Annotated in this window: 42 protein-coding genes and 1 pseudogene; 20 read left to right on the top strand and 23 right to left on the bottom strand. The window is 73.5% G+C overall.

Features of this window, described 5'->3' with window-relative positions:
* Window positions 1-173: transposase family protein (locus tag ADL08_RS25000; protein WP_199837081.1), on the bottom strand; the 173-nt coding region annotated here is incomplete at its 3' end.
* A 310-nt stretch (window positions 174-483) separates the two neighbouring features.
* Complete coding sequence (locus ADL08_RS24995) at window positions 484-1449, bottom strand: pirin family protein (RefSeq protein WP_053646695.1); 966 nt, start codon at window positions 1447-1449, stop codon at window positions 484-486.
* A gap of 174 nt (window positions 1450-1623) precedes the next feature.
* Here ADL08_RS24995 and ADL08_RS24990 point away from each other — a divergent pair, with 174 nt between their 5' ends.
* The 3 genes from ADL08_RS24990 to ADL08_RS24980 all read left to right on the top strand — a co-directional run bounded on the left by ADL08_RS24990 (window position 1624) and on the right by ADL08_RS24980 (window position 3201).
* Window positions 1624-1968 carry a tetratricopeptide repeat protein gene (locus tag ADL08_RS24990; protein WP_053646693.1) on the top strand — a complete coding sequence of 115 codons (345 nt, stop codon included), beginning with the start codon at window positions 1624-1626 and terminating at the stop codon, window positions 1966-1968.
* A 52-nt stretch (window positions 1969-2020) separates the two neighbouring features.
* The gene (locus ADL08_RS24985) at window positions 2021-2428 is read left to right on the top strand and encodes a DUF6153 family protein (protein ID WP_053646691.1); all 408 of its coding nucleotides are present in this window, start codon (window positions 2021-2023) and stop codon (window positions 2426-2428) included.
* 128 nt (window positions 2429-2556) lie between these two features.
* Window positions 2557-3201: a DUF305 domain-containing protein gene (locus ADL08_RS24980; RefSeq protein ID WP_053646706.1), complete on the top strand. Its 645-nt coding sequence runs from the start codon at window positions 2557-2559 to the stop codon at window positions 3199-3201.
* 71 nt (window positions 3202-3272) lie between these two features.
* On the opposite strand, the gene ADL08_RS24975 is transcribed toward ADL08_RS24980, so the two are convergent.
* Window positions 3273-4940 (bottom strand): amidohydrolase, encoded by a 1668-nt coding sequence (locus ADL08_RS24975; protein ID WP_053646686.1) that lies wholly within the window; start codon window positions 4938-4940, stop codon window positions 3273-3275.
* A gap of 46 nt (window positions 4941-4986) precedes the next feature.
* The gene (locus ADL08_RS24970; protein WP_053646683.1) at window positions 4987-6402 is read right to left on the bottom strand and encodes a purine-cytosine permease family protein; all 1416 of its coding nucleotides are present in this window, start codon (window positions 6400-6402) and stop codon (window positions 4987-4989) included.
* A gap of 225 nt (window positions 6403-6627) precedes the next feature.
* Here ADL08_RS24970 and ADL08_RS24965 point away from each other — a divergent pair, with 225 nt between their 5' ends.
* Window positions 6628-7245, top strand: coding sequence for a TetR/AcrR family transcriptional regulator (locus tag ADL08_RS24965; RefSeq protein WP_053646681.1), 618 nt, complete (start codon window positions 6628-6630; stop codon window positions 7243-7245).
* Window positions 7246-7261: 16 nt separating this feature from the next.
* Here the strand turns inward: ADL08_RS24965 and ADL08_RS24960 are convergent, their stop codons facing one another.
* A complete protein-coding gene (locus tag ADL08_RS24960) occupies window positions 7262-8107 on the bottom strand; it encodes an alpha/beta fold hydrolase (protein ID WP_063885350.1) in 846 nt (281 codons plus the stop codon).
* A gap of 186 nt (window positions 8108-8293) precedes the next feature.
* Window positions 8294-9736, bottom strand: coding sequence for a dihydrolipoyl dehydrogenase family protein (locus ADL08_RS24955; RefSeq protein WP_053646679.1), 1443 nt, complete (start codon window positions 9734-9736; stop codon window positions 8294-8296).
* A gap of 1112 nt (window positions 9737-10848) precedes the next feature.
* On the opposite strand from ADL08_RS24955, the gene ADL08_RS38810 reads away from it, so the two are divergent.
* Entirely contained in the window at window positions 10849-12390 is a 1542-nt protein-coding gene (locus ADL08_RS38810; protein ID WP_053646677.1) for a glycoside hydrolase family 6 protein, read from the top strand.
* 349 nt (window positions 12391-12739) lie between these two features.
* The gene (gene trxA / locus ADL08_RS24945; protein WP_053646675.1) at window positions 12740-13120 is read left to right on the top strand and encodes a thioredoxin; all 381 of its coding nucleotides are present in this window, start codon (window positions 12740-12742) and stop codon (window positions 13118-13120) included.
* Between the two features lie 79 nt (window positions 13121-13199).
* Here trxA and ADL08_RS24940 read toward each other — a convergent pair whose 3' ends face one another.
* Both ADL08_RS24940 and ADL08_RS24935 read right to left on the bottom strand, forming a co-directional pair.
* Entirely contained in the window at window positions 13200-14384 is a 1185-nt protein-coding gene (locus ADL08_RS24940) for a thiolase family protein (RefSeq protein ID WP_053646673.1), read from the bottom strand.
* A 176-nt stretch (window positions 14385-14560) separates the two neighbouring features.
* Window positions 14561-14824: a hypothetical protein gene (locus ADL08_RS24935; RefSeq protein ID WP_053646671.1), complete on the bottom strand. Its 264-nt coding sequence runs from the start codon at window positions 14822-14824 to the stop codon at window positions 14561-14563.
* Between the two features lie 180 nt (window positions 14825-15004).
* Between ADL08_RS24935 and ADL08_RS24930 the strand changes: the two genes are divergently transcribed.
* The 3 genes from ADL08_RS24930 to ADL08_RS24920 all read left to right on the top strand — a co-directional run bounded on the left by ADL08_RS24930 (window position 15005) and on the right by ADL08_RS24920 (window position 17467).
* The gene (locus ADL08_RS24930) at window positions 15005-15712 is read left to right on the top strand and encodes an alpha/beta fold hydrolase (protein ID WP_053646669.1); all 708 of its coding nucleotides are present in this window, start codon (window positions 15005-15007) and stop codon (window positions 15710-15712) included.
* A 14-nt stretch (window positions 15713-15726) separates the two neighbouring features.
* A complete protein-coding gene (locus tag ADL08_RS24925) occupies window positions 15727-15957 on the top strand; it encodes a hypothetical protein (protein ID WP_199837080.1) in 231 nt (76 codons plus the stop codon).
* An 82-nt stretch (window positions 15958-16039) separates the two neighbouring features.
* Window positions 16040-17467, top strand: coding sequence for an SPFH domain-containing protein (locus tag ADL08_RS24920; RefSeq protein WP_053646666.1), 1428 nt, complete (start codon window positions 16040-16042; stop codon window positions 17465-17467).
* A gap of 312 nt (window positions 17468-17779) precedes the next feature.
* Here ADL08_RS24920 and ADL08_RS37335 read toward each other — a convergent pair whose 3' ends face one another.
* Window positions 17780-17947 carry a hypothetical protein gene (locus ADL08_RS37335; protein ID WP_159043118.1) on the bottom strand — a complete coding sequence of 56 codons (168 nt, stop codon included), beginning with the start codon at window positions 17945-17947 and terminating at the stop codon, window positions 17780-17782.
* A 77-nt stretch (window positions 17948-18024) separates the two neighbouring features.
* Complete coding sequence (locus tag ADL08_RS24915; RefSeq protein WP_053646699.1) at window positions 18025-18855, bottom strand: TIGR02452 family protein; 831 nt, start codon at window positions 18853-18855, stop codon at window positions 18025-18027.
* A gap of 288 nt (window positions 18856-19143) precedes the next feature.
* Between ADL08_RS24915 and egtA the strand changes: the two genes are divergently transcribed.
* Genes egtA through egtD form a run of 4 tightly spaced genes read left to right on the top strand, consistent with a single transcriptional unit; the run spans window position 19144 to window position 23526 of the window.
* Window positions 19144-20421 (top strand): ergothioneine biosynthesis glutamate--cysteine ligase EgtA, encoded by a 1278-nt coding sequence (gene egtA / locus ADL08_RS24910; protein ID WP_053646665.1) that lies wholly within the window; start codon window positions 19144-19146, stop codon window positions 20419-20421.
* Entirely contained in the window at window positions 20418-21812 is a 1395-nt protein-coding gene (egtB, locus tag ADL08_RS24905) for an ergothioneine biosynthesis protein EgtB (RefSeq protein WP_234352244.1), read from the top strand. The genes egtA and egtB overlap by 4 nt, the downstream gene beginning before the upstream one ends.
* On the top strand, window positions 21812-22564 hold the full coding sequence (gene egtC / locus ADL08_RS24900; protein WP_053646663.1) for an ergothioneine biosynthesis protein EgtC: 753 nt from the start codon (window positions 21812-21814) through the stop codon (window positions 22562-22564). Before egtB ends, egtC begins: the two co-directional genes overlap by 1 nt.
* Window positions 22561-23526 carry an L-histidine N(alpha)-methyltransferase gene (gene egtD / locus ADL08_RS24895; protein ID WP_053646661.1) on the top strand — a complete coding sequence of 322 codons (966 nt, stop codon included), beginning with the start codon at window positions 22561-22563 and terminating at the stop codon, window positions 23524-23526. The genes egtC and egtD overlap by 4 nt, the downstream gene beginning before the upstream one ends.
* Here egtD and ADL08_RS24890 read toward each other — a convergent pair.
* The 3 genes from ADL08_RS24890 to ADL08_RS24880 all read right to left on the bottom strand — a co-directional run bounded on the left by ADL08_RS24890 (window position 23421) and on the right by ADL08_RS24880 (window position 26548).
* Window positions 23421-24371, bottom strand: a complete 951-nt coding sequence (locus tag ADL08_RS24890; protein WP_053646659.1) for a lysophospholipid acyltransferase family protein — start codon at window positions 24369-24371, stop codon at window positions 23421-23423. The genes egtD and ADL08_RS24890 overlap by 106 nt on opposite strands.
* The gene (locus tag ADL08_RS24885; protein WP_053646657.1) at window positions 24368-25162 is read right to left on the bottom strand and encodes a GNAT family N-acetyltransferase; all 795 of its coding nucleotides are present in this window, start codon (window positions 25160-25162) and stop codon (window positions 24368-24370) included. Before ADL08_RS24885 ends, ADL08_RS24890 begins: the two co-directional genes overlap by 4 nt.
* 138 nt (window positions 25163-25300) lie before the next feature.
* Window positions 25301-26548, bottom strand: coding sequence for an extracellular solute-binding protein (locus ADL08_RS24880; protein WP_053646655.1), 1248 nt, complete (start codon window positions 26546-26548; stop codon window positions 25301-25303).
* Window positions 26549-26823: 275 nt separating this feature from the next.
* Here ADL08_RS24880 and ADL08_RS24875 point away from each other — a divergent pair, with 275 nt between their 5' ends.
* The gene (locus ADL08_RS24875) at window positions 26824-27039 is read left to right on the top strand and encodes a dodecin (protein WP_053646653.1); all 216 of its coding nucleotides are present in this window, start codon (window positions 26824-26826) and stop codon (window positions 27037-27039) included.
* A 37-nt stretch (window positions 27040-27076) separates the two neighbouring features.
* On the opposite strand, the gene ADL08_RS24870 is transcribed toward ADL08_RS24875, so the two are convergent.
* A complete protein-coding gene (locus ADL08_RS24870; protein ID WP_053646651.1) occupies window positions 27077-27565 on the bottom strand; it encodes a nucleotidase in 489 nt (162 codons plus the stop codon).
* 144 nt (window positions 27566-27709) lie between these two features.
* Between ADL08_RS24870 and ADL08_RS24865 the strand changes: the two genes are divergently transcribed.
* From ADL08_RS24865 to ADL08_RS24850, 4 genes are all read left to right on the top strand, one after another.
* On the top strand, window positions 27710-28780 hold the full coding sequence (locus ADL08_RS24865; RefSeq protein WP_053646649.1) for an MsnO8 family LLM class oxidoreductase: 1071 nt from the start codon (window positions 27710-27712) through the stop codon (window positions 28778-28780).
* A gap of 9 nt (window positions 28781-28789) precedes the next feature.
* Window positions 28790-31159 (top strand): ATP-binding cassette domain-containing protein, encoded by a 2370-nt coding sequence (locus ADL08_RS24860; protein WP_053646647.1) that lies wholly within the window; start codon window positions 28790-28792, stop codon window positions 31157-31159.
* Window positions 31160-31543: 384 nt separating this feature from the next.
* A complete protein-coding gene (locus tag ADL08_RS24855) occupies window positions 31544-32656 on the top strand; it encodes a M23 family metallopeptidase (RefSeq protein ID WP_053646645.1) in 1113 nt (370 codons plus the stop codon).
* A 79-nt stretch (window positions 32657-32735) separates the two neighbouring features.
* Window positions 32736-33434 (top strand): GNAT family N-acetyltransferase, encoded by a 699-nt coding sequence (locus ADL08_RS24850; RefSeq protein WP_053646643.1) that lies wholly within the window; start codon window positions 32736-32738, stop codon window positions 33432-33434.
* A 22-nt stretch (window positions 33435-33456) separates the two neighbouring features.
* Here ADL08_RS24850 and ADL08_RS24845 read toward each other — a convergent pair whose 3' ends face one another.
* The 7 genes from ADL08_RS24845 to ADL08_RS24815 all read right to left on the bottom strand — a co-directional run bounded on the left by ADL08_RS24845 (window position 33457) and on the right by ADL08_RS24815 (window position 42138).
* Complete coding sequence (locus ADL08_RS24845) at window positions 33457-35250, bottom strand: lysyl oxidase family protein (protein WP_053646641.1); 1794 nt, start codon at window positions 35248-35250, stop codon at window positions 33457-33459.
* A gap of 275 nt (window positions 35251-35525) precedes the next feature.
* On the bottom strand, window positions 35526-37034 hold the full coding sequence (locus ADL08_RS24840; protein ID WP_053646640.1) for an MFS transporter: 1509 nt from the start codon (window positions 37032-37034) through the stop codon (window positions 35526-35528).
* A gap of 198 nt (window positions 37035-37232) precedes the next feature.
* On the bottom strand, window positions 37233-38060 hold the full coding sequence (gene melC2 / locus ADL08_RS24835; protein WP_053646638.1) for a tyrosinase MelC2: 828 nt from the start codon (window positions 38058-38060) through the stop codon (window positions 37233-37235).
* 23 nt (window positions 38061-38083) lie between these two features.
* Window positions 38084-38461 carry an apotyrosinase chaperone MelC1 gene (gene melC1, locus ADL08_RS24830; protein ID WP_053646636.1) on the bottom strand — a complete coding sequence of 126 codons (378 nt, stop codon included), beginning with the start codon at window positions 38459-38461 and terminating at the stop codon, window positions 38084-38086.
* A gap of 340 nt (window positions 38462-38801) precedes the next feature.
* Window positions 38802-39551, bottom strand: coding sequence for a succinate dehydrogenase/fumarate reductase iron-sulfur subunit (locus tag ADL08_RS24825; RefSeq protein WP_053646634.1), 750 nt, complete (start codon window positions 39549-39551; stop codon window positions 38802-38804).
* Window positions 39548-41509: a fumarate reductase/succinate dehydrogenase flavoprotein subunit gene (locus tag ADL08_RS24820; protein ID WP_053646632.1), complete on the bottom strand. Its 1962-nt coding sequence runs from the start codon at window positions 41507-41509 to the stop codon at window positions 39548-39550. The genes ADL08_RS24825 and ADL08_RS24820 overlap by 4 nt, the downstream gene beginning before the upstream one ends.
* A gap of 2 nt (window positions 41510-41511) precedes the next feature.
* Window positions 41512-42138: a succinate dehydrogenase cytochrome b subunit gene (locus ADL08_RS24815; protein WP_053646630.1), complete on the bottom strand. Its 627-nt coding sequence runs from the start codon at window positions 42136-42138 to the stop codon at window positions 41512-41514.
* 195 nt (window positions 42139-42333) lie between these two features.
* Between ADL08_RS24815 and ADL08_RS24810 the strand changes: the two genes are divergently transcribed.
* The gene (locus ADL08_RS24810; RefSeq protein ID WP_053646628.1) at window positions 42334-43263 is read left to right on the top strand and encodes a LysR family transcriptional regulator; all 930 of its coding nucleotides are present in this window, start codon (window positions 42334-42336) and stop codon (window positions 43261-43263) included.
* Window positions 43264-43290: 27 nt separating this feature from the next.
* On the opposite strand, the gene ADL08_RS24805 is transcribed toward ADL08_RS24810, so the two are convergent.
* Both ADL08_RS24805 and ADL08_RS24800 read right to left on the bottom strand, forming a co-directional pair.
* On the bottom strand, window positions 43291-45456 hold the full coding sequence (locus ADL08_RS24805) for a putative bifunctional diguanylate cyclase/phosphodiesterase (protein ID WP_053646626.1): 2166 nt from the start codon (window positions 45454-45456) through the stop codon (window positions 43291-43293).
* Window positions 45453-46265, bottom strand: coding sequence for an SAM-dependent methyltransferase (locus ADL08_RS24800; protein WP_053646624.1), 813 nt, complete (start codon window positions 46263-46265; stop codon window positions 45453-45455). The genes ADL08_RS24805 and ADL08_RS24800 overlap by 4 nt, the downstream gene beginning before the upstream one ends.
* Before the next feature lie 529 nt (window positions 46266-46794).
* Between ADL08_RS24800 and ADL08_RS24795 the strand changes: the two are divergent.
* Window positions 46795-46993 (top strand): annotated as a pseudogene (locus tag ADL08_RS24795) (hypothetical protein); the annotation flags it as partial.

Raw genomic sequence — 46993 nt, 5'->3', positions numbered from 1 at the left:
ATCCCGAAACCTGCTCCAAGCTGCGAGAACGTCTCGTTCTTCCGCAGATGGACCAGCGTGAGGAGTGCCTGCTGGAAGCAGCCGAGCCTGCGCCACCGCGTGTTGCGGGCCCGGCGGTGCTCGTACAGCAGCCAGGAAACATGCTCAACCAGCTCGTGCGGGACATCGAGCATGGCTCGATACGGAACCACCAGGGGCCCTGCCTCGTCACCACCCTCGCTGACCAGCCCATTTCACCCTCCAACACAGGATGAAAGAAGCTCAGTGACTACCGCTGTCTGACTGCCAGTCAGGAAAGTCAGCAAAAGGTCAGCATCGATCCGATTAAAGCTTGACGCATAAGCCCGGACACGAGACTCGACATGCCTCCTCTCGAGCCCGGCAGACCCCCTGGCCCGAGCACAGGACAGGATGCAGATCAGGGGCCTCAGTATGGCAGCCACGCGTGGAAGCACGGCCAGCCCGATCACAGGTTTCCGCAGGTCAGCGCACCCTCCCACGCGGCTTCAGCGGGGTGGTGGGCAGAGCCGGAGCGGATAGGCGGGCACCGTCGTAACCGTGCACCTCGCCGAACCGCGAGCCCTTCTCCCAGTCGTTTCGCGCCTGTACGATCTCGTCGCCGGATCGGCCGACGAAGTTCCACCACATGACGATCTCCTCGGCGAAGGGCTCGCCGCCGAGGAGCATCAGGCCCGCGTCCGAGAGGGCGTGGAGGGGGAGTTCGGTGCGGCCGCAGCCGAGGTAGAGCATCGAGCCGGGCAGGACGGGCACGCCGTCGACGCGGGCCTCGCCGGACATGGCGAGGACGGCGTACTCGAAGTCGGGCTCCAGCGGGAGGTTCGCCTCGGTGCCGGCCGTGAGGGCGAGGTCGGCGCCGACGATCGGGGTGTACGTGGTGCCCGGCGAGGCGGCGCCGTCGAGGGAGCCCAGGACCACCGTGGCCGTGAGGCCGGGGGCGGTGGCGCGGGGCAGGTCGGCGTGGTGCTCGAAGTGGGGTTCCACGTGTCGGTGGGCGTCGGGGAGGGCGACCCAGAGCTGGGCGCCGTGCAGGAAGCGGGCGTGCGGGCGGGGGCTCTCCTCGGAGTGGGAGATCGCCCGTCCCGAGGTCATCAGGCCCAGTTCGCGCGGGCGGATGGTCTGGAGGGCGCCGGTGGAGTCGCGGTGCAGCACCTCGCCCTCGTGGAGCCAGCTGACGGTCTGGAGCCCCGTGTGGGGGTGGGGCGGGACCTGCATGCCGGGCTCGTCGGCGATGTCGTCGGGGCCGTAGTGGTCGACGAAGACCCAGGCGCCGACCATCCGCCGCCCCAGGTTCGGGAGCAGTCGGCGGACCTCGGTCGATTCGCCGAGCCGGACGTGGCGGGGGGCGAGGAGTTCCCGTACCGGCTCGGCGGCGACGAAGCCGCGTCCGCCGCAGACGGTCGGCACGGCCTGGCGATCGAGATTGCTCATGGCGCCCAACCTATTGCGGTCCGGGGGCCGCGGGGCGTGACGCTCCGGCGGAGCCGGGAGAAGTCGGGGAGCCACCGGAAAGCCTTAGTGGAATGTTCAACCATTCTGGCTTGTTGGACCGGTCGACCGCCCCCCGCACGGCGGCGGATCCGGATCTCCGGGAAGGAAGAGCGAGTGAGCGAGACGTACTACGAGTTCGGCACGGCCGGGGAGCGCTGGGACCGGGCACGGCTGTTCTTCGACGCGAAGGAGTACGGGACCGCCGTCCGCATCCTGCGCGGCCTCGTCGCCGAGCACCCGGACCAGACCGCCCAGCGACTCCTCCTCGCCCGGGCGTACTACCACTCCGCCCGGCTCTCCCGGGCCGAGACCGAGCTGCGCGCGATCCTGGAGCGCGACCCGGTCGAGCACTACGCCCGGCTGATGCTCGGCCGTGTGCTGGAGCGGCAGGGACGCCCGGAGGAGGCCGCGCCGCATCTGCGGATGGCCGCCGCCATGACGGGCGAGACCGTGTCCTGACGCGTTCTTGATACCCCTCCACGGTATATTCGCGAGCCGGGAGGTCCTGGCTGTGCGGACACGACGGGCGGAACGCGGTCGACGAGCGGGAGGTGCCACGGCGCACCTCCTGCTCGTCGTCGTGCTCGCGCTCGGCGTGTTCCTGATGCACACCGTGGGCCATCCCGAGGGGTCCGACGGCAGCACGCACACCGCCTCCGCCGCCTCCTCCCCCGCTTCCTCCGCGCACGACGGCGGGAGCTCCGACGCCCGGCACGATCCCGGTACGGGGACGGACATGACCACCCTGTGCGTGGCCGTCCTCGGCGTCTGGCTGCTGGCGCGGCTCGTCCTGGCCGCCCTTGGACGCGGACCCGAAGGGCCCGTGCCCTTCCTGGCGCGCCTCGCGCACGTACGGGCTCCGCACGCCCCGCCCCGTCGTCCTCCCGACCCCGCGCTGCTGTCCGTCCTGCGGATATAGGCCGTACCTCGCCCACGGGCGCCCCCGCGCCGCCCGTGAGCCCCTCCGGCCTGCCCTCTTCCGCCCGTACGGGACCGCACGAGTCCCTACGGGTCCGTACGAACAGCACACGAGGTATCACCATGCACATGCGTGCCTTCACGCACCGCGCCACCCGGGTATCCGCCCTCGTCGGCGCCGCCGCCGCGACCGGGCTCCTGCTCACCGCGTGCGGCGCGGACGACACCGCCCCGTCGGCGTCCGTTCCCCCGTCCGCCACCGCCGCCGCGCCCGGGGCCGCCGCCTCCCCGGCGCCCGCTCCGGGGCCCTTCAACGACGCGGACGTCATGTTCGCGCAGATGATGATCCCGCACCACGAGCAGGCCCTGGAGATGGCGGAGCTCGCCGACGGCCGGGCCGAGGACCCCGGCGTCAAGAGGCTGGTCGCCGCGATCGAGCGGGCCCAGGGCCCGGAGATCCGGACCATGCGGGCCTGGCTCGCGGGCTGGGGCCGGCCCGGGTCCGCCGGTCACGGGGGCGGTCACGGCTCCGGCCACGGCATGGCCGGGATGATGTCCGAGCAGGACATGAAGGATCTGGCGGCCGCCGGGGGCGAGGAGTTCGACCGCACCTTCGCCGAGCTGATGATCGCCCACCACGAGGGTGCGGTGGCCATGGCGGAGGACGAGCGGAAGAACGGCCTCAACCCGACGGCCAGGAAGCTCGCCGACGACGTCGTACGGACCCAGTCCGCCGAGGTCGCCGAGCTGCGGAAGGTCCTCGACCGGCTCTGACCGCCTCTTCGACCGTCCCCGGTCCGGCCGCGCCGGGCCGGGGACGGTCCACGGCCGGACCGGCGCCCGGGTCACTCCCCCGCGCGGCGCTCCACGACCACCTCGCCGCCCACCACGACCGTCTCCGCGACGGTGCCGGGGATGTCCTGGGGGGCGACGCGGAGGATGTCGCGGGAGAGGACGACGAAGTCGGCCAGCTTGCCCACGGTCAGGGAACCGCGCTCGTGCTCCAGGAAGTTGGCGTACGCCGAGCCCCTCGTGTAGCCCTCGACGGCGGTGGCGACGTCGATCGTCTCGCCGGCCGTCCAGGCCTCGCCGCCGCCGGGCGGGCGGCGGGTGACGGCGGCGTGGATGCCGACCATGGGATCCATCTCGGCGACGTTCCAGTCGCTGGAGAGGGCGAGGACCGCGCCGGCCGCGTGCAGGCTGCGCAGCGGCCAGGCCTTGTGCCAGCGGTCGGGGCCGACGTTCTCGGCCCAGTCCTGGCCGGGGCCCGCGATGTCGGGGGCCGCGTGCCGGGGCTGCATGCAGGCGACGACGCCGAGCTCGGCGAAGCGCGGGGTGTCGGCCGGGTCGAGGCACTCGACGTGGACGACCTGGTGGCGCGCGTCGCGCGGTCCGTTGGCGGCGCGGGCGCGTTCGACGGCGTCGAGGACGGTGCGGATGCCCCGGTCGCCGGTGGCGTGGACGAAGCACTGGAAGCCGCGCGCGTCGAGCAGGGTGAGCAGCTCGGCGAACTCCTCCGGCGGGTAGAAGGTGTCGCCGCGGTGGTGGGAGCAGCCCGCGTACGGCTCCAGGAGGGCGGCGGTGCGGGGTTCGACGACGTCGTCGATGTACAGCTTGAGCGGGCCGACCCGCAGCCGGTCGTCGTCGTGCTCCTCGGCCGCCGCGGCGAAGGCGTCGAGGTCGGCCTCGGTGGTGCCGCGCGGGTGGAAGAGGGCGGCGACGATCCGGGAGCGCAGCCGGCCCTCGTCGCGGGCGCGTGCGAAGAGGGCGAGGTCGTCGAGGGAGTTCTGCGGTTCGACGACGGTGGTGATGCCGAAGCCGATGGCGTCGTCGAGGCTCTTGGCGAGCCGTCCGTACTGGCGGTCGGGCGAGGCCCAGGGGAGGCCGAGGTCGCGCAGGGCGCGGTGGCCGTCGCGGGAGAGGCCCTTGATCGCGAAGTCCTTGACGAATCCGGTGGGTTCGCCGGTCGCCGGGTCGGTGACGGCCCGGCCGAAGGGCAGTTCGGTGTGGTCGCGGTCGACGCCGAGGCGCTTGAGGGCGGCGGTGTTCAGCCAGGCGGTGTGCACGTCGTAGCTGAGGACGAGGGCGGGGGTGTCGCCGGTGGCCGGGTCGAGGTCGGCGGCGGTGGGCATGCGTCCGCCGGGCACGGCCGAGTAGTCGAAGGCCTCGGCCTCGATCCACTCGGCGTCCGGGTTCGCCGCGTGCCAGGTGCGGATCCGCTCGTGGATCGCGTCGAGGGTGCGGGCGCCGGCGAGCTGGACGCAGGCGTCGTCGGAGCCGAGGCGGACGTGGTTGTGGGCGTCGACGAAGCCGGGCAGGACGAGCCGTCCGCCCGCGTCGAGGACCCGGGTGCCGGGTCCGGTCCAGGCGGCGGCCCCGTCGTCGGAGCCGATCCAGACGATGCGGCCGTCGCGGACGGCGAGGGCCTGGGCCTCGGGGAGGTCCGGGTCGACGGTGTGGATCCGGGCGCCGGTGAGGACGAGGTCGGCGGACGCGGGGGCGGTGCTGTTCATGCGGGGTGGCTCCATGGCGTACGGGAGGGGTGGGGTGCGGTGGCTGTCAGGGGCGGTGCGGTGCGACGTGCCCGCGGGCGAGGAGCACGTACACCAGGGCGGAGACGGCCGCGCCGAGCAGGGTGAGGTCCGCGCCGCCGAGCGGGGCGACCAGGGGGCCGGTCCACAGTTCGGAGTCGCAGGTCAGGGCGGAGAAGGTGAGGCCCGCGAGGAGGGCGACGAGGCCGGCCGGGTGCCAGCCGGAGCGGTACCAGTAGGCGCCGCCGGTGTCCGCGTGCAGGCCGGCGGAGTCGTAGGAGCAGCGGCGCAGCACCATGTCGGCGAGGAAGACCCCGCCCCAGGGGGCGAAGACGATGATCAGGAGGGAGAGGAAGGAGAGGAGCGAGGTGGTGAAGTCGGCGAGGAAGAGGGCGCCGAGGGAGCCGGCGGCGGTGACGGCGGCGCTGACGACGATGGCGCGGGCCCGGCTCCAGGGGATGCCGAGGACCTGGAGGTTCAGGCTCGACGAGTAGAGCGTGATGATCGAGTTGGTGACGGAGCCGCCGAGGACCAGGGCGAGGAAGAGCGGCTGGAACCAGCCGGGCAGCAGGCTCTCGGTGCCCGCGACGGCGTCGGTCATGTCGACCTGGGTCGCGGCGGCCACGCCGGCGACGCCGAGGGCGACCGAGGAGAGGAAGCCGCCGAGGGCCCCGCTCCAGGTCACGGCCTTGAGTGAGGTCGTGCGAGGGAGGTAGCGGGTGTAGTCGGCGGGCATCGGGAGGTACGAGAGGGGGCCCGCGAGCACGACGACGAGGGCGAGGCTCCAGGCCTGGGCGCCGGGCGCGGCGGCGGGGGCGGAGGTGTCGGCGCCGGGCAGGACGAGGACGACCAGGACGGCGAAGCCGACGGCGAGGACGTAGGCCATCCAGCGTTCGGCGAACTGGACGGTGGCGTGGCCCCAGAGGGCGATGGCGAAGGTCAGCGCGAGGGTGACGGCGAGGGCCGCGGCGCGGGGGGCGTGTCCGGCGCTCCAGCCGAGGTCGGCGAGGAAGGCTTCGAGCGCGAGGGTGCCGACCACCGTGTTCACGACGGTGTAGCCGATGCCGACGATCCAGTTGAGGAGGCCGGCGGGCCAGTTGCCCCGGCGGCCGAAGGCCGCGCGGGAGATGACGAGCGTGGCGGTGCCGGTGCGCACGCCGCTGAGGCCGGCCGCGCCGATGGCGAGGAAGGCGAGGCCGCCGAGCACGACGACGGCGGTGGCCTGCCAGAAGGAGAGCCCGAAGGCGACGGCGAGGGCGCCGTTGATGACGTAGGTGAAGGTGAGGTTGGAGCCGAACCAGAGCCAGAAGACGTCCTTGGCGCTGCCGTGCCGTTCGGCGTCGGGTATGGGGTCGATCCCGTGTTCCTCGACCTGGAACACCTCGTCGCGGCCCGTGGTCCTCGCGGTTTCCGTGGTCACGGTCGCCGTCTCGTGTCCGAGCACACCGCACTCCTGTCTTGAATGCCGTTCTAAGTTTTAGAACGGCATTCAAGATGTGCGAAAGGTTCCGGCCACGTCAAGACCTTCGGAGGTTGCGGTTAGGGTCGATCCGTACACGGCGGATCCACGCACGGCGGATCCACGCACGGCGGATCGGTCCACGACGGATCGGTCCACGGCGGATCCGCGCGGCGGAACGGACGGAAGAGCGGGACGGGGACGGCGGCGGTGGCAGGCACGGCACGACGGCGGGACGGACACGTCACCCAGGAGCGGATGCTGGAGGAGGCCATGACGGTGATCGCCGAGGACGGCCTCGCCTCCCTCACCATGTCGGCGCTCGCGGAGCGGCTCGGCACGAGCGGCGGCCACATCCTGTACTACTTCGGCAGCAAGGACCTGCTGCTGCTCGCCGCCCTGCGGTGGAGCGAGGCGGCGCTCGCCGGGGAGCGCCGCGCGCTGCTCGGCCGGCGGGTCGCGGCCGAGCGCAAACTGGACCTGTTCCTGAGGCTCTACCTGCCGCGCGGGCCCCGTGACCCGCGCTGGACGCTGTGGATCGAGCTCTGGGCCCGCGCGGCCGGGAACGACGCGCTGCGCGAGGCCCAGGTCGAGCTGGACCGGGGCTGGCAGGAGGACCTGGAGGCCCTGCTCGCGACGGGTGTCGCGCGCAAGCGCTTCGCCCCGCTGGACACCACGTCCCGGGCCTCCGAACTCCTCGCCCTGCTCGACGGGTTGAGCACCCGGGTGGTCCTGGGGCAGGACGCCGGGGCCGCCCTGGAGGTCGCCCGCTCGGCGGCGGGCACCCTGGTCCCTCCGTACGTCCCGGAGGGCACCGGCGCCCGGTGAACCCCCGTCGGCGGGGTCAGCGGGTGGTCTTCGCGGCCTGCCGGATCAGCCGGGTGACGGCGTCGGGGTGGGACATCATCGCCACGTGCGAGGAATCGATCTCCACGGTGCGGGACTTCGCGCGCCGCGCCTCGAACCGCTCCAGGTCCGGGGCGATGGCCTTGTCCTGCCGGGCGACGAGGAACCAGGACGGGATCGTCTTCCAGGCCGCCGCGGTCGCCTTCTCCGCGAATCCGGCGGCCGCCGCGGGCCGCTGCGCGGCCGCCATGACCCCGGTCCGCTCCCTGGGCAGATCGGCGGCGAAGACGTCATGGAACCTGTCGTTCCGGATGTACAGGTCCGTTCCCGAGCCGTTGGCGTCGGTGTACGGGACGGGCCTGAGGGCCGCGTCCAGCTCGCTGCCGGCGAACTTGGCGGACAGCTCGGCGAGCGACTCGCCCTTGTCGGGCATGAACGCGGCGACGTAGACGAGCGCCTTGACGCGGGGGTTGCCCGCCGCCGCGCCGCTGATCACCGCGCCGCCGTAGGAGTGCCCGACCAGGACGATCGGGCCCTCGATGCTCCTGAGGACACTGGCGAGGTACGTGGAGTCGTTGCGCAGCCCCCGCAGCGGGTTGGCCGGTGCCACGACCTCGTACCCGTCGCGCTGGAGCCGCTCGATCACGTCGTTCCAGCCAGAGGCGTCCGCGAACGCCCCGTGCACCAGCACCACCGTCGGCTTCTCGCCGTTCCCGCCTCCGGCGGCGGGTCCTCCGGCAGCGGCGGGTCCGGCGGTGAGTGCGGTGGCGGTCAGCAGGAGGACGGTGGTGCCGGCCCGGAGGGCACGGCGGCGGGGAGTACGGCGGCGGGCGAACGCGGTCATGCTGCTCTCGTTCCTGGAGGAGGGAGTTTCCGGTGGGGTACTGCCGGAGCCAGCTTCCGCGGGTCCGGGACCGTACGGCACGCTCCCGGGACCAGGGGAGTGAACGAGCGCGGCCACAAGGATGAAGCGGCGTGCCCGGAGGTGACCGCGACGGGCGGCCCCGGGCACGCCGGAGGTGACCGGGCCTCAGCCGCGGTAGGCCTCCAGGAGCCGCAGCCACGCCTCGCTCAGCGTCGGGTACGAGGGGACGGCGTGCCACAGGCGGGCGATCGGGACCTCGCCGACGACCGCGACCGTCGCCGAGTGGAGGAGCTCGCCGGTCCCCGGACCGACGAAGGTGGCGCCGACGACGACCTCCCGCTCCAGGTCCACCACCATCCGCGCGTGACCCCGGTAGCCCGGCGCGTAGAGGCCGGCCCCGGCGACCTGGGTCAGGTCGAGGTCCACGGCCCGGACCCGCAGCCCGGCCCGCTCCGCCTCCGCGAGCGACAGGCCGACGGCGGCCGCCTCGGGGTCGGTGAACACCACCTGCGGCACGGCGGCGTGGTCGGCCGTGGCGGCGTGCGCGCCCCAGCTCCCGGCGTCCGGCAGCTCCTCTCCCCCCGCGCGGGCGGCGATGGCGGCGCCCGCGATCCGGGCCTGGTACTTGCCCTGGTGGGTCAGGAGCGCACGGTGGTTGACGTCCCCGACGGCGTAGAGCCAGTCGGTGCCGAGGACCCGGAGGCTGTCGTCGACGTCCAGCCAGGATCCCGGCTCCAGGCCGACCGTCTCCAGGCCGACGTCCTCGGTGCGCGGGGCCCGGCCGGTCGCGAAGAGCACCTCGTCGGCCTCGACGTGGTCGCCGCCCTCCAGGACCACGGTGACCGGTCCGGTCCCCCCGTCCCGTACCACCGCGGTGACCGACGCGCCGTCGCGGATGTCGGCGCCGCGCTCCTTCAGGGCCTCGGCCACGTGCTCGCCGACGAAGGGCTCCATGCGGGGCAGCAGGCCCCCGCCCCGTACGAGCACGGTCACCTTCGAGCCGAGGGCCTGCCAGGCGGTGGCCATCTCCGCGCCCACCACTCCCCCGCCCACCACGACGAGCCGCTCGGGCACCTGCTGGGAGGAGGTGGCCTCGCGGCTGGTCCAGGGCCGCGCCCCGGGCAGTCCGGGCAGCTCCGGCAGGACGGCGCGGCTGCCGGTGCAGACGGCGACCGCGTGCCGGGCGGTGAGCAGGTGGCGCTCGCCCTCGGGGCTCACGACCTCGACCCTGCGCGGTCCGGCGAGGCGGCCGTGGCCCCGCAGGACCCGGACGCCGATCGAGTCCAGCCAGTCCAGCTGGCCGTCGTCCTTCCAGTCGCCGACGACCTCGTTCCGGTGGGCGAGGACCGCCGCCGCGTCCAGGGGGCTGCCGACCGCCTCGCGCAGACCGGGGAGCGCGCGGGCGTCGGAGCGGGCGATCCCGGGGCGGAGCAGTGCCTTGCTGGGCATGCAGGCCCAGTACGAGCACTCGCCGCCGATCAGTTCGCTCTCGACGATCGCCGCGCTCAGACCGGCCGCCCGCACCCGGTCGACGACGTTCTCGCCGACCGGTCCCGCGCCCAGTACCACCACGTCGTAGACCTGCTCGTCTTCCACCGTATGTGTCATGATCCCAGTCTGCGGGCAGGGGCCTGGAATAGTGCGGCTCGATACGCCGTCGTGCCCGGCGAGTCCCCCGGGGTCCGTGAGGACACCACCGGGAGACCTCGAAAGGCAGACAAGCATGAGCGCCGTGGAGCTCACCAAGGACACTCTCCAGATCAGCGCCCTGACCTGGGGTTTTCTTGCGACCTGCGCCTTCCGGCGGTCAATCGACTCGCTTCTCCGCCCCATCCGGGCGTGCCGACGAGGGGGGCGGGGACGGCGCAGTACGTCCACACGGCCGCGCGCTCCCGGGTCACGTCCTCGCCTCCGGAGCGAAGTCGGCCCACACGCGCTCCCCCACGGGAGCGGATCGACGTCCCACCGGGTCGCACCCTGGACGAGCTCGTCCAGGCACCACCGGTCGAGCGCACCGCACACCAGCCGCTTCGAGCACGTTCGCGCGGCGGATGAGGCCCTCCGTGACGCCGTCCAGGTCGAGAGGCTGTCCGGGCCGGCAGCCGGGGACGTCGACCGACGCGGTGGTCTCCGGGCGGGGGTTGGTCTCTGGAGGCAGGACGCTCGGCCGGCGGCGGACGCTCGACGGGTCCCGAGCCGATCCACCACATCTCCACGTACTGCCTCGCTCGCTACGGGCCGGTGTGGCCGCGGGAGTTGATCCGGCCACTGCACTGAGATCCGGCGAAGACGGAGGGGACGAACAGAGCACGACGGCGCCCATGCGGCGTGTGACGGTGCTCGGGTGGGCTGATCTCGTGCTCTGTTCTCCTTGGGCGGGAAGCCTGGAAGGCAGCGCGGTATCCTCCAGGCCGTATGGCGGGGGGTTGTTGACACTTGTGGGATCCGGGGGTGCGGACAAGGATCCGCGTTGATCGTCGACGCGTGGCGACCGCCGGGTCGCGAGTTCACGTGAGACCGCGACCGTGCCCGTACGCCCCCCACTTCCCCGGCGTCGGCAGAATCGGACCGCCCTCGCCCCACCTGGCTCGCTGGGGCATGGGCAGCGACGTCCGCCCGCACGGCACCGACGACGAGCCGAACGGCACCGCACCGCACGAAGTTTGCACCGGCATCGCCGCCGGCTGTCCCTCACCCCTACCGAAGGACCTCACCCACCGATGAGAACCGCACTCTCAAGGCGCACCACCGCCCTGACCCCCCTCCTGGTCCCCGCCCTCGCCGCCGCCCTGATGCTCCCGGCGGCCACCGTCCAAGCGGCACCCGCCGCCCCCGAGCCGCTGCTCTACGGCGAACTCGCCCCGGAGGGCACCTTCACCAACGTCCCGCCCGCCGACACCTGGTGGTCCTCCACCGGCTCCGCCACCGACTACTCGGGCGGCTCGCTGAAGACCTCCGTGGGCACCGACAAGCCCAACCAGTGGGACGCGATGCTGGGACGCAACGGCGTACGGCTGCGCGTCGGCGCGCTCTACACCCTCTCCTTCGACGCCCAGTCGTCCGCCCCGGCGAACGTCCGGGCCACCGTCCAGCAGTCCAGCGGCGCCTACATCGCCCCCCTCAGCCAGGCCATCACCCTGGACACCACGCGCAAGCGCTACCAGTGGACCTTCCGCTCCACGATCGACACGACGACCGGCGAGGGGGGCCAGATCACCATCCAGCTCGGCGCCCAGACCGCACCCCGGACGTTCACCTTCGACAACGTGTCGCTGACGACGTCGACGGCGCGCGAGGGCTTCTTCGTCGACCCCGACTCCAACGCCCGCAAGTGGGTGAACGCCAACCAGGCCGACACCCGCACCCCGAAGATCAGCACCCAGATAGCCGACCGGACCACGGTGAAGTGGTTCGGCGGCTGGAACACCAACATCCAGGCAGACGTCGACAGTTACGTGGACAGGTCCACGGCCGCCGGCCAACTTCCGACGCTCGTCGCCTACAACATCCCCGGCCGTGACTGCGGCGGCGCCTCCGGCGGCGGCGCGGCCGACGCGGCGGCGTACAAGGCGTGGATGGACGGCTTCATCGCAGGGATCGGCAAGCGCCCCGCGATCGTCGTCCTGGAGCCGGACGCGGTCGCCCAGGCCGACGTCGAGGAGAACTGCCTCACGCCGGAGCGCCGCGAGGCCCGCTTCGACATGCTCTGGTACGCCAACCAGCACCTCGACGCACAAGGCCCGTACGTCAAGACGTACATCGACGCGGGCAACGCGACCTGGACGCTGGGAGCGCGGCGCCAGGACAACCCGGCCGACCGGGGCATCGGGCTGAGCGACATGGCCGACATGCTGGGCCGCTCCGGCATCTACCTCGCCGACGGCGTGGCCGTGAACGTCGCCAACTACCACTCCACCGACATCTCCAACGACTACGGCCGCCGCCTCGCCGCGCGCGTCAAGGAGCGCCTGGGCGTCGAAACGACCTGGGTCGTCGACACCTCCCGCAACGGCAACGGCGCCTACAAGATCCCCGGCAACGAGAGCAGCGGCCAGGTCGGCTTCTGCAACCCGCCGCAGCGCAAGCTCGGTTCGGCCTCCCGCGTCGGCGAGGGCGGCGCCGCGTACTACCTGTGGATCAAGAACCCGGGCGACTCGGACGGCCGGCACGCCGACGACGCCCGCTGCCCGGCGGACGGGCCGCAGTACGCGGCCGGTTCCTTCTCTCCGGAGTTCGCCGTCCGGCTCATCGACGGCAGCTGACCCGGCCGGCCCACCGGACACGACGCCGCCCACGGTCCCCGGACCGTGGGCGGCACCCCCCGGGGCCCGAGCCGCCGCCACGAGTTCGCTTCCCCGGGGCCGGCCACCGGTTTCCGGCCTCCTCGACCGCGCCCTTGAAGATCTTCGCGGCTTCCTCGTCCCGGGCGGGAAGGTCTCCGTCCGTCACGCACCGTCCATGGGCCACTCCGCCTGGTGGCTGGTAACGATGCCGTCTTTGTTCGCACGTGGGTTTACGCTCGCCATGAGGCCCTGGTGTTCCCAAGGTGTTCCCACGGGTCTCGGGAATCAGCCAAAAGGGCATCATCTATGCAGGTCGGAGGCAGGAAGCATGAGCACCGTAGAGCTCACCAAGGACAACTTCGACGAGATCGTGAGCGACAACGAGTTCGTTCTGATCGACTTCTGGGCTTCGTGGTGCGGTCCCTGCCGTCAGTTCGGCCCGGTCTTCGAGGCGGCCTCCGAGCGCCACCAGGACCTCGTCTTCGCCAAGGTGGACACCGAGGCGCAGCAGGAGCTGGCGGCGGCGTTCGAGATCCAGTCGATCCCGACCCTGATGATCGTGCGCGACAAGGTGGCCGTGTTCGCGCAGCCGGGCGCGCTGCCGGAGGTCGCCCTGGAGGACCTCATCGGCCAGGCGCGGAAGCTGGACATGGACGAGGTGCGCAAGTCCATCGCGGACGGCCAGGCGCAGGAGAGCGCGCAGCAGTAGCCGGCCCGTCGGGACGGCACGGACGCGAGAGGGGTACGGGAGGGCTTCCCGTACCCCTCTTCCGCGTGTCCGCGCGGTCTCAGCGCTCCAGGACCAGCGCGAGGCCCTGGCCGACGCCGATGCAGAGCGCGGCGAGGCCCGTGCCGGAGCCGGCCGCCGCGAGCTGGTGCGCCACGGACCCGGCGAGGCGGGCGCCGGACGCGCCCAGCGGGTGGCCGATCGCGACGGCCCCGCCGCGCGGGTTCACGATCTCCGGGTCGAGTTCCGGCCACTCGGCGAGGCAGCCGAGCGCCTGGGCCGCGAAGGCCTCGTTGAGCTCGAAGGTCCTCAGGTCGGCGAAGGAGCGTCCCGCCTTGTCCAGGGCCCGGCGGACCGCCTCGACCGGGCCGAGCCCGAAGAGCTGCGGCTCGACGCCGGTGACGGCGGAGGCGCGGATGCGGGCGAGCGGCTCGCGGCCGGTCTCGCGCAGCCCCTCCTCGTCGACGAGGAGCAGGGCGGCCGCGCCGTCGTTGAGCGGGGAGGAGTTGCCCGCCGTGACGGTGCCGCCCTCGGGGCGGAAGGAGGGCTTGAGCCTGGCGAGGGCCTCCGGGGTGCTGTCCCGGATCGACTCGTCACGGGTCAGGTCCACGTCGGGGTAGGGCACGACCTCGTCGTCGTACAGCCCCTTCGCCCAGGCCTCGGCGGCCTTGCGGTGGCTGGCGAGGGCGAAGGCGTCCTGCCGCTCGCGGGTGATGCCGTGCTTGTCGGCGACCAGCTCGGCGCCCTCGCCGAGGGAGACCGTCCACGCGGCGGGCATCCGCGGGTTGGTCATGCGCCAGCCGAGCGTCGTGGAGTGGAGCTGCTGGTGACCGGCGGGGAAGGCCCGCTCGGGCTTCTGGAGGACCCAGGGGGCGCGGGACATCGACTCGACGCCGCCGGCGATCGCCACCGAGGCGTCCCCGAGCGCGATGGCGCGGGCCGCCTGGATCACGGCCTCCAGACCGGAGCCGCAGAGGCGGTTGACGGTGACGCCGGGGACGGTGACGGGCAGCCCGGCGAGCAGGACGGCCATCCGCGCCACGTCACGGTTGTCCTCGCCCGCGCCGTTGGCGTCGCCGAAGTAGACGTCGTCGACGCGGGCCGGGTCGAGCGCGGGCGAGCGGTCGACGAGCGCCCGCACGACATGGGCCGCGAGGTCGTCGGGACGCACGGAGGCGAGGGCGCCCCCGAACTTCCCGATCGGGGTGCGGACGGCGTCGACGATGTAGACGTCGCGGATGCTCATCGGTTCTCTCCCACGTGACCTTCGTGACCTTCGGAACGGCTCTGTTCGTCCGGCCCGGTGGAACCGTTCTCGTCCCACCGGGCGCGCAGAGTCTCTGCCCGACGGCCCGCCCTGTCAACGGGCCGTTTCGGGACGTACGCGGGCGACGCGGGACACTTCGACGGCGGGAGGACGGGTCAGGGGGCGGGGCGGACCAGGGGCGTGAGGGCGTAGTCGAGTTCGCGGCCGTCGACGAGCAGCGCCTCGACCGTCCCCGTCTCGGGGTCGATGTCGGCCCTGACGCCGTGCCCCTCGTAGATCGGGTAGCCGGACTCGCCGTGGTGTCCGGTGGCCTCCACGACGGCCGAGCGGACGGCGCTGTCCGCGACGGAGGCGCCGTGGCGGTCCTCGACGTGCTCGGGCACCAGCAGGATCTCGAATCGCTTCGGAACTGTGCTCATGGGTCGACGCTAAGCGTTCGGCCGGGCGCGCGCCGGACGACCCGCGAGGACGACGGCTCCTCCTCCGGGACGATTCGGGCCCCGGCGCCGTCGCTCCTCCCCGTGGTCGTACCGTGTCGTCGGTACCGGAAGCGCCGGCCGGGCGCCCCGGGCGGCGAGGAGATACGGAGGGGCGGCACCGTGCGTCTGCACACCACCACGTGGGGTTCCGGGGACCGGACGGTCCTGCTCGTCCACGGCATCATGGCCGACCACCGCACCTGGCGCCGGGTCGGGCCCGCGCTCGCGGACCGCGGCTACCGGGTGGTCGCGGTGGACCTGCGGGGCCACGGGGCGAGCGGGCGGGGCGCGGGGCCGGAGGAGTACCGGCCCGAGGACTACGCCGACGACCTCGTGGAGACCGTGCCGGACGGCATCGAGCTGGCCGTCGGCCACTCGCTCGGGGCGCTCGTGCTCGCCGGCGCGGTGGAGCGGCTCGACCCGGCCCGCGCGGTGTACTCCGACCCGGCCTGGCAGCTGAGGTCGGGGCCCACCGGCTACCGGCCCGAACTCTTCGTACGGGGAAAGGAGTTGACCCGGGAGATGATCCAGGGGCTCAACCCCTCCTGGTCGGAGGAGGACGTCGACGACGAGCTGGCGGCGGTGCGGGTGTGGGACGAGCGGACGGCGTACGGTCTGGCGCCGTCCGTGGGCACCGACCTGTGGCCGGTCCGGCCCGTCGTCCCCTCGCTCGTCACCCTCGCCGACCCGAGCCTGCTCGTCCCGCCCGGGAGCGCCCGGATGCTGGCGGAGCGCGGCTTCGAGGTCCGCACGGTGGCGAAGACCGGGCACACCGTCCACCGGGACGACTTCGACGGGTTCATGTCGGCCCTGGACGGCTGGATCTGACGTACCGTGCAGTCATGGACGACGCGTCGATGGAGACCTCGATGGTGGGACTGCTCGGCCGGGTGACCGGCACCGTCGGACCCGGCCTCGTCGGCGAGGTGATCGTCCGGATCCGTGGCGGCGCCGAGCACTTCCTCGCCCATCCGGCCACGCCGAAGGAGCGGATCGAGGTCGGAACGGTCGTGACCGTCATGGAACATCTCCCTCCACGCACCGTCTATGTCACAGCCGCGTACGACGGTTGACCGAAGCGTTGAGCGGAGCCCGTCCCGGGCGCACACTCCCTTCACCGGGTCCGCTCGGCTCCGGTGAAGGGGGACCTTGCCCATGGGCATCGGCATCATGGCGGGCGTCGTCGTCGGCGCCTTCGTCGTTCTGATCGCTGTCTTCAAGATGATGTGGCGCGTCGCGGAACCCAACGAGGCGCTGATCATCTCCGGTTCCAACCACAAGAACGAGGGCCTCGGCGAGGGCATGGGGTTCCGCATCGTCACCGGGCGCGGCACCCTCGTGCTGCCCGGGGTGCAGGCGGTGCGCAAGCTCTCGCTCGACCTCAACGAGACCCAGCTGTCCGTCGAGTGCGTCACCCACCAGGGCATTCCGCTCAAGGTCCGCGGTGTGGTGATCTTCAAGGTCGGTGACGACTTCGTGTCGATCGCCAACGCCGCCCGCCGCTTCCTCGACCAGCAGAAGCTGATGAGCGAACGGGTGCACATCGTCTTCGCCGGTCATCTCCGCGCCATCGTCGGCGGGTTGACCGTGGAGGACATGATCCGTGACCGGGAGAAGCTGACCGGGCAGGCGCGGTCGGCCTGTGGCACGGAGATGGAGAAGCTCGGGCTGATCGTCGACTCGCTCCAGATCCACGAGATCGAGGACCCGACCGGGTACATCAAGAACCTGGCCGCCCCGCACGCCGCCGCCGTCCAGCGGGACGCGCGGATCGCGCAGGCGGAGGCGAACCGGCGGGCGACCGAGGCGGAGCAGCAGGCCGCGGCGCGCATGTCGGAGGCGACCCGGGACAGCGAGATCCTCCAGGCCGGCTACCAGGCCGAGCGGGACCAGGCCTCGGCCCGGGCCCGGCAGGCCGGTCCGCTGGCCGAGGCGGCCTCCCGCCAGGAGGTCGTCGTGCAGGAGACGCGCGTCGCCGAGCTGGAGGGGCACCGCAAGGAGCAGCAGCTCCAGGCGGAGGTCCGCAAACCGGCCGACGCGATGGCGTACGAGACCCGGACGCTGGCGGAGGCCGAGCGCGACGCCCGGATCTCGGCCGCCCAGGCCGAGGCGAAGGAGACCGAGCTGGCGAGCGCGGCGAAGGCCACGGCGACCCGGCTCACGGGCGAGGCGGAGGCGGCGGCCCAGCACGCGAAGGGCCTCGCGGTCGCCGAGGCGACGCGGGCGAAGGGTCTGGCGGAGGCCGAGGCGATCAAGGCGCGGGCGGCGGCGCTCGCGGAGAACCAGGAGGCGGTGGTCGCCCAGCAGCTGGCCGAGAAGTGGCCGGAGATCGTCTCCGCGGGCGCGTCCGCCTTCGGGAACGTGGACCAGATGGTGCTCCTGAACGGCGCCGACGGCATGGCGGACGTGTTCGCCAAGGCGCTGACCATGGGCGGCACCGGGCTCGGCCTGGCCCGGCAGCTGCTCGCCACGATGAGCCCGGCGGCTCGGGAGGACCTGGGCGGGGCGGTCCCGCCGGCGCCCCGGGTGGCGGAAAGCGTGTCGGAGAGGGTGGAGATCACGGTCCGCGACGAGGAGAAGTAGCTCCCGGACGCGTTCGGGCCCGGCGCCGTGGTGGCGCCGGGCCCGGGCGGGTCCGCTCGTCGGCGGGCCCCTCGGTCGTGACGTCGGCCTTGGTCTCGGTGTCGACCGCAACCGTGACGTCGGCCCTGGCCGTGACATCGGCCCTGATCGCGGTGTCGACCGCAACCGTGGCATCGGTCCTGATCGCGGCGTCGGCCGTGGTCGCGGTCATGTCCTCGGCCGTCGCCTCCGCCGCGGCTCTGGCTCGACACCTCGGTCATCGCCTCGGCCATGGCCTTGATCAAGGCCTCGGTGGTGGCCTCGGTGGTGGCCTCAGTTGTGGCCGAACCTGCGTTCCTTGCGGTGGCCGTGCTCCACCATCGGCATCGGTGCTTCCCTCGTGGTGACCGGGGAGGACTTCTCCTTCGCGGCCGCGTCGGTGCGGTGTTCGTGGCCGCCGGTGCGGGCCCCCTTGTTCACACGGGTCTGTTTCTTGCCCACGATCGTGCCTCCCGTGACGGGTTTCGGACATCGGTCCGTATCCCTTCAGCGTGGCACGCGGGCCGAGAACCCGCACGTCAGGGGGTGGGACCGAGGACCCTGGCGAAGGCGGCGAGCGTCGGCGCGCCGGGGGCGCGGTCCAGGACGGCGAAGACGACCTCCTCGAAGTGGCCGGCGAACCGGCCGTCCCCGGTGAGCGGGACCTTGAACGCGCCGGCGACCTGCTCCGGGTCGTTCTGGAACACCCCGCAGCCCCAGGCGCCGAGGACCAGCCGTCGGTATCCGGCCGCGGCGGCCGTCTCCAGGACCCGTTCGGCGCGGGAGGCGAGGGCCGCGGGCAGCAGGCCGGCGCGTTCGGGGGTGGTGCGGCGGACGACGCCCGCGTTGGGGGCGGGCGAGGTGAGGAAGCCGACCGTGAAGGGCTCGGCGAGCAGGTCGCCCCGGTCGTCGCGGAAGACCGGCACCCGGGGCGAGTGGATGACGCGGTCGGAGTAGAGGACGTCCCGGTCGGCGCGGTGGTGGTCGTAGTACTCGGGGGCGCGCAGCAGGGTGGCGTACAGGGCGGAGGCCCGGCAGAGCGCCTCCTCCTGGGCCTGGGCGCCGTTGCGGTAGCCGCCGCCGGGGTTGCGGGCGGAGGCGAAGTTCAGGACGGCCACCGGGCGGGCGGGGTCGGCCGCGGTCATCCGGCGGGCGGCGGCCAGGCTGCTCTCGCCGGTGACCTCCAGGACGGGCGTGCGGCCGGTGTCGGGGGTGACGGCGACGGGGCCGGGGCCGTGGAGTCGGGTTCCGGCCAGGGCGGCGGCCAGGTCGTCGGCGATCGAGACGGTCCGGCCGTCCCGGGTGCGGTAGTGGCCCGCCGCGACGATCTCCTCGGTCCGGTACGCGATTCCGCGCAGTCGTGCACTCATGGGCGCCAGCATGATCGTCTCTTCCCGCCCGGGACAACGGTTTTTCGCCGGTCCGTGAGGACGGTGAATGTTTCCGTGACGGCGGGGGAATCCGGACGGGCGGGTGCACGGGGGGCGCGTACGGCCCGTCCGGGGCGCTCTTGCACGGCGCTCGGTGGTGGCTTTAGGTGGAACCAGTGGCGTTCCGGGGGCTCCGTCCCCGGAAGCCTGTTTCCGGTGCGTCCGGGATCGTGCTCGCGGGACGGACCGTCCCGGGGCCGGTCCCCCCGAGGACCAGGAGGTGTACGGATGTCGCCGAGCGGCATACCGCGTGGCGGCCCCCCTCTCACCGAGGCGGAGGCGGAGGAACTGCTGCGATGTATCTGCTTCAAGACCGGCCCGCCCCGCGTCGTGGGGGTGGAGCTGGAGTGGCTGGTGCACGAGCTGCGTGACCCCCGGCTGCCCGTGCGGCCACAGCGGCTCGCGGCGGCCCTCGACACCGTGCGGGCCCTGCCCCTGGTGTCGGCCCTGACGTTCGAACCCGGCGGTCAGCTGGAGCTCAGCTCCCGGCCCGCCGGATCCCTCATGGAGTGTCTGGACTCCCTGGCCGCCGATCTGCGGGCGGTGCGGGGCGCGCTCGGGCCGCTCGGCCTCGCCCTCAGCGGTTACGGGGTGGACCCCTGGCAGGCGCCGCGCGACCGGGTGCTCCACGAGCCGCGGTACGACGCGATGGAGGCCGCGCTGGACCGGACGGGACCGGCCGGGCGGGCCATGATGTGCGAGTCGGCCTCGGTGCAGATCTGCCTCGACGCCGGGGTCGACGGGCCGGGCCCGCTGAACTACCGGCGGCGGTGGCGGCTCGCCCACCTCCTGGGCGCGGTCCTCGTGGCCGCCTTCGCGAACTCCCCGGTGCACGGCGGGCGCCGCACCGGCTGGCGCTCGACGCGGCAGGCCCTGTGGGCGGATCTCGACCCCCTGCGGACCCTCGCGCCGCGGCTGGCGCCCGCGCCCGCCCCGGACGGGGACCCGCGGACGGAGTGGGCGGCGCACGTGCTCGACACCCCGGTGCTGTGCGTGCGGACCGACGAGGGGCCGTGGGCGGTGCCGGAGGGGCTGACCTTCCGGGAGTGGCTGCGCACGGGGCTCCCCCGTCCGGCCGACGCCGACGACCTGCGCTACCACATGACGACGCTCTTCCCGCCGGTGCGGCCGCGCGGCCATCTGGAGTTCCGGATGGTCGACGCGCAGCCGGGGCGGGACGGCTGGATGGTGCCGGCGGCCGTGACGACGGCGGTGTTCGACGACCCGGAGGCGGCGGAGACCGTGTACCGGGCGGTGAAGCCGCTCGCGGAGCGGGCCGGTGACGATCCCGCGCCGCGCAATCCGCTGTGGGTGGCGGCCGCCCGTGACGGCCTGGCCGATCCGGACCTGCACGCCGCCGCGCGGACGGTCTTCTCCGCCGCCCTGGAGGCGCTGCCACGGATCGGGGCGAGCGAGGAGGTGCGGCGGGCGGTCGCCGCCTTCCAGGAGCGGTACGTGGTCCCCGGGAGCTCCCCGGCGGACACGCCCGAGGCGGTGACGTCATGACCGGAAACACCGGACACACCGGGAACACCGGCCACACCGGGAACACCGGGAACACCGACACGGTCGGGACCGGGACCGGGGCCCGGACCGACGCGGAGGCGCTGCGCGGGCGGGCCCTGGACGCCCTCGCCGCGGCGCGGGACCGCACCCTCCGTCTCACCTCCTGCGTGGAGGACGACGTCCTCACCGCCCAGCACTCCCCCTTGATGTCGCCGCTCGTCTGGGACCTGGCGCACATCGGCAACCAGGAGGAGCAGTGGCTGTGGCGGGCCGTCGCGGGGCGCGACGCGCTGCGGCCCGAGATCGACTCCCTCTACGACGCCTTCGAGCACCCGCGCGCCGAGCGCCCGTCGCTGCCGCTGCTCTCGCCGGGCGAGGCCCGCGCCTACGCGGCGGACGTACGGCTCCGGATCCTCGACGTGCTGGAGGGGGCGCCGCTGGAGGGGCGGCCGCTGCTCGACGCGGGGTTCGTGTTCGGCATGGTCGCCCAGCACGAACAGCAGCACGACGAGACGATGCTGATCACCCATCAGCTGCGGAAGGGGCCGGCCGTCCTGACCGCTCCCCCGCCGCCGGTCCGCCGGACCGGTCCGCTGCCGTCCGAAGTCCTCGTTCCCGGTGGTCCGTTCACCATGGGGACCTCGGACGAGCCGTGGGCCCTCGACAACGAGCGCCCGGCGCACCGGCGGGACGTGCCCGCCTTCCACATCGACACCACGCCGGTCACCAACGGCGCCTATCTGGCCTTCATCGCCGACGGCGGCTACACGGACCGGCGCTGGTGGCACCCCGAGGGGTGGGCGCAGATCCGCGAGCACGGCATCGGGGCGCCGCTGTTCTGGCGCCGGGACGGCGGGCAGTGGCTGCGCCGCCGGTTCGGGGTGACCGAGCCGGTGCCGGAGGAGGAGCCGGTGCTGCACGTGAGCTGGTACGAGGCGGACGCCTACGCCCGCTGGGCGGGACGCCGACTGCCGACGGAGGCCGAGTGGGAGAAGGCGGCCCGGTTCGACCCGGCCTCGGGCCGCTCCCGCCGTTATCCGTGGGGCGACGGGGACCCGGGTCCCGAGCACGCGAACCTCGGGCAGCGGCACCTGGGCCCGGCGGCGGCCGGAAGCCACCCCGAGGGCGCCTCGCCGCTGGGCGTACGGCAGTTGATCGGGGACGTCTGGGAGTGGACGGCGAGCGACTTCCTGCCGTACCCGGGCTTCACGGCCTTCCCGTACAAGGAGTACTCGGAGGTGTTCTTCGGGCCGGAGCACAAGGTGCTGCGGGGCGGTTCGTTCGCGGTGGACCCGGTCGCCTGCCGGGGCACCTTCCGCAACTGGGACCTGCCGGTGCGGCGCCAGATCTTCTCCGGTTTCCGCACCGCCCGCTCCGCGGAGCTCGACTGATGTGCCGTCACCTCGCCCACGTGGGCGAGCCGGTGGCGCTCGGGGAGCTGGTCGTGCGGCCGGAGCACGGCCTTCTGCGCCAGTCCTGGGAGCCCCGTACGCAGGCCAGCGGCGTGGTGAACGCCGACGGGTTCGGGGTGGGCTGGTACGCCGAGGGGGACCCGGTGCCCGCGCGTTACCGGCGCGCCGGGCCGATCTGGGGCGACCCCGGTTTCGCCGACCTGGCGCGGGTGGTGCGCTCCGGGGCGCTGCTCGCGGCGGTCCGCAGCGCCACGCTGCCCGGGTCCGACGGGGAGGCGGCGGCCGCGCCGTTCGCCTCCGGGCCCTGGCTGTTCAGCCACAACGGCGCGGTCACGGGCTGGCCGGACACCCTGGCCCCGCTCGCCGCGACGCTGTCCGCCGGGGAGCTGCTGCGCCTGGAGGCCCGTACCGACTCGGCCCTCGTGTGGGCGCTCGTCCTGCACCGGCTGCGGGCCGGGGACGCGCCGGGGGAGGCGCTCGCCGCCACCGTGCGGGAGGTCGCCGCGGCGGCCCCCGGCTCCCGGCTGAACCTGCTGCTCACCGACGGCGACCGGATCGCCGCGACCGCCTGGGGGGACAGCCTCTGGTACCTGACGGGCCCCGGCCGGACGGTCGTGGCCTCCGAACCGTACGACGCCGATCCCCGCTGGCGGGAGGTACCCGGGCGCACGCTCGTGACCGCCGACCGCACCGACGTCGCCCTCACCCCGCTCAAGGAGCCGCCCGCGTGAGCCCGTACCAGCTGACCCGCACCCTCGACCCGGACGCCGCCGGCGCCGATCTGCGCGCCGACGTCGTCCACGGTCTGACCCGCTCCCCCAAGGAGCTGCCGCCCAAGTGGTTCTACGACGCCCGGGGCAGCGAGCTGTTCGAGGAGATCACCCGGCTGCCCGAGTACTACCCGACGCGGGCGGAGCGGGAGATCCTGGCCGCGCGGGCGCCGGAGATCGCCGCGGCGACGGGGGCCAGGACCCTGGTGGAGCTGGGTTCCGGCTCTTCCGAGAAGACCCGGTTCCTGATCGACGCGCTGCTGCCCGGTCTGGACGCCTACGTGCCCGTGGACGTGAGCGAGTCGGCGCTGACCGGGGCGGCGGAGTCGCTGCTCGCCGAGCGGCCGGAGCTGCGGGTGCACGCCCTGGTCGCGGACTTCACCCGGGGGCTCGCGCTGCCCGGGACGCCGGGGCCGCGCCTGGTGGCCTTCCTCGGGGGCACCATCGGCAACCTGCTCCCCGAGGAGCGGCGGACCTTCCTGCGCTCGGTCCGCTCGATGCTGGCGCCGGGCGACTCCCTGCTGCTCGGCACGGACCTGGTGAAGGACGAGGCGACGCTGGTGGCCGCCTACGACGACGCGGCCGGGGTGACCGGGGAGTTCAACAAGAACGTGCTGTCCGTGATCGACCGGGAGCTGGGCGCGGACGCCGACCCGGAGGACTTCGAGCACGTGGCGGTGTGGGACGCCGGGCGGGAGTGGATCGAGATGCGGCTGCGCGCCCGCCGCGCGCTCACCGTGAAGATCCCGGAGCTGGACCTCGTGGTGCCGTTCGCGGCGGGCGAGGAGCTGCGGACGGAGGTGTCGGCGAAGTTCCGTCAGGAAGGGGTGCGGGAGGAGCTGGCGGCGGCGGGCCTCGACCTGGCCCGCTGGTGGACGGACGGCGGGGACAGGTTCGCGCTGTCCCTGGCGACGGCCCGCTGAGCCGGCACCCGCGGGTCCGGGTCCCGCCGTGCGGCTCCCCGTAGGGCCACCGCCCGCTGGGCGGCGGCCGCCAGGGCGCGCCGGTCCGGGTACCGGCCGCTCGGCAGGGGGTCCGCGAGGCGGACCTCGGCGGTGAGCCGCCGGGTGGTGACGACCCGCCACAGGGAGGCGCCGAGCGGGTCGTCGCCGACGTACGCGGCGGCGTCGGCGGGCCGGTAGTCGATCCGTACGGGCTGCACGGCGCAGCCCGCGTCCAGGGCGGCCTGGAAGGCGGCGGGCCGGAACCGCCCCCGCTCCCGGCCGCACCAGGTGGAGCCCTCGGGGAAGACGGCCACCCGGCCGCCGCCGGCGAGGATCCCGGCCATCGCGCGGACGGTGCCGGGCAGGGCCCTGAGCCGGTCCCGGTCGATGAAGAGGGTGCCGCCGAGCGCGGTGAGGAGGCCGAGGACCGGCCAGTGGCGCACTTCGGCCTTGGCGACCGCGCGGGCGGGCAGCACGGCCGCGAGGAGCGGTACGTCCAGCCAGGAGACGTGGTTGGCGACGACGAGGAGCGGGCCGGTGGCGGCGGGGGTCCCCTCGTACCGGACGCGGACGCCGAAGGCGCGGACCGCCGTCCGGGTCCAGAGGCGGACGAGGGCGAGCCGGGCGGCGGGCGGGAGGAGGGCGGCGGCCGGGGCGAGCAGGACGCCGAGGAGGACGGTGCCGGTGCCGGCGGCGAGCCGGGCCAGGGCCCGCGGGAGGCCGGCTCCGGGGTCGGGGCCGGTGCCGTCCGGGTGGGCGGCGCAGCGGCCCGGGGTGCAGGGCGCCGTGGGGAGCCACGGCGGGAGGGCCGTGGGCCGGTTCACCGCGCCGGGACGAGCGACAGGAAGTGGTTGAGGTAGCGCGGGTTGGTGCGGCGCAGCGAGAGCAGGACGTAGAGGTCGGCGACGCCGAAGTCGGGGTCGTGCGCGGGGGCGCCGCAGACCCAGGCGCCGAGCCGGAGGTAGCCGCGCAGCAGCGGGGGCAGTTCGGTGCGGCCTTCGGGGCGGGCGACGCCCTCGGAGTTCCACGGGCGGTGCGGGGTGACCCAGTACTCCTCCGGGGCGAGGTGCTTGGTCCGGACGGTGTCCCAGGTGGCGGCGGCGAGGGCGCCGCCGTCGGCGAGCGGGACCGAGCAGCAGCCGGCGAGCCAGTTGTGGCCGGTCTCGGCCATGTAGCGGGCGAGTCCGGCCCAGATGAGGGCGATGACGGCGCCGTTGCGGTGGGCGGGGTGGACGCAGGAGCGGCCGACCTCCACCAGGTCGTGGCGGACGGGGGCGAGCCGGGTGAGGTCGAACTCGCCCTCGGAGTAGAGGCGCCCGGCGACGGCGGCCCGCTCGGGCGGCAGGAGCCGGTAGGTGCCGACGACCTCGCCGGTGGTCTCCTCCCGTACGAGGAGGTGGTCGCAGTACGCGTCGAAGGCGTCGGTGTCGAGGCCGGGCTCGGGCCCGTCGAGCCGGGCCCCCAGCTCGCCGGCGAAGACCTGGTGGCGCAGCCGCTGGGCGGCGCGCACGTCCTCCTGGTGGCGGGCGAGGCCGACGGCGTACCGGGGGGCGGGCTGCTCGGCCCGGGTCCGGGGCTGTGCGGGGACGGCGAGCGTGTGCGTCGGTGCGGACATGGCGGGCGCCTCCGGCGGACGGAAGGGAAGGGGCGGGGCCGGGGCCGCTCGCGCGGCGGCCCGGCTCCTTACTTCTTCCGTGACCGGCTGGATTCGACGTGACCGTCCGGGGGCTCGCGGGTGTGCGAACGCTGAATGCTATTCGGCGAGGGTGTCGGTGATCGCCTCGGAGGCCCTGCGGGCCGCCTTCAGCGGGTCCTCGCCCTGGAGGACGGCCGTCATGTAGGGCTTGATGGGGTTGTCCGCCTCGACGTCCGCCCACTGCGGGGAGTTGGGGGTGGCCCGGCCGCGTGCGGCGCCCTGGGCCATGACGGCGGTGGCCTCCTGGCCGGCGACGACGGAGGCGAGGCTCTTCTTGTTGGGCACGTAGCCCATGGCGCGGGCGAGTTCGGTCTGCCACTTCTCGCCCGCCATCGCCTTGACGACGTCGAGGGCGGCGCCGCGCTGGGGGGCGTTCTCCGGGATGATCAGGTCGGAGCCGCCGGTGAAGACGGCGCAGGGCTGGCCGGCCTGCTTGCCGGGTATCGGGAAGTAGCCGAGCTTGTCCTTGAGTCCCGGGTCGGCCTTGAGGATCGCGGCGACGGCGCTGGGCGCGGCGATGAGCTGGGCCACGTCGCCCTTGGCGAAGACGTCGGCCTGCGGCGGGTTCTGCTCGTCGGCGTTCTTGGGGCCGGAGCCGAGGGACTGGAGTTCCTTGTAGAAGGTCATGCCGCGCTGGGCCGCCGGGCTGTCGAGGGCGCCCGTCCACTCGCCGCCCTTGTCGACGGCCAGTTCGCCGCCCTCGTCCCAGATGAAGCCGGAGAGGGTGTACCAGTCCTGTCCGGCGAGGTAGATGCCCTGGGAGCCGTCCTTGTTGAGCTTCTCGGTGTCGGCGAGCCACTGGGCGCGGGTGGCCGGCGGCTTGTCGATCCCGGCGTCGCGGAACAGGTCCTTGTTGTAGATGACGATCCGGTTGGCGGCGTACCAGGGGATGCCGTACTGGGAGCCGGAGATGTTGCCGGGCTCGGCGAGACCGGGCAGCCAGTCCTCGCTGCCGAGGTCGCGGACCGACTCCAGGGTGAGGTCGAACACCTTCTCGGTGTCGGCGTACTGGGCGACCTGGGTGTTGCCGACCTCGATGACGTCGGGGCCGCCGGGGCCCTCGATCGCCTCGGTGACCTTCTTGCCGATGCCGGTCCACTCCTGGATGGTGAACTGGAGTTCGATGCCGTCGTGCTCCTCTTCGTACGCCTTCTTGAAGCGTTCGACGAAGTCCTCGCTGGCGCTGTCCCGCATCAGCCAGACGTTGACGGTCCTGGTGCCCTCGCCGCCCGGCAGCATCCCGCAGCCCGAGAGGGCGAGCGCGGTGGCGGCTGCCAGGGGACAGACGAGACGTCGGTTCTTCACGTGGGTCACCTTCTGCGGTTCAGCACAGGGTCGTGCGTAGGGGCTGACCCGGCATGGGGGGACCGAACGGGGTGTTCGCGCGGGTATGTGGCCTGGATTCTGGTCTGGACCAACGGGATGGTCAAGTCCTTGACCATCCCGTTCCGCCCCCCGGAAGGACGATCCGTCCCCTTACCGCCGGTAATTCCCGGTGGACCGTGGGGAGGTCGTCGTGTCGCGCCCCGGCGCCACCTGGGGCACGGTGGAGGGAACGCACCGAGAGGAGTCCGTCCCCCATGTCGAACCACACCTACCGCGTCACCGAGATCGTCGGCACCTCCACCGAGGGAGTCGACCAGGCCATCCGCAACGGCATCGAACGCGCCTCGCAGACCCTGCGGGGCCTCGACTGGTTCGAGGTGACGCAGGTGCGCGGCCACCTCGTCGACGGCACGGTCGAGCACTACCAGGTCGGTCTCAAGGTCGGCTTCCGCCTGGAGGACGAGACCTGACCGGCGCGCCCCCGGGACCTGGCTCCGCGCGGCGGCGTCAGGTCCGGCCCTCCTCCTCCTGCGCCTCCCTCAGCACCTCGGAGGGGGCCGCCCAGCGGGCCCGTACGACGGTGAATCCGGCGGCCTCCGCCGCGTCGCAGACCTGCGCGTCGTCGTCGACCAGCATCCGCACCACCCGGTCGGCCGCGAGCCGGCGCAGGACCTCCACCTTGGTCACCCGGGCCGGCCGGAAGTCGCGGTCGCGCCGCATGTGGACCGGCCCCGCCGGAAGCCCCTGCTCCGCCAGCCAGTCCACGGTCGCGCGGCGGCACCGCTCCGGCCGCCCGGTCAGATAGACGACCTCGCACTCCCCGGCCGCCTCCCGGCACAGCGCGACGCCCTCCTCCAACGGCGGATCGTCGGGCGCCGCCGCGAAGAACGCGCGCCAGTCCTTGGGCCCGCGCTCCAGGAAGTGCTGGCGGTGCGCGGTCGCGGCGAGGGTGTTGTCGAGGTCGAAGACGGCGAGGGGCCTGTTGTCCTGTGTCACCGGGCCAGGGTAGGAGGCGGAGCCCCCTCCGGGGCGGCCGGGAGACGGGAGGCGGAGCCCTCCGCGGCGGCGGCCGGTGACCAGGGGCGGGCCTCCCGGCGGAACGGCCGGGAATCCCTCGCACCCCACGGCGTTGAACCCTCCGTGAGCAGCTTCCCCGACGACGTCCGGTTCTCCGTCCTCGACCGCTCCCGCACGCGGGAGGGCGAGGACGCCTCCCACGCGCTGCGCGAGACCGTACGCCTCGCCCGGGAGGTCGAGGCCCTCGGCTACCACCGCTTCTGGGTGTCGGAGCACCACGGGGTGCCCGGAGTCGCGGGATCGGCGCCCACGGTCCTCGCCGCGGCCGTCGCCGCCGCGACCTCCGCCGTCCGGGTCGGCACGGGCGGGGTGATGCTCCCCAACCACCGCCCACTGGTCGTGGCCGAGCAGTTCGGCGTCCTGGAGTCCCTGTTCCCCGGCCGGATCGACATGGGCGTCGGCCGTTCGGTGGGCTTCACGGACGGCGTCCGCCGGGCCCTGGGCCGGGACGAGGACGACGCCGACCGGTTCGGGGAGCAGCTCTCCGAACTGCTCGGCTGGTTCACCGGCGAGCAGACCGCCCACCCCCAGGTGCGCGCGCGGCCCGCCGAGGGCCTGCGGGTGCCGCCCTTCGTCCTCGCGACGGGCGAGGGAGCGGCGGTCGCGGCGGCGGCCGGAGTGCCGCTCGTCATCGGCGACCTGCGCGGCCGGGACCGGCTGCTCGCCGCCGTCGACGCGTACCGGGCGGGCTTCCGCCCCTCCCCGTGGGCCGCCGAGCCGTACGTGGTCGTCGCCGGGACGGTGGCGGTGGCCGCCACCGAGGAGGAGGCCCGGAGGCTGCTGGTCCCGGAGGCCTGGGCGATGGCGTACTCGCGCACCCGGGGAGACTTCCCGCCGCTCGACGCCCCGGAGCGGATCGAGGGGCTGACGATGACGGAGAGGCAGCGGGGGTTCTACGAGGCGGGGCTCCGGGGGCACGTGCACGGCACGGAGGAACGGGTCGCCGAGGCCCTGGAACGGGTGGTGGAGGAGACCGGGGCGCAGGAGGTCCTGGTGACCACGAGCACGTACGACCGGGAGGCGCTGAGCGCGTCGTACCGGGCGCTGGCGCGGGCGGTGGGGCTGGCGCCCCGCACCCGCCCGGAGGGCCCGCCCGGCCGCACCGACCCGGAGCAAACAGTAGACAGTGACTAAAATCGGATCATGCACGACAGCCCCCACGATCCGTACGTCCGCGTCCGCGGTGCCCGTGAGCACAACCTCGCCGGGGTCGACGTCGACATCCCCCGCGACGCGCTCGTCGTCTTCACCGGGGTCTCCGGCTCCGGCAAGTCGTCCCTCGCCTTCGGCACGGTCTACGCCGAGGCGCAGCGGCGCTACTTCGAGTCGGTGGCGCCGTACGCGCGGCGGCTGATCCACCAGGTGGGGGCGCCCTCGGTCGGCGAGATCACCGGGCTGCCGCCGGCGGTCTCCCTGGAGCAGCGCAGGTCGTCGCCGAACGCCCGCTCGTCCGTCGGTACGGTCACCACCCTCTCCAACTCGCTGCGGATGCTGTTCTCGCGGGCCGGCCACTACCCGGAGGGGGCCGAGCGGCTGGACTCCGACGCCTTCTCCCCCAACACTGCGGCGGGCGCGTGCCCTTCGTGCCACGGACTCGGCCGGATCCACGAGACCCGCGAGGAACTGCTGGTGCCCGACCCGGACCTGTCGATCCGTCAGGGAGCGGTCGCGGCCTGGCCGGGCGCGTGGCAGGGGAAGAACCTGCGGGACGTCCTCGACGCCCTGGGGTACGACGTCGACCGGCCGTGGCGGGAGCTGGCCGCGAAGGACCGGGAGTGGATCCTGTTCACGGACGAACAGCCGGTCGTCACGGTGCATCCGGTACGGGAGGCGGGGCGGATCCAGCGCCCGTACCAGGGCACGTACACGAGCGCACGGCGGCTCGTCCTGCGCACCTTCTCCGACTCCAAGAGCCCGGCCCTGCGCGCCAGGGCGGAACGCTTCCTCACCAGCGCGCCCTGCCCGGTGTGCGGCGGCGGGCGGCTGCGGCCCGAGGCGCTCGCGGTCACCTTCGCGGGCCGGACCGTCGCGGAGCTGGCCGCGCTGCCGCTGACGGCCCTGGCCGGCCTCCTCTCCACGGCGGCGTCCGGGGCGGACGCGACGGAGACCGCGCGGGTGCTCACCGGGGACCTCGTCGCCCGGATCGGCACGGTGACCGAACTCGGCCTCGGCTATCTGAGCCTGGACCGCGCCACTCCCACCCTCTCCAACGGCGAGCTCCAGCGGCTGCGGCTCGCCACCCAGCTGCGCTCGGGGCTCTTCGGCGTGGTGTACGTCCTCGACGAGCCGTCGGCGGGGCTGCACCCGGCCGACACCGAGTCCCTGCTCGTGGTCCTCGACCGGCTCAGGGCGGCGGGCAACTCGGTCTTCGTCGTCGAGCACCACCTCGACGTCGTCCGGCACGCCGACTGGCTGGTGGACGTCGGGCCGGGGGCCGGGGTGCACGGCGGGCGGGTGCTGCACAGCGGGCCGCCGCGCGAACTGGCCGGCGTCGAGGAGTCCGTGACGCGCCGGTTCCTCTTCGACCGGGGGCCCGCGCCCGCGCGGACCGTGCGCGAACCGGCGGGCCGGCTGCGGACGGGGCCGGTCACCCGGCACAACCTGCGGGAGGTGGACGCGGCCTTCCCGCTCGGGGTGTTCACCGCCGTCACCGGCGTCTCGGGCTCCGGCAAGTCCACCCTCGTGGACGCGCTCGTGGACGCGTACACCGGGCGGACGGAGGACGCCGGACGCCTGGTGACGGTGGACCAGCGGCCCATCGGCCGCACCCCGCGCTCCAACCTCGCCACGTACACCGGGCTGTTCGACGTCGTCCGCAAGCTGTTCGCGGAGACCGCGGAAGCGAGGGCGCACGGGTACAAGGCGGGGCGCTTCTCCTTCAACGTGCCCGGCGGGCGCTGCGAGACCTGCCAGGGCGAGGGGTTCGTCTCGGTCGAGCTGCTCTTCCTGCCCCGTACGTACGCCCCCTGCCCCGACTGCCACGGCGCCCGCTACAACCCCGAGACCCTCCGGGTGCGGCTGCGCGGCCTCACCGTCGCCGAGGTCCTGGACCTGACCGTGGAGTCCGCCGCAGCCTTCTTCGCGGACGTCCCGGCCGCTGCCCGGAGCCTGCGCGCCCTCCTCGACGTGGGCCTCGGCTACCTGCGGCTCGGCCAGCCCGCCACGGAGCTGTCCGGCGGCGAGGCCCAGCGCATCAAGCTCGCCTCGGAGCTCCAGCGGCCGCACCGCTCCCCCACCCTGTACGTCCTGGACGAGCCGACCACCGGGCTCCACCCGGCCGACGTGGAGGTCCTGATGCGCCAGCTCCACGGCCTGGTGGACGCGGGGCACTCGGTGGTCGTCGTCGAGCACGACATGGACGTGGTCGCCACCGCGGACTGGGTGATCGACATGGGCCCGGACGGCGGCGACCGGGGCGGCCGGATCGTGGCCGAGGGCCCCCCGGAGCGGGTGGCGGGTGCGGCGGACAGCCGCACCGCGCCGTATCTGGCCCGGGCCCTCTCGGGGGCCTGACGCGGGGGCCCGGGGCGATCGGACACCGCGCCGCCGTCGCGGGCCGGGGGCGGGACGGCGGCGACGGGGTCGTACGGGACCGATCACCACCATCGGGTCGGTCGTCGTCATGGGGTGGGCCACCGCCATCGGGTCGGTCGTCGTCATGGGGTGGGCCACCGCCATTGGGCCGATCAATGACGACGCCTTGACATGGTTGACGCGCGTTGACAAGGAACGCCACACTCGGTCAGGTACACGACAAAGTGACGGGGGGTCACGTCGTCCGCGGACGCGCTTCGCGCTCTCGCCTCCCCGGGTTCCCGCTCGTTCCGGCTCGTTCCGGCACCGCACCGGCGCCTGCCCTCCGGTGGGCCCTCCTCCCCCGCGAAAGGAACACCGCCCGTGCTCTCCGGCCTCCCCGTGAGAATCGCCGTCACCGCCCTCGCCGTCACCGGCCTGCTCGCCGCCGCGCCCTCGGCCTCGACGGCCCACCGGGACCCGGCCCCGGCCCCGGTCTCCGCGACCGCCGCCGGGTCGCCGTCCCCCGGTGTCACCGTCAAGATGCCGGCCGGCGTCGCCGACCGCCTCGGCACCGACCGCGCGGCACTGGTGGACGCCGTCTCCGCCGACGCCCTCTCCCGGTCCCACGACGCCGAGGGCCTCGCCCCGGCGACCGCCGTCGGCAAGCTCGCCGCCGAGGGCCGCAAGGTGGTCGTGGACGTGCGCAGCGTCTCGCGCGACTGGGCCCGCGGCGTCGCCTACGTCGAGGCCTCGCGCGCACGGCACGGCGCGCCGGAGGGCTGGCTCTACCTCGCCCACCGGGAGAACGGGCGGTGGGTCCCGGGCCTGGAGGGCGACCGCGAGTTCGCCGACCACGTGGCCCGGTCCCCGCTGGTCGGCACGGCGGAACGGCGGACCATGACGGCGTACGCCGAGCGCGCGGCGACGCCGCGGATACGGGAACCGCGGGCGCGGGTCTCACCCGCCGGGGCCCAGGCCAACGTCAACGGACTCCTGCTGCCCTGGATGCCGGACCACTACATGCCCCTGACCGGCGGTCCGCACGCCCACGACAGCGGATCCGGGTACTGGAGCGCCCTCGACTTCGCCGGCGGCAACGCCGGCGGCCTGGTCCGTTCCTCCCGCGAGGGCACGGCGACCTCGATGTGCGGCGCCGGCGGCGGCTGGACCCGGGTGATCCACCCCGGCGGCTTCTCCACGGACTACTACCACATGCGGAACACGACCTACTACAACGGGACGTCGATCGCCCGCAGCGCCCTGCTCGGCAGCATCGGCACCGACACCTGCGCCGGAGGTTCCGCGACCGGGGCCCACGTGCACTGGAGCCTGCGCACCTACGACGCCGACTACGTCGGCCGGTACACCTGGCTGAACGGCCGCACCGTCGGCGGCTGGACGTGGTGGAACGGCTCCGCCCAGTACTCCGGCTGCGGCGCCCGCCTGGGCGTCACCGCCTGCCCCGGCACGGCGATCTACAACCGCACCGGCTGACCGGATCGCGGACCTCTCGGCGGCGCTCCCCGGGCCCTGTGGAACAGTGGCGGGCGGTTCCGAGGAAAGGCGACACACGATGACGAACGACGGGGGCGACGGCCTCGCGGTGCTCGACGACCCGGTGGGCGAGTCGCTGCGCGGCCGTCACGCGGAGCTCGGCCGCCGGCACGGCCGGGCCGCCACGTACCTGCCGGAGGTCGCGACCTTCTCGGCGATATCCGCCGACGCGGGCGCGGCGGACTGGGCCGACCTCGCGCGGCTCCTCGGCCGGGACGCCTTCGCCGACATGTTCAGCTGCCCGGCCGTACCGCCGGCGGACTGGGAGCCGGTCTTCGTGCTCGAAGGCCGACAGATGCTCTGGTCCGCCGGCGGGACGTCCGGCGCCGACGCCGGTGTGGTCGAACTCGGCGCGGCCGACGTGCCCGAGATGCTCGACCTGATCGCGCGCACGCGGCCGGGGCCGTTCTGGCCGCGCACCCGCGAACTCGGCACCTACCTCGGGATCCGTGACGGCGGCCGGCTGGTGGCCATGGCGGGCGAGCGGCTCCGGCCGCCGGGCTGGACCGAGATCAGCGCCGTCTGCACGGATCCCGAGGTACGCGGACGGGGGCACGCCGCCCGCCTCGTGGGCGCGCTCGCCGACCGCGTCCTGGCCCGGGGCGAGCGCCCCTTCCTGCACGTCGCCGAGAAGAACGCCGCGGCGATCGCGCTCTACGAGCGGCTCGGCTTCACCACCCGGAAGCACGTGACCTTCCGGGGTTTCCGCACGCCGTGACCGCTTCCCCGGCGTCCCGCGATCAGTTCGCGTTCACGAGGTCGTGCGCCGGGACCGTCACGGTCCGCTTCCCCGGCTTGCCGCCGAGGACGACCTTGCGCAGGGCGCTGTTGTTGTCGAGGTTGGTCTCCTTCAGGCGCTTGGCCGGGTTGGCCAGGACCTGGATGTAGTAGGTGCCGTTGGGCACGTCCGTGATGTCGAAGGACTGTCCCGGCAGGTCCTGGGTGTAGGTGTCGCCGGAGCCGACGTCCAGGACCTCGCGGACGGAGATCGAGTTCTCCTGGCCGCAGGCGGTGGCCAGGTCGGTGTTGAACGGGTGCCAGTTGGCGTTCTTCACCGTGTAGTCGACGGCGTCGGTGTTGGCCAGGCAGAAGGCCTCCTTGCCGCTGCGGACCGCCTCCTTCTTGTCGGCCTTCAGGAGCCGGTAGCTGGCGAAGTCGGTGAAGTGCCAGTGCACGTGGCCGGGGCGCGGGTCCCACTCCATGGTGCCGGTCGGGGTGTAGCCGACCTGCTTGCCCTTGGCGTCGTAGAAGTACTGGTAGGCGTCCATCTTGGCCTTGCCGGGCGAGCGGAAGCCGTCCACCACGAGCTGGGCCGGGCCGGCGTTCCACACGTTGGCGCTGAAGGCCAGGTAGTCCTTGCCGGGGAGGTTCTCCGTGCCGTCGCTGATGGTGATGCCGTAGGCCGGCAGCGACCGCAGGTCGGGCTTGGGGACGTCCGGGACGGAGGCCTTGCCGGCGGGCCGCTCGGCCGCCGGCGTGAGGGCGGGCGCCCTGCGCGAGCCGTCGGTCTGTCCGGTGGCGTCGCCGGTCCGCGGCCCGGCCGCGTCACCGCCCTGCGCACCGGCGAGCCCGGCCTGCTGCTGCTTCTTCAGCGCCCACGGCAGGGCGGGCGGCGCGGCCTTCAGCGGTCCGTGGCCCACGTTGTACGAGGGGGTGGCGCCGCTGGTCTCCGGCGCGCCGGCCTGGGCGGGCTTCACCGGGCCGTGTCCGGCGTGCCCGGCAGGGGCCCGGTGGGCGGCGCCGTGTCCGGCGTGTCCTCCGTCCGTACCGTGACCGGCGTGCTCACCGGCGGCCGACCGGGCGGCGGAGAGCCCGTTGCCCTCGTCCCAGCTGCGCTCCTGGACGGTGACCTTCACCGTCGCGGGCTTGTCTGCGATGCCGAAGAGGTCCCGGTACTTCTTGGCGACCCCGACCTTGGCCGTGTACGTGCCGGCGGCGAGCTTCACCGGCTGGGTGTAGGAGCCGGCGTAGGTGTTGGAGGCCCACCCCTTCTCGACGCCCCACACGGAGCCGAGGGTGAAGGGGTTGGTGGGACAGCTCTCCGGATACTTCGAGGTGGAGGGCGCGTCGGGCCGGATCCGTCCGCTGGCGTTGTTGGGGCAGAAGCTCTCCGTACGGCTGACGACCTTCTTGCCCGCCTTGTCGGTGAGGGTGATCTCGGCGAAGCCGGGCAGCCCGGAGAAGTCCTTCACGGTGCCCTGGGGCAGCGTCTTGGCCTTGGCCTTGCCGCCCTCGTACACGGTCTGGGTGATGACGACCGGGTCCTTGTAGGACTTCCGGGTCACCTTGAGCTCCAGCGGTGTCCCCTCCGCGGTCAGGTAGGTGCCGAGGTCCAGGTAGACGCCCGGCTCCTCCTTCCAGGAAGTGAGCGTGACCGAGCCGGTCGCCGCGACGAGGCTCAGCCTGGGTCCCGTCGCGGCCGTCGCCTGGTCCGGGGTGGCGGCCATGAAGCCGGCCGTCACGGCCATGGCGGCGACGGCCGTGGTGCCGGCGAGCAGCGGACGCCGCATCCGGATGGTGCGCGTAGTGGTCATCGTTCCCTCGTTCTCGACGCTGTGGAGAAGAAGCGGGCAGCGGGCCCCGGCGGGACGGGACGACTGCCCGGCCGGCGCGGTGCGAGGCACTCGCTGCGCCCGTGCGGTGAGAGGAGGGGATGCGGCGCCCGGTTGTCCGGGGAGCCGAAATCGGCGGGATGTTGGCCGAATAGCGCTGTCGTGGGGGAAAAGTGCGGATCGACGGTGCGGGGCGGCCGGGGCGCGCGGGGCGGCTCCGTCGTGCGGGGCGGCCGGGGCGCGCGGGGCCGCCCGCGTCAGCCGCGCGGAGCGGCTCCGTCGCGCGGGGCGGCCTCGTCGCGCGGGGCCGCCCCGGCGCGCGCGGCGGAGCGACGGCCCGCCACCACGTCGGCGACGGCGACGGCGAGCGAGGCCCCGACGAAGGCGATCGAGACGAGGAGGCCGTGGTCGTAGGCGGTGGCCCAGCCGTCCCGGGCGACCTGGCTGAAGAAGACCGACCCGACCGCGGCGATGCCGACCGCCGAGCCGACCCGCTGGCCGGTCTGCAGGGTGCCGCCGGCGCTGCCCGCCCGGGGCACCGGCACCTCGGAGAGGGTGAGGGTCTGGTTCGGGGCGATCACCAGGCCGCTGCCGAGTCCCGCGAGGAGCAGCGGGGCGAGCATCGCCCAGCCCGCGCCCCTGCCGGGGACCTGGTGCACCGCGAACGCCGTCCCGGCGAGGCCGATCGCCACCATCGCCAGGCCCACCACCACGAGCGGCCGGCCGAAGCGGTCCACGAGCCGGCCGCCGATCCCGGCCGCGATCCCCGAGCCCAGGGCGAAGGGGGTGATGGTGAGGCCGGCCTGGAGCGCGGTGTAGTGCAGTCCGCTCTGGAGGTAGAGCGTGCTGACGAAGAAGATCGAGGTGAAGCCCGCGAAGTAGAGCAGGATGAGCAGCGAGCCGAGCCAGTAGGAGCGGACGCGGAAGAGTTCCAGGTCGATGAGGGGCTCGGCGCCCGACCGGGCGCAGCGGCGTTCCCACCACACGAAGACCGCGAGCAGGACGCCGGCGAGGGGGACGAGCAGGTACTTGCCGTTCCCGGGCCACTGCTGGGACTGGACGAAGGGCAGCAGCAGGGCGAGCACGGCGGCGCCGAGGAGCAGCACGCCGACCGGGTCGAGGCGGCGGAGCCGTACCGGCTCGGCGTCCGGGGTGTCGGGCAGCAGGCGCCGGGCGAGCAGCAGGCACACGATCCCGATCGGGAGGTTGACGTAGAAGACCCAGCGCCAGCCCTCCTCGGGGCCCGCCGTCTGGATGAGCAGTCCGCCGAGGAGGGGGCCGACGGCGGTGGAGATGCCGACGACGGTGCCGAACATGCCGAAGGCGCGGCCGCGCTCGCGGCCCTGGAACATCTGCTGGATGAGCGCGGAGATCTGGGGCGAGACGAGGCCGCCGGCCATTCCCTGGGCCAGTCGCGAGACCACCAGCCACGTGCTGCTCTGGGCCGCTCCGCAGGAGGCCGAGGCGAGCGTGAAGAGCGCGAGGCCGACGATGAAGACGCTGCGCCTGCCGCGCGCGTCGCCGAGGCGTCCGGCCGGGATGAGGAAGAGCCCGAAGGCGAGCGCGTAGCCGGAGAGAACCCACTGCAGGTCGGACTCGGGGGTGTCGAGGCCGGAGCGGATCGAGGGCAGCGCGACGTTCACGATGGACACGTCGAGGAGGGTCATGAATCCCGCCACGAGGCAGACGCCGAGCGCCTTCCACCGGTTCGGGTCCGGTTCGTCCTGTCGCCGCTGCGGGGCCTGTGCCGACTCTTGCCGGGTCACGTGTCCTCCTGGTTCCCTCGGGTACGGCCCGGTGGACGGCGCGCGACACGGGCCGTGTGCGCCTCCCGGGCTGCGAAGACCCGGGTACCCGGCACACGGCCCCCCGATTCCTCCTTTCCTCCTGGATCATCCGTTGATGTGGGCAAATGCCCGGGTGCCCGCGCGGGGCACCCGGGCCGGGAGGCCTTCCGGGGCCCGTCAGGCCGCCGTGTCGAAGGTGTAGTGGGGCGTGTGGTCCAGCATGTCCGCCGGGGTCACGTCGTTCCACGGGCGCATGGTGTCGTGGAGGTCCACGACGTTCCGGGTGCCCGCGGCCGGCAGGTAGGCCGAGCCGGGGTGGCGGGCCTGCCAGTCGGCCCACAGCTTGTCGACGAAGGCGTGGTGCAGCCAGAAGACGGGGTCGTTGGGAGAGACCCCGGTGGCCATCTGGCCGCCGACCCAGACGTGGACGCGGTTGTGGAGGTTCACCCCGCGCCAGCCCTCCAGGTGGTTGCGGAAGCCGTCGGAGGCGCTGTTCCAGGGGGCCGTGTCGTAGGTCTCCATGGCGAGGACGGAGTCCACCTCGGCGCGGGTGGGGAGCTGCCGGCCGCCGGCGCCGAGGTCGCGCCGGAGGAAGTCGCGCCCGTCGACGCGGACGGTGATCGGCCAGCGGTTGCCGACGCGGGCGAAGGGGCCGTCGGTGACCTGGCCGTCGCGGGCGCGTCCGGTGCCGCCGAGGAGGTCGGGCGCCCACAGCGAGGAGCGGGAGGTCCGGTCGGCGGTCCAGTCCCAGTAGGGCAGGGTGACGGTCGGGTCGACGGACTTCAGGGCCGCCTCGAACTCCAGGAGGAAGCGCCGGTGCCAGGGCAGGAAGGACGGCGAGCGGTGCCCGACCCGGTCGCCGTCGTCGGTGTCGCCCATGATGAAGGCGTTGTGCGTGGTGACGAAGGTGTCGTACCGCCCGGAGCGCTTGAGCTCCAGGAGGGCGTCGACGAAGCGCCGCTTCTCGTCGGCGGTGAGGGTGGCCTGGTTCTTGCGTACGGTCATGGTGGTGCCCGTTCCTGGATCGGTCAGCCGAGGGCGAGGGGTACGAGCGGGGCGCCGCGCAGTTCACGGACGGCCGCGCGGGCCAGTTCCCTGGGCGTGGCGACGGGCTCGTAGTGGTGGATCACGCTGATCCAGGTGCCGTCGGCGTTCCGCATGACGTGCAGTTCCCGGCCGTCGACGGTGACGGCGTAGCCGCCGCCGTGGTGCCCCCCGTGGTGGCCGCCGCCGTGCGCGGGTCCGCCCCGGATGCGGCGGCCCTGGTAGACCTCGTCGAAGGAGGCCGGGTCGGCGGCGGCACGGGGCGCGGCGGCCCCGGCCGGGCCCGCGTGGGCGAGGACCGCCACGGCGCCCGCGGCGCCTGCCGCGACGCCGAGAGCCCGGCGGCGGGTGATGCTGGACATGGAACCCCCAAGTGGTCTGTGCGACCGGGGGTTTGGTCATATGCCCCCGGCAGGGGTCATCAGTACCCGGGAGGAGGGACGCGGCGGAAATCGGCGGTGGGCGGTTGGCCGTGAAGTGGTCAACTTGCCATGGAAAGTGCAGTTTTGAACAGAGTTGATCTTGCTGTTCCGGCGCACGAAAGCGCCCCGGAGCGAAAATCTTACGGAGAAGATGATCATTCTGTGAATGATCTTTCGCGCCGGGGTGCCGTGTGTGGCGGAGCCCACGTCCTCGGATTGTCCGGATCCGGCCTCGGCCGGGACCGGCTTCGAGCGCGGCCGGCTTCGAGCGCGGCCGGCCTCAGCCGCGGCCCGCCTTGCGCCGCGCCCGCAGCCACTCCCGGTTCATCGCCGAGATCGACGGCAGCGGGATCCCCTTCGGGCAGGCCGTCGCGCACTCGCCCGTCAGGGTGCAGCCGCCGAAGCCCTCCGCGTCCATCTGGGCGACCATGTCGAGGACCCGGGTCTCGCGCTCCGGGGAGCCCTGCGGCAGGACGTTGAGGTGGTTGACCTTGGCCGAGGTGAAGAGCATGGCCGAGCCGTTGGGGCAGGCGGCCACGCACGCGCCGCAGCCGATGCACTCGGCGTGCTCGAAGGCGAAGTCCGCGTCGGGCTTGGGGACCGGCGTGGCGTGGGCCTCGGGGGCCGCGCCCGTGGGGGCGGTGACGTAGCCGCCGGCCTGGATGACCCGGTCGAAGGCCGAGCGGTCGACCACCAGGTCCTTGACGACCGGGAAGGCGGCGGCGCGCCAGGGCTCGACGTCGATCGTGTCGCCGTCGCGGAAGGAGCGCATGTGGAGCTGGCAGGTCGTGGTGCGCTCGGGGCCGTGGGCGTCGCCGTTGATGACGAGGCTGCACGCGCCGCAGATGCCCTCGCGGCAGTCGTGGTCGAAGGCCACGGGGTCCTCGCCGCGCAGGGTGAGTTCCTCGTTGAGGGTGTCGAGCATCTCCAGGAACGACATGTCGGGGGAGATGCCGTCCACCTCGTAGGTGGCCATGGCGCCGTCGGCGTCGGCGTTCCGCTGGCGCCAGACGCGCAGGTTGAGCTTCATGCGTAGCTCCGCTGGGTGGGGTGGACGTACTCGAAGGCCAGTTCCTCCTTGTGGAGGACGGGTGCGCGGTCGGGGGCGGTGAACTCCCAGGCCGCCGCGTAGGCGAACTCCTCGTCGCGGCGGGCGGCCTCGCCGTCGGGGGTCTGGGACTCCTCGCGGAAGTGGCCGCCGCAGGACTCGGCGCGGTGGAGCGCGTCGAGGCACATCAGCTCGGCCAGCTCCAGGTAGTCGACGATCCGGTTGGCCTTCTCCAGGGACTGGTTGAACTCCTCGCCGGTGCCGGGGACCTTGATCCGGCGCCAGAACTCCTCGCGGATCTCGGGGATGCGGGCGAGGGCCTCGCGCAGCCCCTCCTCGGTGCGGGCCATGCCGCAGTGCTCCCACATGAGTTCGCCGAGTTCGCGGTGGAAGGAGTCGGGGGTGCGGTCGCCGTCGACGGAGAGCAGCAGGTTCAGCCGGTCCCCGGTCTCGGCCAGCACCTCGCGGACGGCCGGGTGGTCGTCGGTGACCGGTTCGGCGTGCGGGTGGCGGGCGAGGTAGTCGTTGATGGTGGCGGGCAGGACGAAGTAGCCGTCGGCCAGGCCCTGCATGAGGGCGGAGGCGCCGAGCCGGTTGGCCCCGTGGTCGGAGAAGTTGGCCTCGCCGATCGCGAAGAGGCCGGGGACGGTGGTCTGGAGGTCGTAGTCGACCCAGAGCCCGCCCATCGTGTAGTGCACGGCGGGGTAGATCCGCATGGGGACCTCGTACGGGTTCTCGGCGGTGATCCGCTCGTACATGTCGAAGAGGTTGCCGTACTTCTCCTCGACGGCCCTGCGGCCCATGCGGCGGACGGCGTCGGCGAAGTCCAGGTAGACGCCCTGGCCGCCGGGGCCGACGCCGCGGCCCTCGTCGCAGACGTTCTTGGCGGCGCGGGAGGCGATGTCGCGGGGGACGAGGTTGCCGAAGGAGGGGTAGATCCGCTCCAGGTAGTAGTCGCGCTCGTCCTCGGGGATCTCGGCGGCGGGGCGGGTGTCGCCCTCGGCCTTCGGGACCCAGATGCGTCCGTCGTTGCGCAGCGACTCGCTCATCAGGGTCAGCTTCGACTGGTGGTCGCCGGTGCGCGGGATGCAGGTGGGGTGGATCTGGGTGAAGCAGGGGTTGGCGAAGTACGCGCCGCGCCGGTGGGCCCGCCAGACGGCGGTGGCGTTGGAGTTCATCGCGTTGGTGGAGAGGTAGAAGACGTTGCCGTAGCCGCCGGAGGCCAGGACGACGGCGTCGGCGTAGTGGGTGGAGATCTCGCCGGTGATCAGGTCGCGGGCGACGATCCCCCGGGCGCGTCCGTCGACCACGATCAGGTCGAGCATCTCGGTGCGGGCGTGCATCTCGACGTGTCCGGCGGCGATCTGCCGGGACAGCGCCTGGTAGGCGCCGAGGAGGAGCTGCTGGCCGGTCTGGCCGCGGGCGTAGAAGGTGCGGGAGACCTGGACGCCGCCGAAGGAGCGGGTGTCGAGGAGTCCGCCGTACTCGCGGGCGAAGGGGACGCCCTGGGCGACGCACTGGTCGATGATCTCGACGGAGATCTGGGCGAGGCGGTGGACGTTGGACTCGCGGGCCCGGAAGTCGCCGCCCTTGACGGTGTCGTAGAAGAGGCGGTGCACCGAGTCGCCGTCGTTGCGGTAGTTCTTGGCGGCGTTGATGCCGCCCTGGGCGGCGATGGAGTGGGCGCGGCGCGGGGAGTCCTGGAAGCAGAACTGGACGACCTGGTAGCCCTGTTCGGCCAGGGTGGCGCCCGCCGAGCCGCCGGCCAGGCCGGTGCCGACGACGATGATCCGGTGCTTGCGGCGGTTGGCCGGGTTGACCAGCTTCGCCTCGAAGCGGCGGGTGTCCCAGCGTTCGGCGACGGGTCCGGCGGGGGCCTTGGTGTCGGTGATCGGCTCGCCGAGGGCGTAGTCGGCGAAGCTCGTGTTCGGGGAACTCATGGTCAGCTCACCACTCCGGTCATGACGGCGACGGGGACGGAGACGAAGCCCGCGGTCAGGGCGAGCGCGAGGCCGTTGGCGAGGCCCCGCAGGAGGCGTTCGCGGCGGGCGTTGCCGACGCCCAGGGTCTGGGCGGCGCTCCAGAAGCCGTGGCGGACGTGGAGGCCGACGGCGAGCATGGCGACGAGGTAGATGACGTTGCCGTACCAGGTGGAGAAGGTGTCCACGACGTTCTGGTAGGGCCTGCCCTCCTCGAAGCCGCCGGTGTGGACGGTGCCGGTGGTCAGGTCGAGGACGTGCCAGACGATGAACAGGGCCAGGATGATCCCGCCCCAGCGCATGGTGCGGGTGGCGTACGAGGCCCGCCTGCGGCGGTGGACGTAGCCGGTGGGGCGCGCCCTGATGTCGCGCCGGCTGAGCTGGTACGCGGAGACGGCGTGGGCGCCGACGGCGGCGAGGAGCACGATCCGGACGATCCAGAGGGCCCACTCGTGGTGCAGCAGCGGGGCGCCCATGACGCGCAGCCAGTGGGCGTACTCGTTGAACTCCTCGGGGCCGAAGAAGACCTTGAGGTTTCCGGCGACGTGGGCGACGAGGTAGCCGAGCATGATCAGCCCGCTGACGGCCATGACCGTCTTCTTGCCGAGCGTCGAGGAGAGGAATCCGCGTGACGGTGCGGGGGACGGTGGGCGGTCCGTCGTGCGCTTCCCCGTGGGTGCCAGAGCCATGCGTACGACGCTAGGGCCGGAGGGCCCGAGAGGTCCAAGACATGGTCCGGCTGATATCGATAGGCTCTTCCTATTCGTATCGCCTACGCTGGGGTCATGCAGTTCCAGCAGCTCCTCTACTTCGTCGCCGTGGCCGAGACCCGGCACTTCACCCGGGCCGCCGAGCGCGTCCACGTCTCGCAGCCCTCGCTCTCCCAGCAGATCAAGGCCCTGGAGCAGGAGCTGGGCGCGGAGCTGTTCAGCCGGGCCCGGGGGAACATCACGCTCACCGACGCCGGGGAGGCCCTGCTGCCGCTGGCCCGCCGGATCCTCGCGGACACCGAGACGGCCCGGCTGGAGGTGCAGGAGCTGGCCCAGCTCAAGCGGGGCCGGGTGCGACTCGGCGCGACCCCGAGCCTGTGCACGGGGCTCCTGCCGGACGTGCTGCGGGCCTTCCACGACCTGCACCCGGGGATCGAGCTCCTGATCGAGGAGAGCGGCTCGCACGACCTCGTGCGGGAGCTGGCGCGCGGGGCGCTCGACCTGGCCCTCGTGGTGCTGCCGCTGCCGACCCCGTCACCCGCCCTGACGACGATCGAGCTGCTGCGGGAGGACCTGGTGGTGGTCTCCGCCGCCTCGGAGCCGGCGCCCCGGCGCCCGGTGCGGATCACGGACCTGCGCGACCAGCCGCTCGTGATGTTCCGGCACGGCTACGACCTGCGGGAGCTGACGGTGGCGGCCTGCCGGGCGGAGGGCTTCGAGCCCGCGTTCACCGTCGAGGGCGGGGAGCTGGACGCGGTGCTCGGTTTCGTACGGGCCGGGCTCGGGCTCGCGGTGGTCCCGGCGATGGTCGCCGCGCGGGCCGGCCGCGACCTGCGGGTGACGGCCCTCGCCCGGCCGGGCCTGCGCCGCACGATCGCGCTGGCCCACCGCAGCGACGTGGCGCCGCCGAGGGCCGCGCGGGAGCTCCAGCGGGTCCTGCTGGCCTCCCGGAAGGTGCGGCCGGGAGGCCCGAAGGGGCCGGGGCCCGCGGGCGCGCCCGTCTGAGCGCACGGCCCCGGTCCCCCGCCCCCGTCACACCGCGTCCGCCAGGAGCAGCGAGTGGATGCGGTCCGGGGCGCCGGGGCGGGCGTAGTACCAGCCCTGCGCCGTGTCGCAGCCGAGTTCCCGGAGCTGGCGTGCCTGCGCCCCCGTCTCCACGCCCTCGACGGTGACCGCGAGCTCCAGGCTGTGGGCGAGCGAGACGATCCCCTCGACGATCTTCAGGTCGACCGGGTCCACCGGGTGCTGCTGCATGCCCCGGGTGAAGGAGCGGTCCAGCTTGAGGACGCTCACCGGCAGCCGCCGCAGGTTGGCCAGGTTCGAGTAGCCGGTGCCGAAGTCGTCGAGCGCTATGTCGACGCCCATCTCGGCGAGCTGCCGCAGCGGCTTCAGGAGGCCCTCGTCGGCGCCGATCAGGGCCGACTCGGTCACCTCCAGGCAGAGCGCGCCCGGGTCGAGCCCGGACCGCTCCAGGACGTCGACGGTGTCGGCGACCAGGCGCGGGTGGTGGAGCTGCGTCGGGGAGAGGTTGACGTTGATGCGGAGCGGGCCGCCGTCGGCGTGCCGGGTCTGCCAGAAGCGGGCCTGGCGCACGGCCTCCTGGAGCACCCAGCGGCCGAGCGGCACGATCAGGCCGGTGTCCTCGGCGAGCGGGATGAACCGGTCGGGCCCGAGCACCCCGTGCTGCGGGTGGCACCAGCGGACGAGCGCCTCCGCGCCGTGCACGCTGCCGTCGCCGAGGTGGACGAGCGGCTGGTACTCGATGAAGAACTCGCCGCGCTCCAGGGCGGCCGGCAGGGCCGTGGTGAGTCCGTGCCGGGTGATGGCGCGGGCGTCGGCCTCGGGGTCGGCGAGCTCGAAGCGGTTGCCGCCCGCCGACTTGGCCCGGTACATGGTGATGTCGGCGCTCCGCAGCACCTCGGCCGGGGTCCGCTCCCCCGCCGGGCCCTCGACGACGCCGAGGCTGCCGCGCACGGTCAGCTCGCGGCCGTCGATGCGCAGCGGGGTGGCGAGGGCGGCGAGGATGCGGTCGGCGAGGTCGGTGACGTCCCGCTCGCCGCCGGAGCCGGTGGTGAGGGCGACGAACTCGTCGCCGCCGAGCCGGGCCACCATCTCGTTGGCCCCGGTCACACAGCTCTGCAGCCGGTCGGCGACCTCGACGAGGAGCCGGTCGCCGGTGGAGTGGCCGAGGCTGTCGTTGATGACCTTGAAGCCGTCGAGGTCGAGGTAGCAGAGGCCGAAGCGGGCGTTGTCGCCGGGGGCGAGCGCCTTCTCCAGGCGCTCGAAGAACAGGGTCCGGTTGGGCAGTCCGGTGAGGGCGTCGTGGGTGGCCTCGTACCGCAGGCGCAGATGGAGCAGGCGCCGTTCGGTGGTGTCCTCCAGGAGGGCCAGCTGGTACTGGGGGCGGCCGTCGGCGTCCCGGAGCAGCGAGACGGTGAGGTTGGTCCACAGAACCGTTCCGTCACCCCGGTAGTACGGCTTCTCGACCCGGTAGTGCTCCCGCTCGCCGCGGACCAGCTCCTCGTACAGCTTCCAGACGTGCGGCCCGTCCTCCGGGTGGACCCACTCGCTGACCTTGCGGCTGCGCAGCCGTCCCTCCATCCCGCCGAACATGCGGGTGAGGGTCTCGTTGACCTCCAGGAGGTTGCCGTCGAGGTCGGCGATGCCGATGCCGATGGCCGCTCCGTCGAAGACCGCGCGGAAACGGCTCTCGGTGGCGTGCAGGGCGATCTCGGCGGCGGTGCGGGCGGCGAGCGCGGAGCGGGCGATGGCCTCCTGCTCGGCGAGGGTCCGCTCGCGCAGGGCCTGGGCGTAGCCGGCGGCCATGGCGTGCTGGAGCCGGGCGCAGCGGGCCCGGAGCTCCTCGGTCGGCAGGTCCGACTCCGTACCGCAGTAGAGCACCAGGTACGAGTCGACCACGCCGAGGCTGCGGCCGAGCGCGTCCGGATCGGTGCAGTGGGCGGCGACCAGGGCCGCGCCGGCGCGCTGGGCCGGGGCCGTGTCGAAGGGCCGGGCGTGCAGGGCGTCGCACAGGATGCGGGCCAGCGGCAGCAGGTGCACCTCGAACTCGGCCCGGGTGAGCGACGTGGCGGTCACCGGGAAGATCGCGCGGCTCCAGATGGTGACGAACCGCCTGAGTCTGTCCTCCGGGCCGTCGGCCTCGGCGCCGGAACCGGCCGGCTGGGACGGGACCTTCACGCCTTGCGCCCCACCCCTGCGATGCCGGAGAAGGTGTGCGGATCCTCCTCCTCGACCGGACTCTCCGGCCGCCAGACGGGCATCGGGACGAGACCGGGCTCGACCAGCTCCGTGCCCTCGAAGAAGCGGGCGATCTCCGCGCTCGACCGCATCACCAGGGGGTTGCGGATGTTCCGGTAGACCCCGACGGTGCCGCCGGCCTGCTCCTCCATGAGCGGGATGCCCTCGTACGAGGCGTGGGTGAGGATCACGAGGCTGCCGGGCGCGAGGGCGCCGACCAGCTCGGCGACGGCCTCGTACGGGCGGTCGTGGTCCTCCAGGAAGTGGAGGACGGCGACGAGGAGGAGGGCCACCGGCCGCTCCAGGTCGAGGAGTCGGTTCACCTCGGGGCTGTGCAGGATGTCGGCCGGCTTGCGCAGGTCGGCGGAGACGACGGCGGCGTTCTCCTGGCCCTCCAGGACGGCGCGGCTGTGGGCGACGGCGACCGGGTCGTGGTCGACGTAGACGACCCGCGCCGCCGGGTCGGCGGCGCGGGCGACCTCGTGCACGTTGCCGAAGGTGGGTATGCCGGAGCCTATGTCCAGGAACTGGGTGACGTCGTTGTCAACGGCGTGGCGGACGGCGCGCCGCATGAACGCCCGGTTGGCCTGCATGATCTTGGGCAGGCCGGGCATGAACTCCATGGCCCTGCGGGCCGCTTCCCTGTCGACTTCGAAGTTGTGCGAGCCGCCCAGGTAGAAGTCGTACATTCGGGACACGCTCGGCACCGAAATGTCGATACCCGGCGGAGCCCAGGCGGGACGCTCCATCATTGTCTCCAACAAGTCGCCGTGGGATACGGCCATGTGTTCGCGGCCGGTGTTCGAGGTGAGGCTACTGATCGCCCGCCGGGAGGGCGAGTGGAAACGGAAATTCGCGGTCCGTTCTTGGTCACACGCCATTGGCACGTACTTCCGGAACGCCGACTTCACGCCTTCGGACCGTGCACATTCACGTGCATATGATCGTGCGTCGGTTCCCGTCCCGCTTCCGGACGCCCCCGCGAGAGGCCACCGGACCCTTTCCTGGCTGGGGTGTTGCCGCGATCGGGGCTCTGCCGCCGGTGCGGGATCCCCCGTCGACCACGCTGTTCGACAGGGCGACAACCGGACACTTCCTCTTCCGGCGGCCGGAACGGTTCCCGCCGGGAATCACGGTGCGTGCGATACCGGTTCACGGGGCCGAATCCGCCTACTGTCCGATAGAACGTCAAGTCCGCGCATCCGGAGATCCCCTCCATCCGGCGAATCCGCCCGGATTCCGCCCCGGCGCGCGCCGCCCGCGACCAAGCTCGACGGCGTGTCTCAGTACGGATCACTCCTCGCGCGGCCGCTGGCGGCCCTGACGCTGGTGTGGCTCCTCGCCGCCCCCGCGCCCGTCTCCGCCGACGCCTGCGCCCACGCCGTGACCGGTCCCGGCGGTTCGCACGTCGCGGTGGCGTCGGCCGGGTCGGGCCCGTGCCCCCACCCCCACCCGCACCCGCACCCGCACCCGCACC

The sequence above is a fragment of the Streptomyces sp. NRRL F-6492 genome (genome assembly GCF_001280125.1).
Classification (GTDB): domain Bacteria; phylum Actinomycetota; class Actinomycetes; order Streptomycetales; family Streptomycetaceae; genus Streptomyces.
This window is presented reverse-complemented; position numbering and strand designations above follow the sequence as displayed.

Coding starts and splice junctions, on each gene's coding strand:
- ADL08_RS24995 (WP_053646695.1), bottom strand. CDS start 1,449: ATGAGCAATCTCGATCGCCAGGCCGTGCCGACCGTCTGCGGCGGACGC.
- ADL08_RS24980 (WP_053646706.1), top strand. CDS start 2,557: ATGCGTGCCTTCACGCACCGCGCCACCCGGGTATCCGCCCTCGTCGGC.
- ADL08_RS24975 (WP_053646686.1), bottom strand. CDS start 4,940: ATGAACAGCACCGCCCCCGCGTCCGCCGACCTCGTCCTCACCGGCGCC.
- ADL08_RS24960 (WP_063885350.1), bottom strand. CDS start 8,107: ATGACCGCGTTCGCCCGCCGCCGTACTCCCCGCCGCCGTGCCCTCCGG.
- ADL08_RS24955 (WP_053646679.1), bottom strand. CDS start 9,736: ATGACACATACGGTGGAAGACGAGCAGGTCTACGACGTGGTGGTACTG.
- ADL08_RS38810 (WP_053646677.1), top strand. CDS start 10,849: ATGAGAACCGCACTCTCAAGGCGCACCACCGCCCTGACCCCCCTCCTG.
- trxA (WP_053646675.1), top strand. CDS start 12,740: ATGAGCACCGTAGAGCTCACCAAGGACAACTTCGACGAGATCGTGAGC.
- ADL08_RS24940 (WP_053646673.1), bottom strand. CDS start 14,384: ATGAGCATCCGCGACGTCTACATCGTCGACGCCGTCCGCACCCCGATC.
- ADL08_RS24935 (WP_053646671.1), bottom strand. CDS start 14,824: ATGAGCACAGTTCCGAAGCGATTCGAGATCCTGCTGGTGCCCGAGCAC.
- ADL08_RS24925 (WP_199837080.1), top strand. CDS start 15,727: ATGGACGACGCGTCGATGGAGACCTCGATGGTGGGACTGCTCGGCCGG.
- ADL08_RS24920 (WP_053646666.1), top strand. CDS start 16,040: ATGGGCATCGGCATCATGGCGGGCGTCGTCGTCGGCGCCTTCGTCGTT.
- ADL08_RS24915 (WP_053646699.1), bottom strand. CDS start 18,855: ATGAGTGCACGACTGCGCGGAATCGCGTACCGGACCGAGGAGATCGTC.
- egtA (WP_053646665.1), top strand. CDS start 19,144: ATGTCGCCGAGCGGCATACCGCGTGGCGGCCCCCCTCTCACCGAGGCG.
- egtB (WP_234352244.1), top strand. CDS start 20,418: ATGACCGGAAACACCGGACACACCGGGAACACCGGCCACACCGGGAAC.
- egtC (WP_053646663.1), top strand. CDS start 21,812: ATGTGCCGTCACCTCGCCCACGTGGGCGAGCCGGTGGCGCTCGGGGAG.
- ADL08_RS24885 (WP_053646657.1), bottom strand. CDS start 25,162: ATGTCCGCACCGACGCACACGCTCGCCGTCCCCGCACAGCCCCGGACC.
- ADL08_RS24875 (WP_053646653.1), top strand. CDS start 26,824: ATGTCGAACCACACCTACCGCGTCACCGAGATCGTCGGCACCTCCACC.
- ADL08_RS24860 (WP_053646647.1), top strand. CDS start 28,790: ATGCACGACAGCCCCCACGATCCGTACGTCCGCGTCCGCGGTGCCCGT.
- ADL08_RS24850 (WP_053646643.1), top strand. CDS start 32,736: ATGACGAACGACGGGGGCGACGGCCTCGCGGTGCTCGACGACCCGGTG.
- ADL08_RS24845 (WP_053646641.1), bottom strand. CDS start 35,250: ATGACCACTACGCGCACCATCCGGATGCGGCGTCCGCTGCTCGCCGGC.
- melC2 (WP_053646638.1), bottom strand. CDS start 38,060: ATGACCGTACGCAAGAACCAGGCCACCCTCACCGCCGACGAGAAGCGG.
- melC1 (WP_053646636.1), bottom strand. CDS start 38,461: ATGTCCAGCATCACCCGCCGCCGGGCTCTCGGCGTCGCGGCAGGCGCC.
- ADL08_RS24825 (WP_053646634.1), bottom strand. CDS start 39,551: ATGAAGCTCAACCTGCGCGTCTGGCGCCAGCGGAACGCCGACGCCGAC.
- ADL08_RS24820 (WP_053646632.1), bottom strand. CDS start 41,509: ATGAGTTCCCCGAACACGAGCTTCGCCGACTACGCCCTCGGCGAGCCG.
- ADL08_RS24815 (WP_053646630.1), bottom strand. CDS start 42,138: ATGGCCGTCAGCGGGCTGATCATGCTCGGCTACCTCGTCGCCCACGTC.
- ADL08_RS24810 (WP_053646628.1), top strand. CDS start 42,334: ATGCAGTTCCAGCAGCTCCTCTACTTCGTCGCCGTGGCCGAGACCCGG.
- ADL08_RS24800 (WP_053646624.1), bottom strand. CDS start 46,265: ATGGAGCGTCCCGCCTGGGCTCCGCCGGGTATCGACATTTCGGTGCCG.